The sequence below is a fragment of the Ralstonia sp. PBBBR1 genome (assembly GCF_002256165.1).
GTDB lineage: Bacteria > Pseudomonadota > Gammaproteobacteria > Burkholderiales > Burkholderiaceae > Ralstonia > Ralstonia thomasii.
Map to the genome: position 1 here is coordinate 398,215 of NZ_NKIL01000005.1, position 57,294 is coordinate 455,508.

Annotated in this window: 48 protein-coding genes and 1 riboswitch (2 of these 49 cut by a window edge); of the genes, 21 read left to right on the forward strand and 27 right to left on the reverse strand. The window is 65.3% G+C overall.

Going from position 1 to position 57,294, the window contains the following annotated elements; translation table 11 throughout:
* The 3 genes from CFE42_RS10520 to CFE42_RS10530 form a co-directional block, all read left to right on the forward strand.
* Nucleotides 1–1,640 carry the 3' portion of a S8 family serine peptidase gene (locus tag CFE42_RS10520; protein ID WP_220485412.1) on the forward strand. 271 nt of this gene lie to the left of the window's left edge, so the window shows 1,640 of its 1,911 coding nt (coding positions 272–1,911); the start codon falls outside the window, past its left edge; its stop codon occupies nucleotides 1,638–1,640.
* A 22-nt stretch (nucleotides 1,641–1,662) separates the two neighbouring features.
* On the forward strand, nucleotides 1,663–2,148 hold the full coding sequence (locus CFE42_RS10525) for a hypothetical protein (protein ID WP_004627881.1): 486 nt from the start codon (nucleotides 1,663–1,665) through the stop codon (nucleotides 2,146–2,148).
* Nucleotides 2,149–2,247: 99 nt separating this feature from the next.
* Nucleotides 2,248–3,624, forward strand: a complete 1,377-nt coding sequence (locus CFE42_RS10530; RefSeq protein ID WP_004627883.1) for an amino acid permease — start codon at nucleotides 2,248–2,250, stop codon at nucleotides 3,622–3,624.
* 21 nt (nucleotides 3,625–3,645) lie between these two features.
* Here the strand turns inward: CFE42_RS10530 and CFE42_RS10535 are convergent, their stop codons facing one another.
* The 7 genes from CFE42_RS10535 to CFE42_RS10565 all read right to left on the reverse strand — a co-directional run bounded on the left by CFE42_RS10535 (nucleotide 3,646) and on the right by CFE42_RS10565 (nucleotide 11,540).
* Entirely contained in the window at nucleotides 3,646–4,950 is a 1,305-nt protein-coding gene (locus tag CFE42_RS10535) for an aminotransferase class I/II-fold pyridoxal phosphate-dependent enzyme (RefSeq protein WP_004627884.1), read from the reverse strand.
* A gap of 221 nt (nucleotides 4,951–5,171) precedes the next feature.
* Nucleotides 5,172–6,104: an amidohydrolase family protein gene (locus CFE42_RS10540; protein ID WP_037043637.1), complete on the reverse strand. Its 933-nt coding sequence runs from the start codon at nucleotides 6,102–6,104 to the stop codon at nucleotides 5,172–5,174.
* 2 nt (nucleotides 6,105–6,106) lie between these two features.
* Nucleotides 6,107–7,432, reverse strand: coding sequence for an MFS transporter (locus CFE42_RS10545; RefSeq protein WP_004627889.1), 1,326 nt, complete (start codon nucleotides 7,430–7,432; stop codon nucleotides 6,107–6,109).
* Between the two features lie 76 nt (nucleotides 7,433–7,508).
* A complete protein-coding gene (locus tag CFE42_RS10550; RefSeq protein WP_004627892.1) occupies nucleotides 7,509–8,873 on the reverse strand; it encodes an MFS transporter in 1,365 nt (454 codons plus the stop codon).
* Between the two features lie 62 nt (nucleotides 8,874–8,935).
* Nucleotides 8,936–9,886: an SMP-30/gluconolactonase/LRE family protein gene (locus CFE42_RS10555; protein ID WP_037043714.1), complete on the reverse strand. Its 951-nt coding sequence runs from the start codon at nucleotides 9,884–9,886 to the stop codon at nucleotides 8,936–8,938.
* Nucleotides 9,887–9,891: 5 nt separating this feature from the next.
* Nucleotides 9,892–10,842 (reverse strand): NAD(P)-dependent oxidoreductase, encoded by a 951-nt coding sequence (locus CFE42_RS10560; protein WP_004627896.1) that lies wholly within the window; start codon nucleotides 10,840–10,842, stop codon nucleotides 9,892–9,894.
* Nucleotides 10,842–11,540 (reverse strand): demethylmenaquinone methyltransferase, encoded by a 699-nt coding sequence (locus CFE42_RS10565; RefSeq protein ID WP_004627897.1) that lies wholly within the window; start codon nucleotides 11,538–11,540, stop codon nucleotides 10,842–10,844. Before CFE42_RS10565 ends, CFE42_RS10560 begins: the two co-directional genes overlap by 1 nt.
* A gap of 169 nt (nucleotides 11,541–11,709) precedes the next feature.
* On the opposite strand from CFE42_RS10565, the gene CFE42_RS10570 reads away from it, so the two are divergent.
* Nucleotides 11,710–12,420, forward strand: coding sequence for a helix-turn-helix domain-containing protein (locus CFE42_RS10570; RefSeq protein ID WP_004627900.1), 711 nt, complete (start codon nucleotides 11,710–11,712; stop codon nucleotides 12,418–12,420).
* A gap of 38 nt (nucleotides 12,421–12,458) precedes the next feature.
* Here the strand turns inward: CFE42_RS10570 and CFE42_RS10575 are convergent, their stop codons facing one another.
* Nucleotides 12,459–13,739, reverse strand: a complete 1,281-nt coding sequence (locus CFE42_RS10575) for a voltage-gated chloride channel family protein (protein WP_004627901.1) — start codon at nucleotides 13,737–13,739, stop codon at nucleotides 12,459–12,461.
* Between the two features lie 77 nt (nucleotides 13,740–13,816).
* Nucleotides 13,817–13,894, reverse strand: a riboswitch (Fluoride riboswitch).
* A gap of 327 nt (nucleotides 13,895–14,221) precedes the next feature.
* On the opposite strand from CFE42_RS10575, the gene CFE42_RS10580 reads away from it, so the two are divergent.
* Nucleotides 14,222–15,715 (forward strand): acyl-CoA synthetase, encoded by a 1,494-nt coding sequence (locus CFE42_RS10580; protein ID WP_004627904.1) that lies wholly within the window; start codon nucleotides 14,222–14,224, stop codon nucleotides 15,713–15,715.
* A 27-nt stretch (nucleotides 15,716–15,742) separates the two neighbouring features.
* Here the strand turns inward: CFE42_RS10580 and CFE42_RS10585 are convergent, their stop codons facing one another.
* The 7 genes from CFE42_RS10585 to CFE42_RS10615 form a co-directional block, all read right to left on the reverse strand.
* On the reverse strand, nucleotides 15,743–17,512 hold the full coding sequence (locus CFE42_RS10585) for a phospholipase D-like domain-containing protein (RefSeq protein ID WP_004627906.1): 1,770 nt from the start codon (nucleotides 17,510–17,512) through the stop codon (nucleotides 15,743–15,745).
* A 353-nt stretch (nucleotides 17,513–17,865) separates the two neighbouring features.
* Nucleotides 17,866–19,017 carry an enoyl-CoA hydratase/isomerase family protein gene (locus CFE42_RS10590; RefSeq protein ID WP_004627907.1) on the reverse strand — a complete coding sequence of 384 codons (1,152 nt, stop codon included), beginning with the start codon at nucleotides 19,015–19,017 and terminating at the stop codon, nucleotides 17,866–17,868.
* Complete coding sequence (locus CFE42_RS10595) at nucleotides 19,014–19,811, reverse strand: enoyl-CoA hydratase (protein WP_004627909.1); 798 nt, start codon at nucleotides 19,809–19,811, stop codon at nucleotides 19,014–19,016. Before CFE42_RS10595 ends, CFE42_RS10590 begins: the two co-directional genes overlap by 4 nt.
* Nucleotides 19,811–20,704, reverse strand: coding sequence for a 3-hydroxyisobutyrate dehydrogenase (gene mmsB / locus CFE42_RS10600; RefSeq protein ID WP_004627911.1), 894 nt, complete (start codon nucleotides 20,702–20,704; stop codon nucleotides 19,811–19,813). Before mmsB ends, CFE42_RS10595 begins: the two co-directional genes overlap by 1 nt.
* Before the next feature lie 19 nt (nucleotides 20,705–20,723).
* The gene (locus CFE42_RS10605) at nucleotides 20,724–22,271 is read right to left on the reverse strand and encodes a CoA-acylating methylmalonate-semialdehyde dehydrogenase (protein ID WP_004627913.1); all 1,548 of its coding nucleotides are present in this window, start codon (nucleotides 22,269–22,271) and stop codon (nucleotides 20,724–20,726) included.
* A gap of 66 nt (nucleotides 22,272–22,337) precedes the next feature.
* Nucleotides 22,338–24,032 carry an AMP-binding protein gene (locus CFE42_RS10610; protein WP_004627916.1) on the reverse strand — a complete coding sequence of 565 codons (1,695 nt, stop codon included), beginning with the start codon at nucleotides 24,030–24,032 and terminating at the stop codon, nucleotides 22,338–22,340.
* Between the two features lie 61 nt (nucleotides 24,033–24,093).
* The gene (locus CFE42_RS10615) at nucleotides 24,094–25,227 is read right to left on the reverse strand and encodes an acyl-CoA dehydrogenase (RefSeq protein ID WP_004627918.1); all 1,134 of its coding nucleotides are present in this window, start codon (nucleotides 25,225–25,227) and stop codon (nucleotides 24,094–24,096) included.
* Between the two features lie 171 nt (nucleotides 25,228–25,398).
* Here CFE42_RS10615 and CFE42_RS10620 point away from each other — a divergent pair, with 171 nt between their 5' ends.
* On the forward strand, nucleotides 25,399–26,409 hold the full coding sequence (locus CFE42_RS10620; RefSeq protein ID WP_004627919.1) for an AraC family transcriptional regulator: 1,011 nt from the start codon (nucleotides 25,399–25,401) through the stop codon (nucleotides 26,407–26,409).
* On the opposite strand, the gene CFE42_RS10625 is transcribed toward CFE42_RS10620, so the two are convergent.
* From CFE42_RS10625 to cphA (CFE42_RS10640), 4 genes are all read right to left on the reverse strand, one after another.
* Nucleotides 26,406–26,918 (reverse strand): GNAT family protein, encoded by a 513-nt coding sequence (locus CFE42_RS10625; RefSeq protein ID WP_004627921.1) that lies wholly within the window; start codon nucleotides 26,916–26,918, stop codon nucleotides 26,406–26,408. The genes CFE42_RS10620 and CFE42_RS10625 overlap by 4 nt on opposite strands.
* Entirely contained in the window at nucleotides 26,915–27,529 is a 615-nt protein-coding gene (locus tag CFE42_RS10630; RefSeq protein ID WP_004627923.1) for a flavin reductase family protein, read from the reverse strand. The genes CFE42_RS10625 and CFE42_RS10630 overlap by 4 nt, the downstream gene beginning before the upstream one ends.
* Before the next feature lie 612 nt (nucleotides 27,530–28,141).
* Nucleotides 28,142–30,709, reverse strand: coding sequence for a cyanophycin synthetase (gene cphA, locus CFE42_RS10635; RefSeq protein WP_004627924.1), 2,568 nt, complete (start codon nucleotides 30,707–30,709; stop codon nucleotides 28,142–28,144).
* Between the two features lie 53 nt (nucleotides 30,710–30,762).
* Nucleotides 30,763–33,423, reverse strand: coding sequence for a cyanophycin synthetase (gene cphA / locus CFE42_RS10640; protein ID WP_004627926.1), 2,661 nt, complete (start codon nucleotides 33,421–33,423; stop codon nucleotides 30,763–30,765).
* Nucleotides 33,424–33,712: 289 nt separating this feature from the next.
* On the opposite strand from cphA (CFE42_RS10640), the gene CFE42_RS10645 reads away from it, so the two are divergent.
* The gene (locus CFE42_RS10645; RefSeq protein WP_037043641.1) at nucleotides 33,713–36,019 is read left to right on the forward strand and encodes an ABC transporter ATP-binding protein; all 2,307 of its coding nucleotides are present in this window, start codon (nucleotides 33,713–33,715) and stop codon (nucleotides 36,017–36,019) included.
* 22 nt (nucleotides 36,020–36,041) lie between these two features.
* Nucleotides 36,042–36,512 carry a DUF1854 domain-containing protein gene (locus tag CFE42_RS10650; RefSeq protein ID WP_004627931.1) on the forward strand — a complete coding sequence of 157 codons (471 nt, stop codon included), beginning with the start codon at nucleotides 36,042–36,044 and terminating at the stop codon, nucleotides 36,510–36,512.
* Between the two features lie 21 nt (nucleotides 36,513–36,533).
* Here the strand turns inward: CFE42_RS10650 and CFE42_RS10655 are convergent, their stop codons facing one another.
* Nucleotides 36,534–37,676 (reverse strand): serine hydrolase, encoded by a 1,143-nt coding sequence (locus CFE42_RS10655; protein WP_037043647.1) that lies wholly within the window; start codon nucleotides 37,674–37,676, stop codon nucleotides 36,534–36,536.
* Between the two features lie 197 nt (nucleotides 37,677–37,873).
* Here CFE42_RS10655 and CFE42_RS10660 point away from each other — a divergent pair, with 197 nt between their 5' ends.
* Nucleotides 37,874–39,487 carry a glucan biosynthesis protein D gene (locus CFE42_RS10660; RefSeq protein ID WP_004627934.1) on the forward strand — a complete coding sequence of 538 codons (1,614 nt, stop codon included), beginning with the start codon at nucleotides 37,874–37,876 and terminating at the stop codon, nucleotides 39,485–39,487.
* Between the two features lie 51 nt (nucleotides 39,488–39,538).
* Here the strand turns inward: CFE42_RS10660 and CFE42_RS10665 are convergent, their stop codons facing one another.
* Nucleotides 39,539–39,982: a hypothetical protein gene (locus tag CFE42_RS10665; RefSeq protein WP_004627937.1), complete on the reverse strand. Its 444-nt coding sequence runs from the start codon at nucleotides 39,980–39,982 to the stop codon at nucleotides 39,539–39,541.
* Nucleotides 39,983–40,148: 166 nt separating this feature from the next.
* Nucleotides 40,149–40,964: an OXA-60 family carbapenem-hydrolyzing class D beta-lactamase gene (gene blaOXA / locus CFE42_RS10670; protein WP_004627939.1), complete on the reverse strand. Its 816-nt coding sequence runs from the start codon at nucleotides 40,962–40,964 to the stop codon at nucleotides 40,149–40,151.
* A gap of 191 nt (nucleotides 40,965–41,155) precedes the next feature.
* Here blaOXA and CFE42_RS10675 point away from each other — a divergent pair, with 191 nt between their 5' ends.
* The 4 genes from CFE42_RS10675 (at nucleotide 41,156) to pcp (ending at nucleotide 44,114) form a co-directional block, all read left to right on the forward strand.
* On the forward strand, nucleotides 41,156–42,526 hold the full coding sequence (locus tag CFE42_RS10675) for a hypothetical protein (protein WP_004627942.1): 1,371 nt from the start codon (nucleotides 41,156–41,158) through the stop codon (nucleotides 42,524–42,526).
* Between the two features lie 41 nt (nucleotides 42,527–42,567).
* Nucleotides 42,568–42,882 (forward strand): hypothetical protein, encoded by a 315-nt coding sequence (locus tag CFE42_RS10680; RefSeq protein ID WP_296157804.1) that lies wholly within the window; start codon nucleotides 42,568–42,570, stop codon nucleotides 42,880–42,882.
* An 86-nt stretch (nucleotides 42,883–42,968) separates the two neighbouring features.
* Nucleotides 42,969–43,388 carry a MarR family winged helix-turn-helix transcriptional regulator gene (locus CFE42_RS10685; RefSeq protein ID WP_004627946.1) on the forward strand — a complete coding sequence of 140 codons (420 nt, stop codon included), beginning with the start codon at nucleotides 42,969–42,971 and terminating at the stop codon, nucleotides 43,386–43,388.
* A gap of 78 nt (nucleotides 43,389–43,466) precedes the next feature.
* Nucleotides 43,467–44,114, forward strand: coding sequence for a pyroglutamyl-peptidase I (gene pcp / locus CFE42_RS10690; protein WP_004627947.1), 648 nt, complete (start codon nucleotides 43,467–43,469; stop codon nucleotides 44,112–44,114).
* Between the two features lie 65 nt (nucleotides 44,115–44,179).
* Here the strand turns inward: pcp and CFE42_RS10695 are convergent, their stop codons facing one another.
* From CFE42_RS10695 to CFE42_RS10705, 3 genes are read right to left on the reverse strand one after another with little or no spacing between them, the layout of a single operon-like run.
* On the reverse strand, nucleotides 44,180–44,806 hold the full coding sequence (locus tag CFE42_RS10695) for an NAD(P)H-dependent oxidoreductase (RefSeq protein WP_004627950.1): 627 nt from the start codon (nucleotides 44,804–44,806) through the stop codon (nucleotides 44,180–44,182).
* A complete protein-coding gene (locus CFE42_RS10700; protein ID WP_004627953.1) occupies nucleotides 44,803–45,252 on the reverse strand; it encodes a GNAT family N-acetyltransferase in 450 nt (149 codons plus the stop codon). Before CFE42_RS10700 ends, CFE42_RS10695 begins: the two co-directional genes overlap by 4 nt.
* A complete protein-coding gene (locus CFE42_RS10705) occupies nucleotides 45,249–45,746 on the reverse strand; it encodes a carboxymuconolactone decarboxylase family protein (protein ID WP_004627955.1) in 498 nt (165 codons plus the stop codon). Before CFE42_RS10705 ends, CFE42_RS10700 begins: the two co-directional genes overlap by 4 nt.
* Before the next feature lie 78 nt (nucleotides 45,747–45,824).
* On the opposite strand from CFE42_RS10705, the gene CFE42_RS10710 reads away from it, so the two are divergent.
* The 3 genes from CFE42_RS10710 to CFE42_RS10720 all read left to right on the forward strand — a co-directional run bounded on the left by CFE42_RS10710 (nucleotide 45,825) and on the right by CFE42_RS10720 (nucleotide 48,027).
* Complete coding sequence (locus tag CFE42_RS10710; protein WP_004627957.1) at nucleotides 45,825–46,340, forward strand: MarR family transcriptional regulator; 516 nt, start codon at nucleotides 45,825–45,827, stop codon at nucleotides 46,338–46,340.
* Nucleotides 46,341–46,452: 112 nt separating this feature from the next.
* Entirely contained in the window at nucleotides 46,453–47,112 is a 660-nt protein-coding gene (locus tag CFE42_RS10715) for a PadR family transcriptional regulator (RefSeq protein WP_004627958.1), read from the forward strand.
* Between the two features lie 93 nt (nucleotides 47,113–47,205).
* A complete protein-coding gene (locus tag CFE42_RS10720; protein WP_037043651.1) occupies nucleotides 47,206–48,027 on the forward strand; it encodes a siderophore-interacting protein in 822 nt (273 codons plus the stop codon).
* Between the two features lie 13 nt (nucleotides 48,028–48,040).
* Here the strand turns inward: CFE42_RS10720 and CFE42_RS10725 are convergent, their stop codons facing one another.
* Nucleotides 48,041–48,292: a hypothetical protein gene (locus CFE42_RS10725; RefSeq protein ID WP_004627962.1), complete on the reverse strand. Its 252-nt coding sequence runs from the start codon at nucleotides 48,290–48,292 to the stop codon at nucleotides 48,041–48,043.
* 216 nt (nucleotides 48,293–48,508) lie between these two features.
* Here CFE42_RS10725 and CFE42_RS10730 point away from each other — a divergent pair, with 216 nt between their 5' ends.
* Nucleotides 48,509–50,098, forward strand: coding sequence for a PAS domain-containing methyl-accepting chemotaxis protein (locus CFE42_RS10730; protein WP_004627965.1), 1,590 nt, complete (start codon nucleotides 48,509–48,511; stop codon nucleotides 50,096–50,098).
* 21 nt (nucleotides 50,099–50,119) lie between these two features.
* On the opposite strand, the gene CFE42_RS10735 is transcribed toward CFE42_RS10730, so the two are convergent.
* On the reverse strand, nucleotides 50,120–53,659 hold the full coding sequence (locus CFE42_RS10735) for an EAL domain-containing protein (RefSeq protein WP_004627966.1): 3,540 nt from the start codon (nucleotides 53,657–53,659) through the stop codon (nucleotides 50,120–50,122).
* Between the two features lie 687 nt (nucleotides 53,660–54,346).
* Here CFE42_RS10735 and CFE42_RS10740 point away from each other — a divergent pair.
* From CFE42_RS10740 to CFE42_RS10755, 4 genes are all read left to right on the forward strand, one after another.
* Nucleotides 54,347–54,655: a ferrous iron transport protein A gene (locus CFE42_RS10740; protein ID WP_004627969.1), complete on the forward strand. Its 309-nt coding sequence runs from the start codon at nucleotides 54,347–54,349 to the stop codon at nucleotides 54,653–54,655.
* Nucleotides 54,656–54,701: 46 nt separating this feature from the next.
* A complete protein-coding gene (gene feoB, locus CFE42_RS10745) occupies nucleotides 54,702–56,567 on the forward strand; it encodes a ferrous iron transport protein B (protein WP_004627970.1) in 1,866 nt (621 codons plus the stop codon).
* Nucleotides 56,564–56,884, forward strand: a complete 321-nt coding sequence (locus CFE42_RS10750) for a DUF6587 family protein (RefSeq protein ID WP_004627973.1) — start codon at nucleotides 56,564–56,566, stop codon at nucleotides 56,882–56,884. Before feoB ends, CFE42_RS10750 begins: the two co-directional genes overlap by 4 nt.
* A 106-nt stretch (nucleotides 56,885–56,990) precedes the next feature.
* Nucleotides 56,991–57,294, forward strand: partial view of a hypothetical protein gene (locus tag CFE42_RS10755; RefSeq protein WP_004627974.1) — the 5' portion only. 2 nt of this gene lie beyond the right edge of the window; the window shows 304 of its 306 coding nt (coding positions 1–304); the start codon lies at nucleotides 56,991–56,993; only part of the stop codon is in view: it crosses the right edge, with 1 base visible at nucleotide 57,294.

Here is a 57,294-nt window from a genome sequence, read left to right on the forward strand (position 1 = left end):
AAGCCGGCATCAAAGGCCAGGGCGTGAACGTGCTCGTGCTCGATGACGGCATCGACGTGCACAACGAAGACCTGTTCGCCAATGCCAACTCGGACATGACGCACAACTTCGACGATGGTTTGAACGATCCGACACCGGCAGACAATCCCGCCAACATCAACGACGCGCATGGCACCAATGTCGCCGGCATCATCGCGGCGGCGCAGAACGGCAAGGGCGTGATGGGGATCGCGCCGCGGGCGACACTGGGCGGGGCGCGCTTTATCGGCGCGGCGAACCCGGACACCACCGCAGCCTACGGCGGCGCAAATTGGTCGAAGAACGGCCACATCATCAACGCGTCGTACGGTGCAAACCCGCAGGCGCCGCTGGAGTACGACACGTCCACCTCGACACAGGCAGCGGTGCGCGCCTTCCCGAACCTGCGTGGGGGCCGCGGGCTCGTCATGCTCAAGGCGTCGGGCAACGAATATGAGTCCATCAACGACGGCATCAATGTTCCGCCGCGCACGTGCCCGACCGTGGGCGCTACCGCCGGCATGATCGGCTGCGAGACCCCGGCCAATGACCCGGAAGCGCTGGAGCCCGGCGTGATCGTGGTTGGCGCAGCAAACGCGCAGGGCATCAAGTCGAGCTACTCCAACGCCGGATCGGTCAACTGGATCACAGGCTTGGGCGGCGAATACGGCAACGGCGGAAAATATGGTGAAACCGGCAGCGGCCCGAAGATTTTCTCCACCGACCTCAGCGGCTGCGCACGCGGCTACAGCCGGGCCAATCCGGACGACACCTATGACTTTGCAATTGCAGGCACCGCCACCAACCTGAAAGACAACGCGAAGTGCGACTACTCGAGCATGAACGGCACGTCGGCGGCCACACCGACGCTCTCGGGCGTGGTCGCGCTGATGCTGGCGGCTAATCCGAACCTGACGTGGCGCGATGTGCGCGAGATTCTGCGTGCGACGGCCCGCAAAATCGACGCCGACTACGGCAGCCGTGACGGCCGCAACGCGCGGATCGACTTGCTCACCGGCGCCGCCACCGGCGACACCAGCGCCGCGCTCACCGACGGCGCGACCACCGCACGCCTGGACTACGGTTGGCAGACCAACGCCGCCGGCTATGCGTATTCGACGTGGTACGGCTTCGGGCTGGTCGACGCTTCGGCGGCCGTAAAGATGGCCAAGGCGACCGTCGCCTACAAGCCGGCAGCACTGTCGGTGCCTGACTTCGCGGCCGCCTTTGCCAACGTCAACCAGCTGAACTACGGCGCGGTGCAGAAGCTCGGCCAGTTCAACGTGTCGGGCACGGACAAGGTCGACGCCCTGCAGCTGCGCGTATCGGGCTCGGTGTGCGTGGGCAGCGTCGGCTTCTTCGTGAAGTCGCCGTCGGGCACGGTGTCGGCGTTGTCCCTGCCGTACAACGGCTATTACAACAACGGCGTCGATACCGTGAACAAGTACGGCCTTGGCAGCTACGCCTTCTACGGCGAGAACGCAGCCGGCACGTGGGAGGTCTACGCCGTAAGCGGTGTGCCGACCAATGCCTGCGCGAAGTACCAGCCCCAGGGTGGCACCCACACCGTGACCCTCACCACGCCGCTGGCAGTGGAATACCGCGTGATTGCTGCCAAGTGAGCCCGTTCGGAGACCAATCAACATGATCAATGCAACTCTTATGAAGACTGTGGCGCTGGCGGCGCTTCTCTCGATGGCTTCGGCGTGCCAAGCGGCCGACCTGACGGTGGGCAAGCGCCTGAGCACGCAGGAGCTAGCCCAGTACGCGAGCACACCGACAGTGCAGATCGAATCGCAGTCGTTCAAGGTGCTCTCCAGCGGCACGCGCACCAAGGCAGCGGGTGCGGCATCCTCAGCCGTCACGCAGGTCGTCAATGAACGCGGCGTGGTGGGGGAGAGCCGCAACGAGGTGGTCGTCTCGCAGGTGTCGGTCGACAGCGTGCGCCAGGCAGTGAGCAGCCTGCCTGCAACGCCCGTGTCGGCGGAGTATTACGGGCACCTGAACATCAGCACGCTGCGCTTTGCTTCGTTCCAGGATGCCGTGAACGCGCGTGCGCAACTCAAGAAGACGCTGCCGCAGGCGCGGGTGGACGTTCCGATCCAGTACGCCAAGCCCGTGGCGCGCTGATCGGTACCGCGCGGTTGCACAAGACGCCCCCGCCTCCGCGCGGGGCGTCTTGCATGGAAGGCGTATCATCCCGGCCTTTTCCCAAGCCAGGACAACACCATGACCAAGGCCACCGGCAGCTTCGAAGCGCTGGCCGCACGCGAAGGCGGCCTGCAGCACCGCCTCTCTTCTGCGCAACTCACCATGATCGCCATCGGCAGTGCGATCGGCACCGGCCTGTTCCTGGGCAGCGGGGCGGCCATTCAGTTGGCCGGCCCGGGCGTGATCGCCAGCTACGCCATCGGGGCGTTCATCGCCCTGCTGCTCATGGGGTGCCTGGCCGAGATGGTTGTCGCCCATCCCACTACCGGTTCGTTCGGCGCGTATGCCGAGCACTACGTGAGCCCGCTTGCCGGTTTCCTCGTGCGCTATGCGTACTGGGCGGCAGTCGTCTTCGTGATCGGCGCCGAAGTGACCGCGGTGGCGGTGTACATGGCGTACTGGTTTCCGGGTGTGCCAGCGTGGGTGTGGATCGTCGGGTTTTCGGCCGTGCTGGTGTGGGTCAATGCAAGCAGCGTCGAGGTGTTTGGGGTGGCCGAATATTGGTGCTCGATGATCAAGGTGGTGGCCATCGTCGCGTTCCTGGCGGTGGCGAGCTACGCCATCCATCGCGCACCCGATGACGGCCCGATCGGCTTTCACAACTACGTGAGCGCGGGCGGCTTTCTGCCGCACGGATGGAATGGCGTGTGGTTCGGCGCGGTGGTCAGCATCTTCAGCTTCTTCGGCATCGAGCTGATTGCCGTGGCCGCCGGCGAGGCGCGCGAGCCGGAAGCTGCCGCCGCCAGCGCATTCCGTTCAACGCTGTTCCGGCTGGTGTTCTTCTACCTCTGCACGTTGGCACTGATGCTCGCCGTCGTGCCTTGGCAGCAGGCCGGCACGGGCAAGAGCCCCTTCGTGCGGGTGATGGAAATCCTCGGTATCGCCGGTGGCGCGGGCGTGATGAACTTCGTCGTGCTCACGGCGGCGCTGTCGTCGATGAACGCGCAGTTGTATGTATCGACGCGCATGCTGTTCAGCCTCGCGCGCGGCGGGCAGGCGCCTCAGGCGCTGGGCGCGGTGAGCCAACGCGGCGTGCCGCTGCGCGCGCTGGCGGTGTCCAGTTCCGGTGCGGCATTGGCGGCCGTGCTGAGCGTTGTGCTGCCAGGGCAATCGTTCCTGTTGATGATGTCGCTAGCGATGTTCGGTGCGCTGTTTACGTGGCTCGTCATCTTTGTCACGCACGCGCGCTTCCGGCGCACGGCGCAGCGCGAAGGCCGCGCACTGCGCTTTCGCATGTGGGGCTTTCCTGCGCTGACCACGCTTGGCGCAATGGCCATGGCGGTCATCATCGTCAGCACGGCGTGGATGCCCGATTTCCGGATGACGCTGATGGTGGGTGTGCCGTTTCTGCTCGTGCTGGCGGCGGTGTTCCGGTGGGTGCACGGCCGGCAGTGACCGCCAGACGACGCTCCAGGGTCAGGTGCGCGCCAGCGCCTGATCCAGATCGGCCAGCAGATCATCGATATGCTCGATGCCGATCGACAGCCGGATCGTCTCCTGCCGCACACCCGCCGTGGCAAGCTCGGCTTCCGAAAGCTGCCGATGCGTGGTCGATGCCGGATGGGTTGCGAGCGACTTGGCGTCGCCAATGTTCACCAGCCGCGTGAACAACTGCAACGCGTCCTGAAAGCGCGCCCCGGCGGCAAAGCCGCCCTTCACCCCAAACGTGAGCAACCCTGGCGCCTTGCCCGAGAGGTACTTGCGCACGAGCGCGTGATCGGGGTGATCGTCCAGGCTGGCATGGTTGACCCACTCCACCTTGGCGTGGCCCCGCAGATGCCGGGCGATCTGCGCGGCGTTCTGCGTGATGCGGTCGATGCGCAGGCCCAGCGTTTCGATGCCCTGCAGGATCAGGAACGCGTTGAATGGCGACAGCGCCGCCCCGGTATTGCGCAGCGGCACCACGCGGGCGCGGCCGATATACGCCGCGTCGCCCAGCGCTTCCGTATAGACGACACCGTGGTAGCTCACGTCCGGTTCGTTCAAACGCTTGAAGCGTGCCTTGTGCTTGGCCCACGGAAACTTGCCCGAATCGACGATCGCGCCGCCCAGGCTCGTGCCGTGGCCGCCCAGGTACTTCGTCAGCGAATGCACGACGATGTCGGCGCCGTGCTCAAAGGGCCGCGCCAGGTACGGCGTCGGCACCGTGTTGTCGACGATGAGCGGCACGCCATGGCGGTGCGCAATCTCGGCCAGCGCGGCGATGTCGGTGATGTTGCCCAGCGGGTTGCCGACGGTCTCGGCAAAGATGGCCTTGGTACGGTCGTCGATCAGCGCCTCGAACGATGCCGGGTCGCGCGGGTCGGCAAAGCGCGTGGTGATGCCCGACAGCGGCAGCGTGTGCGCGAACAGGTTGTAGGTGCCGCCGTACAGCGTGCTGGCCGAGACGATGTTGTCGCCCGCTTCCGCAATCGTCTGGATCGCATATGTGACGGCCGCCTGGCCCGACGCCAGCGCCAGCGCGCCGATGCCGCCTTCGAGCGCAGCGATGCGCTTCTCCAGCACATCGTTGGTCGGGTTCATGATGCGCGAGTAGATGTTGCCCGGCACCTTCAGGTCGAACAGATCGGCGCCGTGCTGCGTGTCGTCAAACGCAAACGCAACAGTCTGGTAGATCGGCACGGCCACCGCGCGGGTCGTCGGGTCCGCGCTGTAGCCGCCGTGGACGGCCACGGTGTCGAGTTTCCAGGCAGGGGCAGTGCTCAAGGACGACTGCGTCATGGTGCGTCTCCGGAAGGTTGATCCGGCGAGCATATGGGCAGCCCTTCGATGGGGGAACGATCGTTTTTGCGTTTGCTTATGCGCGAAACGTAGCTGATCAGGCGTGTATCAGTTCGTGCTGGATGACATTCTGCAACCCGCCATGCTGGCCCAGCCGCGTGCGGCGGCAGCGGCCCGGGCCACGTGATTGGACGGAGGCCGCAGAACCGAAACGGGGTTGGTCAACCGAAGCCGTAGAGCTTCACCGGATTCGACACAAAGATCATCTGCTGCCAATCCGCACGGTCGATCCACGTGGCAAACGTATCTACCAGCGTGGCATCGTCCGGCTTGTGCGCCTTCTCGGTCGGATGCGGCCAGTCGGTGCCCCACAGCATCCGCTCGGGCGCCATGTCGATGAATGCCTTCGCCACTGGCTCTACGTCTGCATAGCCAGGCGCGCCCGCCTTGGAATCGACATATGGACCGGACAGCGTGATCCACGTGTTCCCCTTGTCGACCAGGCGCTGCGCGGTACGCATAGCGTCGGACTGCATGCCACCGGGCTGCGGAACATGTGCGATGTGGTCGATGACGAGCGGACATGGCAGCGCAAGCAGATGCGACTCCAGTGCGGGCAGCTTGGCGCCTTGCACAACCAGTTCGATGTGCCACCCAAGCGCGCCGATGCGGGACGCCAGCGGCGCGAGCATGTCGACGGTGGTAGCGCCCGGATAGCTCAGATTGAAGCGGATGGCTCGCACACCGGCCGCGTGCATTTCGGCAAGCTGTGCCTGCGTCACGGACGTATCGACCACCGCAACACCGCGCGCACTCGGCCCGAGACGCTTGAGCGCATCCAGCGTGCAACGGTTGTCCGTTCCGTACGTCGACGGCGTGACCACCACGTTGCGGTGCATGCCCAAACGGGCCTGCACCTTGCGGTACTGCTCGATGCTCGCGTTGGGCGGGCGCAGCGTGGTGCCTGGGGCGCTGGGGAATCGGTCATCGTAGATGTGCATGTGGCAATCCACTGCGCCGGCCGGCAGCTTGAATGTCGGCGTGGCGCTACCGCTGGACCACAGCTCTTCCGCTTCGGTAAGCCCCGGAACAGCGGCCGCCACGGCACTGGCACCCGCCATCTGCAGGAACCGCCTTCTGCTGAATGCGCGCATGATCAGGCCGTCTCCGTCTTGTTCAGCACCTGCGCTTCCGGCTTCGCGCGACTAAGCAGCAGCAACGTCGTCACGCTCACCAGCGTCAGAAGCGCCAGCGGCATCAACGCCAGCGCATAGCTGCCGGTGGCCTGCTTGACCCAGCCGTACACGTTCACCATCAGGCCGCCGCCGATGAGATTGGCAATCGCGTTGATAGTGGCCAGCCCCGCAGCGGCTGCACTGTTCGAGAGCATGCCGGAGGCCAGCGCCCAGAACGGCCCCTTGAACGAATAGGCCCCGACCAGCACCGCGCACAGCATCACCATGGTCGGCACGAGAGAGCCGCTGAGCGACGTGCCAAACAGGCCCAGGCCGATCAGCAGCATGGGAATGGCGGTATGCCAGCGGCGCTCCTTGAGGCGGTCCGAGCGGCGGCCCCAAACTACCATCAGCACCGATGCCACCGCATACGGCACCGAGTTGAGCAGCCCCGTCTGCATGACGGTCAACCCGAACGATTTCAGCAGCTGCGGCTGCCACACCGACAGCGTGCTGCCGGCGGCCGATGCGCACACGTCCACCAGCGCGAGGCACAGCACGTAGCGATTGCAGAACAGCTTAAGCAGCGGCATCTGCGCGACTTTCTTCGGCCCGCGCGCTTCACCGGCCAACGTATTTGTGAGCCACTGGCGCTCTTCGTTCGACAGCCACTTGGCTTCCTCCGGCCGATTGGTCAGCACCCGCAAGCAGGCGATGCCCAGCAGCACCGTGGGAATGCCTTCGAGGATGAACAGCCAATGCCAGCCGCGCAGGCCGGCAAACCCGTCCATCTGCAGCAGCACGGCGGAGATGGGCGAGCCGATGAAGCTCGCCGCCGGAATCGCGACCATGAACGTCGCCACAATACGCGCGCGATGCGTTGCCGGAATCCAGTACGAGAGGTACAGCAGCACGCCGGGAAAGAACCCTGCCTCCGCCGCGCCCAGCAGGAAGCGCAGCGCATAGAACGATGCCGGGCCGCTCACCAGCGCCGTCGCGGCCGAGATCAGGCCCCAGGTGATCATGATCCGCGCGATCCAGATACGCGCGCCGTAGCGCTGCAGCGCCAGGTTGCTCGGCACCTCGAAGAAGAAATACGACACGAAGAAGAGGCTGCTGCCGAACCCGAATACGCGTGCTGTCAGCCCAAGGTCATGGTTCATCTGCAGCGAGGCCATGCCCACGTTGCCGCGGTCGATGAAGGCCAGCAGGTAGCAGAGCATGAGAAACGGCACGAGCCGCCAGACCACCTTGCGCAGGGTCCGCTGCTCGATTTCCGTCACACCGGTACTGCCCGTCACTTGCATGTGTGTCTCCTGGTGCCGACGTCTGCTGCGCGGCGCTGTTTGAATGTCTAGTAAGAAAGGTACTGCGATTGCGCGATCAGCGTGTTGCGGCTTCACCGGCATCGGCGCCCGGGTCGCCCAGCCAGGCGATGGACAGCGCACCGATGAGCAGCACCGCCGACACCGCCAGCAGCGGCGCGGTAAAGCCCTGCGAGTACTGCTTGATGGCACCGATCATCGACGGGCCGACAAAGCCGCCGAGGTTGCCGACGGAAACGATCAGCGCCAGCCCGCCCGCAGCCGCGCGGCCCGTAAGGAAGGTGGACGGAATCGCCCAGAACGTGGCCTGGAACGCCAGGATGCCGCTCACCGTCACGCACAGCGCGGCGAGCTTGAGCGCCGGCGCATCCAGGGCCGTGCTGGCTGCCAGCGCCACTGCTGCAACCACCAGCGCGGCAGCCACATACGGGACGCGGTTCTGCGCGCGGTTCGCCATGCGGGCCCACCACAACATGACCACCGCACCCAGGGCATATGGGATGGCCGTCAGCCAGCCGACCACGGTGTGCTCGACGCCAAACTGCTTGATGATCTGCGGCATCCAGAGGCCCACGCCGATGGAGCCCACGATGCCGCAGAAGTTGATAAACGCCAGCACGAAGACGCGCCAGTTGGTCATCGCATCGCGCAGGGTCGTGCCGTGCTTGCTGGCGATGGCGCGCTGCTCCATGGCGAGGCGGCGCGCGAGCACGGCCTTCTCATCGTCGGTGAGCCATTTGGCCTTTTCAGGCCGATCCGCCAGCACAAACAGGCACGCAATACCGAGCAGCACCGCCGGCAGCCCTTCGATCAGCAACAGCCATTGCCAGCTGCGCAGCCCATGCAGACCGCCGAGTTCGAGCAACGCGCCGGAAATGGGTGAGCCGACCATGTTCGCCACCGGAATGCCCACCAGGAAGGCCGCCGTCACCTTTGCGCGCCACTTGCCCGGAAACCAGTGCGTGAAGTACAGGTAGATGCCCGGCGTGAAGCCTGCTTCGGCAAGGCCCAGCAGAAAGCGCGCCGCCGCAAAACTCTTGGGCCCGACCACAAACGCCGTGGCCATCGAGAAGATGCCCCACGTGATCATGATCCGCGCGATCCAGATGCGCGCCCCCACCTTCTGCATGATGAGGTTGCTCGGGATCTCGAACAGGAAATAGCCGATGAAGAACAGCCCCGCGCCGAACCCGAACTGCTCGGCGGTCAGGCCAATGTCCTTGTTCATGGTGAGCGCGGCAAACCCCACGTTGGTGCGATCGAGATAGCTGATCACATAGCAGGCGAAGATGAACGGCAGGATGCGGCGGAACGCCTTGGCCAGCGTGCGTTCGCTCGCCTGGTAGTCCGCATCGGGCAGCGTAGCGGCGGAGCGCACATCCGCGCCATGCGCTGGCGTGGTGGCACTCAAAGTCTGGGACATTTGCATGGTCTCCTCCGTCGCGCTTCTATGAGCACTCAGGGTCGGGTATCGATGAGCTGGGGCTAGGGCGTGACTTTTGTCTGCTTTGTCCGATGCGGCAGCGGGCCGGCGATGTCCATCTCGGACTTGAGCACCGTGCCGGACACCGATTCGGTCATGAAAAGCGTCTTCATTTCGGGGCCACCGAAGCACAGGTTCGTGAGCGATGCACCTTCGGGGCTGGTCAAGACCATGTCCGGCTCCGCACGGTGGTTCAGCACCCATGCGCGGCCGAGTCCGGGGTTGGCCACGAACAGCCGCCCCGCCGTGTCGATCGTCAAACCATCCGGGCCGCTCGGGCCGTACGACGTGAAGAACTGTCCGACCTTGCTGACGGAGCCATCGGCCTGCAGCGGCACACGCCACACGCAGTTGCCGCGCGTCATGGCGACGTAGAGCACCTTCTCGTCGGGCGACAGGACAAGCCCGTTGGGGCTGGGGCAATTGCCGAGCAGCATGTCGAGCCTGCCTTCCGGCGAGAGGCGATAGACGCGCCCCGTCGGGTCTTGCAGGCCGGTCTGGCCCTGGTCGGTGAAGTACAGGTTGCCGTGCGAATCGAACGTCAGGTCGTTCACGCCCTTGAAGCGCTCAGAGTTGCGGCGCTCAAGATACGGCGTGACTTCGCCGCGCTTGATGTCGAGCAGCATCAGCCCGTTGCGGTAGTCGGTGATGAGCAGGTGTGCATCGTCGACGAACTTCATGCCGTTGGGCTCGCCGTCGTATTCGGTCACCAGTTCCCAATCGCCCGCCGGCGAGATGCGGAAGACGCGGCCGTGCGGGATATCCGTCACGTACAGATGGCCGTAGCCGCGGCCATCCGGACACCACACCGGTCCTTCGAGAAACGAGTCGGTGGCTTGCCCCCCGCGATTGGCGCGTGCCCATTCCGTCTGGACATCGGGCTTGCGAAACTGGGCCGGCATGCGCGTGAAGACTTCGGCTTCACGCATCGCCGGTGGCGAGAGCAGGAACATGGACATCACGCCGCCGTGCTGGCACGTTCCTCGATCACTGCGAGCACATTGGCCGCGGCGCCCTTACCCATGTTCACGTAGGCCGCGTCGCTCACGCCGCCGATGTGCGGCGACAGGATGATGTTCGCAACGCCCTGGAACGGGTGCGGTGCGGTCATCGGTTCCACGTCGAAGCTGTCGAGCCCCGCTGCACGGAGTCGGCCGTTGGCCAGCGCTTCCACCAGCGCGGCTTCGTCAATGAGGCCGCCGCGCGCCGTGTTGACCAGAATCGCGCCGGGCTTGAAGCAGCTGAACGCGTCGCGGTTCAGCATCTTGCGGTTCTCGGCGGTCAACGGGCAGTGCAGCGACACCACATCGGACTGTGCGTACAACTCGCCAAGGCTCACCAGCTTGACGCCTGCGGGCGCTTCCTTTGCGTACGGGTCGAATGCGATAACGTGCATACCGAACGCCAGCCCGATCACGGCAGCCCGGCGCCCGATCGCACCCAGACCGACCAGGCCAAGCGTGCGGCCATCCAGTTCGACCGACTTGTGCGTCGCCTTGTCCCAATGCCCGGCACGCATGCGCGCGTCGAGCTGCGGGACGGACTTTGCGCATGCGAGGATCAGCGCCCACGCATGCTCGGCCACAGCAGCCGCGTTGGCCCCCACCGCGGCACGCACCGCAATGCCACGCGCCGCGGCAGCATCCTGATCGATGACGTCGATACCGCTGCCGTGCTTGGAGATCACCTGCAGGTTGCCGGCGGCTGCATCCATGATGCGGGCGTTGATCTTGCCGTAGCGCACGATGATCGCCACCGGCTTGTGCCGTGCGCAGAGCGCGACGATGTCGTCTTCGGTGGGCTGCTTGCCGGCAAACACGACTTCAAAATCGCCCAGCATCTCCAATGCTTGCGGTGCCAGGTCAGCCGCCGTGACGAGCAGGACAGGCTTGGTTGCAGTCGTGCTCATTACAGTGCCTCGCCTTCGGCCAGCATGCCTGCGGCGCGCAGTTCCTTCTCGAGCCAGCCGGGGCGCGTATCGCCCTTGCGGATCGCCGCAATGCGGGCCGCTTCGGCGTCCACCTTTTTTTGTGCGAGCACGAGAATGCGCTCAACGTCGGCACGCGGGATCACGACCACGCCATCTGCATCGCCCACCACCAGGTCCCCGGGGTGCACCGTCGCGCCGGCGGCGGACACGGGCAGGTTCACGCGGCCAGCAACGCTCTTGGTCGGCCCGCACGGGTTCAAGCCGGCAGAGAAAATCGGGAACGTGCCATTCGCCAACTCGTGCGAATCGCGCACCGCGCCGTCGATCACAAAACCGGCGATGCCGGTGGCGTGCGCCTGCGTGGCCATGATTTCGCCGATCAGCGCGCAACTCTGGTCACCCTTGCCGTCCACCACAATCACATCGCCGGGCTTGGCGACTGCCAGGGCGGCATGGATGGCGAGGTTGTCGCCCGGGCGAACTTCGACCGTTACAGCCGGCCCGGCCACTTTCATGGTCGGCGCGAGCGGTTTGACGCGACAGTTCAAGGTGCCGCGGCGGCCGGCAACGTCGGCCAGGATGGCCGCCTGAAAGCGGGCAGCCGCCTCGACCAGCGCGGGGGAAACGCGTTCGATATCGCGAACGATGGCGGAAGTGTTGTGCGAAGGGGTACTCATGAAAAACCTGCCTCAGACTGTGATGTTTTACTGTGTAAAACTGCGGTGTACTAAGTGAAATCACTATAGCCACGGCAAGCGGGTCGATCCACTAGCGTTTACCCTTCCGCCAGATACAACAGCGTTGTACATAGTACAATTGTGCCGTTCGGAGTTCGGGGATTCGGAAATGGGGAATGACGGCGTTGCCGCAGTAGAAAAGGCGCTGGCCTTGCTGGATTGCTTCAAGCCGGGGGCGGAAGCCTTGTCGCTCGCAGCCTTGGCGCAAGCCTCGGGCATGCACAAGACCACGGTGTATCGGCTGATGAACTCGCTGGAGCGCATGAGCTATGTCATCCGCTCCGAGTCCGGCGCGTACTCGCTCGGGCCACGCCTGCTGTATCTCGGCAAGCTCTACGAGCAGTCGTTCCACTTGTCTTCCGTGGTGGAACCGGTGCTGCACGCGCTGGCGGCCGCCACCCGAGAGAGCGCATCGTACTACGTCGTCGATCACGGCCGGCGGCTGTGCCTGTTCCGCGCCGAGCCCTCGGAAGGCCTGCGTGAGACGCGGCTGCCCGGCACGTCGCTGCCGCTGGACGACACGGCCATCAGCCACGTGCTGCGTTACTGGGGGCTGGGTGAAGCGCTGTATGACGAAACACCCAAGCTGCCGCTGTTCACCTCGGGCGCGCGGGACCAGCACACGGCGGCGTTTGCCACGCCCATCTTCGGTTCCGGCGACAAGTTCATGGCTGCGCTGACGCTGTCGGGCGCAGCCTCCCGGCTGGAAGCGGCACGCACCTCTGGGGATGTCGTCGCGAAGCAGTTGCAGGCGGCGTCCGACCTGTCGCGCAAACTCGGCGCAAGTGCGGCGTTGTGCGAACGCTTCTACGGTGTTTGAGTGAGGACGCTGCTTGAATCCGAGCGCGCATCGCAGTGCTAAGGGCGCTCGGCTGACTCGGCCGGAACCTGCCCTGCCGGCGCTGCTTCGGTAGGGCGCTTCGCATGGCCGATGCGCTGCGCATGATAGATGCCGGTGTGGCCTGAGAAGAGATAGCTCACCACGCAGGCAATGCCAGCAAATGTGCCGACTTCGGGGCCGAAGAGTTCCATCGCCATCAAGGTCGACGCGATGGGCGTATTGGCGGCACCCGCAAACACGGCAACGAACCCAAGGCCCGCCAGCAGCGGGAAGGGCAACGGCAGCACGTAACCCAACGCATTGCCCAGCGTGGCGCCGATGTAGAACAGCGGCGTGACCTCACCGCCCTTGAAACCGGACGCCAGCGTCACGATGGTGAAGGCCGCCTTGCCGGCAAAGTCGTAGGCGGGCAGCGGATTGTGGAACGCATCCACGATGACCGGAATGCCGAGGCCGAGATATTTGTCCGTCCCCAGCGCCAAGGCCGCCGCCACGACCACGCTGCCGCCCAGCACGGGGCGGAGCGGCCCAAAGGCGATGTGACGCTTCAACAGGCGGCTGAGCCGGTGCGTGAGCGCCGCGAACGTCATGCCTGCCAGACCGAAGACGATGCCGGCCACCACGACCAGGCCGATCGCGACGGGCGTGAGATGCGGCACAAACGGAATCGCATACGGCGTGTGGTGCACGCCCAGCAGCGGTGGCACCAGGTCGCCCACGATGGCCGCGATGAAGCACGGCAGGATCGCGTCATAGCGCAAACGGCCGATCGCAAGCACTTCCAGTCCAAATACGGCACCGGCCAGCGGCGTGCCGAACACCGACGCGAAACCGGCGCTGATGCCCGCCATCAGCAAGATGCGCCGGTCCGCCGGGGCCAATGAGAACAGCCGCGTCAGGTAATCAGCAAAGCTGCCGCCCATCTGCACGGCCGTGCCTTCACGCCCGGCTGACCCGCCAAAGATGTGGGTGACAACGGTGCCCAGCAGGATGAGCGGCGCCATGCGCTTGGGGACGACACGCTTGGGGTCGTGGATCTCGTCGATGAGCAGATTGTTGCCGCCTTCCACCGAGCGCCCCGTGTAGTGGTAGAGCAAGCCCACGGCCAGCCCCGCCACGGGCAGGAACCACAGCAGCCAAGGGTGTGCGGTGCGCGTGTTGGTTGCCCAATCGAGCGCCATCAGCAACACCGCAGAGCCAAGCCCGGCGAGCATGCCGACGAGCGAACCGAGCGAGAGCCAGCGCAGCAGATACCCGAACATGAGCAGCGGCTCGGAGCGTGTAGCCATTTTCTTCATGATGACCAGATTCGAAGAACTCAAACCTGAGCGACAGAACGTCGTTTGGGCGCGTGCCTACAACTTCCTTCGACCAGGAACTTGTAGGCATCATCAGCCGGTTGCGTGATCCGCAGACCGGCGGTTAAGGGAGGCATGCCATCTCCACAACGGGGCGCATTGTGCCTGAAGGCGGCCGCGGTCACAACCGGGCACAATCGCGCGCGCCCGAGAAAAAGGCCCGCCTCGCATCACACCGGGCGGGCTTTTTGGCTTCAGGCATGCATCTTACTGCCGCAGACCTTTCACGCGGTCTGCGGTGATATCGGCGGGTTGCCCCTCAAACCGAATTCCGGTGTCACGGCTCACGCGGCCAAGGAGAGCGTTGTCCAATCGCATTCACCAGTGTGCGAAATTCGCCGTGGATTGTTCAATACTGTTCGATCCGGCATGCTGCATGGATTAAGCAACCGTCCCCAAGAGACCTCGCGCAGGAGACACACATGACCGCCCACCTGATCTTCGACGATCGCCCGACCGATGCCGAAACGCTGCTCGCGCGCGGTGCCGCCCTTGCCGGCGGTTTGCGCCGCATGGGCGTGCAGGAGGGCGACGTGATCGGCGTGCTGCTGCGCAATGCACCTGCCTACATCGACGTGATGCACGCCTGCCGCATCGCAGGGTGCTACTTCTGCCCGATCAACTGGCACTTCACGCCGGCCGAGGTGGAGTTTCTCGTGCGCGATTCGGGCGCCAAGGTATTGATCGGCCATCGCGACCTCGTCGATGCGGCAGAACCGCTGCTACCGGCCCAAGTGCAGCTGCTGCGCGTGGATGCAGAAGGCACCGACCGCGCCGACGGCTATGCCAACTGGCTTGCGCTGCAGACGCCGTACGACGGGCCGATCGTTTCTCCGCGCGGGCACATGGCCTATACCTCGGGCACCACGGGGCGGCCCAAGGGCGTGGTACGCCAGGCCGTTCCGCTCGATCAGCTCGAGGCGCATCTGCAGAAGGCACGCGCCGTGGTGGCTGCAACGTTCGGCATCGTGCCGGGCTGCCGTGCGCTGGTGCCCGCCCCGCTCTATCACAGCGCGCCGAGCCTCTTTGCCCAGCAAGCCGCCCAGATGGCGGAGGTGCTGGTGGTGAACGCGCGCTTTGATGCCCTGCGCGTGCTGGAGCAGATCGAGCGCTACCGCATCGACACGGTCTACTTAGTGCCGATCATGTATGTACGCCTGCTCAAGCTGACCGACGAAGAACGCAGCCGCTACGATCTGTCTTCGCTGCGCTTCGTGGCGTCCACGGGCGCACCCTGCGCGCCGGAGATCAAGCGCCGCATGATCGACTGGCTCGGCCCCGTCATCTACGAAACGTATGCGTCGAGCGAGACCGGCATGATCACGGTGATGGACCCGCGCGACGCAGCCGCCCGCCCCGGCAGCGCCGGCCGCCCCGTGTGCGACGCACGCGTGCGCATCCTGCGTGAAGACGGCACGCCCTGCCCCACCGGAGAGATCGGCCTGATCTACAGCCACCAACCCGCCTATCCCGATTTCACCTACCGCGGCAACGACGAAGCACGCAGCAAGATCGAGCGCGACGGCCTGGTCACGCTCGGCGACATGGGCTACCTCGACGCGGACGGCTATCTGTATGTGTGCGACCGCGCGTCGGACATGGTCATCTCGGGCGGCGTCAACATCTACCCGGCCGAGATCGAACATGCGCTGCTGCGCCACCCCGATGTGGTCGACTGCGCCGTCTTCGGCGTGCCATGCGATGAATACGGCGAACGCCTTGTCGCGGTGGTGCAGACCGAACGCGAAGACCTGCAAGCCGAGCCCGTGATCGAATGGCTGCGCGGTCAGATTGCCGGCTTCAAGATCCCGCGCCAGATCGAGTTCACCACAGCGCTGCCGCGCGACGACAACGGCAAGATCGCCAAGCGCCGGCTGCGCGATGCATGGTGGAGCGACCGGCAGCGGCGCGTATAAAGGCGCACGAACCGCAGCCGGCACCGATCACGCGACAACAGCCTCCAGCGCTGTGCCGGACTTGGCGAACAGCGTGCGCTCCGTGAACTTTATGTTCTGCGGATCGTAGTACGGGTCGGCCCATGCGCTGGTCGTCTTCAGCACCAGCGGCTTGTCGGCCGTCGCCTTGGATTCGCTTGCGCGGAAGCGGTAGTGGTCGAACAGGCGGATGGCTTCGATCGCGTAGGCCGTGACGATGGCCGGGTCGTAGATGGCGATCAGGCTGTCGCCGTTCTGCTCCTCGCCGCCCTTCGACAGGTTGGACGAGCCGCAGAACACGACAGGCTCGTCACCATTGAAATCGCATACGACAAACTTGTGGTGGATGTGCTGGCCGGTGCCGGCATCCACTTCCTGCTTGAACGGCGCAGGCGCTTCGTCCTTCAAATACGCAAACGACACGGTTTGCGAAGGCACATCGCGACCGGGCGCAAAGGCATCCACACCGCCCTGCTTGTCGATCACGCCCAGCGAGAGCAGCCCGGCCATATGCGGCACCACCTGTTCGAGCGTGGTCAGCATCTTGCCGCCGCCATCGGTGGCCATCACCGCAAACAGCACGGACGAAAGCGCGCCCTTCACTCGGTCGGCCGCCTCCGTTAGCAACGCATCGGTCTGATGCGGTGAAAAGCCGAAGCGCGCACGCGGCGTGCTGCCTTGCGGCACTGCCTGCCAGTCGGCGGCCAGCGCATCGGCGCGGAAGGCAGTCGCCACCTTGCGGCTGCCGGCAGCGTCCTCACCGTACTGGTCGATCCATCCCCACAGACGCTCGAACACCTGCGCGTAGAGCTGCGCAGCGTCTTGCTCGAACACCAGCACGCTGTTGGCCTGCACGTACAGGCCGCGCAGCGAGAAGTTGGCCGAGCCAGCGAGCACACGAACCGGCTTGCCGGCAGCATCACGCAGCAGGATCGCCTTGTGGTGCTGGAAGCGTGCCAGGTGTGTGCGGCGGACGTCGGCACCGGCCTGCTTGAAGTATTCAGCGGCCTGCGTCTCAAATGCGTCGTCGGTGCCATGGCCAGTGGCGTTGGCGCCGGTGCCGACGGAGTTGTCCTGAATCACGCGGACCTTGCGACCGTTCTGCGCAAGCCACGCAATCGCACGAATGATGTCAGGCTCGTCCAAGTCATAGGCGAGCACGTCGATACCGTAGCCGTCGGACGCGTGGCACTGGTTCAACAGATCGATGATGAGGCGGCGGCCGGTGGCGCCCAGATAGGCGTACTTGTCCTGATACGGCTGCGTGTCGTACAGCAGCGGCGACTTTGTCTGCGCGCGCTTGTCCGGCGCCAATGCCGTGTTGCCGCCGTAATGATCGATGAACGCCTGCGACGACACATACCCGCGCACCATGCCCACGGTGGCCCAGTCGCTCATCGGTTGCTGCAGCGTGACGGTGACGATGCGCGTGGCGCGCGTCTCCAGTTGCACGGGATTCGTCGACACGAAGTAGCGCGCGTGCACGGTGTAAGCCAGTTGCGCGGCAGCATGCGGCGGAAAGTGGACCCAGTGAAACGACTGGAACGGCGCGTCGATGGAATCGGCGTACTTGCCGGCCTTCAGCGGCGCGTCTGCATGGATGGGCGTGTCGAAAGTCAGCCGGTTGGGCACCCAATATGGCGCCCCGCCCTGCGGCGTGCATTGAATGGCAAAACCGGCCAGATCGGCGCGATCGGCATCGGCCACATCAAAGGCGAACAGCACCGCACTGTCGCCCTGATACACCTTCACCTGGAATGAATCGACGGATGTCGCCATGGGAGGAGCCTCCTTGGGGTGGCAATGCATCCGGCCAGTTAGCACCGCGATTGTGACAACAGTCTGACGGAGGGTACCAAAACCTAGCTGCCATGCGGGTTGGCAAGCGGCGACTTCAAAGCGGTTTCAATCCGATCTGCAGATCGGCCAACACGCATGTGCCCCATAAAGCAAAAAAAAACGCAGCGGAAGCCGCTGCGTACGATGAGAACGTGAGGGGTGACCTCTCCTCGCCCGTGTAAGTTACACGTAAGTTATGACAGAAATTTGTCACGAAACGGACTTACTGCCCCCGGCGGACGGCATCAAATGGCGCATCCGTTGCTTTTGGGGCATTCCAGTCACATGACGATTCAGCAAAGCCACGCCAACGGATGCCGCTCCGCCCGCCAGGGCGACGTCAGAAAATGCCGTACCCGCTCAGGCCGCACCTGCGGGAGCGTGGCGGGCGCCCAGCCAGGGCGGTGATCCTTGTCCACCAGATGCGCGCGCACGCCTTCGCAGAAATCGCCTTCCTGGATTCCGCGCGCAACGATGCCCAATTCCATCTGAAAGCACTCCGCCAGCGACAACTGCCGGCCACGCAGCAACGCTTCGCGCGTGACATGCAGCATCGTCGGCGAATGTGTGGTCATGGCTTCAAGCGTCGCCTGAAGCCATTGGCGCGGCTCCCGTGCCTGTTCGCGCTCCAGGCTCTCGCGCAGCGTGGCGACAATGCGATCGACCGACGAACGGCGGTCGAAATAGCGCTGCACCCACGGCGTCGCCTGTGCCAGCGGCGCGTGCGGAACAATGTTGCACGGCGGCTCGAACACGCGGCGCAAGGCCTGCATGAGATCGCCATCGTGCGGCATGCGCTGCAGGCGGTCTTCGAATGAGGCAAGCCATTCGGCAGGCACGCACACATCGGCCAGGTGGCAATGCAGCGCGTCGGCGCCGGTCAGCGTTACGCCCGTGAGGCCGACATACAACTCAAGCTCCGGCGACATCACGCTCAAAAAGCGCGTAGCACCCACGTCGGGCAGAAAGCCGATGCGCGTTTCCGGCATCGCCATCTTCGTGCGCTCGGTCACGACGCGCAGCCTTGCGGCCTGCCCAAGGCCCATGCCGCCGCCCATGGTGACGCCGTCCATCAGCGCAACGATGGGCTTCGGAAACTGGTGCAGCGCGTAGTCGAGCCGGTATTCGTCGACGAAGAATTGCAGCCAGCCGTCGTCGCCGTCCATGCGGCCCTGTTGCGCAAGCTGATAGAGCGCGCGCACATCGCCGCCGGCGCAGAAGCCTTTCTGGCCCGCGCCGCGCAGCACCAGCGCGGCAATGCCGTCGTCATGGCGGCATTGCTCCAGCAGCGTGGCCAACTGGCGCACCATGCCGTGCGACAGCGCGTTCAGCGCAGACGGCCGGTTCAGGGTGATGACGGCCACGCGGTTCACCACACGCATCAACACCTCGGGCTCGGCAGCGGCGGCCTGGGGCGGCGCCGTCTCCAATTGGACGGCGCTCATTGCCGCGTCTCCGATTCGTGCGTGGAATGCCAGCGCGGCGCACGCTTCTCCAGAAAGGCGTTCACGCCTTCGCGCTGGTCCGGGTGGTCAAACAGATCGACAAAGCGCTCACGCTCGACGGCCAGCGCCGCGCCGCGCGGCACGCCGTTGCGCGCCTGATGGATGAGTTGCTTGCTGAAGGTGACGGCTTGCGGGCTCAACGTTGTCACACGCAGCGCCATGGCGATGGCGGCTTCGCGCGCGGCCCCCGTTTCCACGACCTCTTCCACCAGTCCGATACGCAAGGCCGTCTGCGCGTCGACGCGCTCGCCGGTCAGGATCATGCGCTTGGCCCAGCCCTCGCCCACCAGCCAGGGCAGCGTCTGCGTGCCGCAACCGCAGCACAGCAGGCCGACGGCCGTTTCTGGCACGGCCAGCTTGGCGTGTGCCTCGGCGATGCGGATGTCGCATGCGAGCGCGCACTCCAGGCCGCCGCCCATCGCAAAACCGTTGATGGCGGCGATCACCACCGGGCGCGCATTCTGCAGCGCCTCGAACGCGGCACCGAAACGTGCAGCGGCCTCGCGCGCCACATCGCGGTCGCCATCGGCAAAGGTGTTGAGGTCTGCGCCTGCGCTGAAGAACTTCGGACCATCGCCGGTGACGACGAGGGCGCGCACGCGTGCATCGGCGTTCAATCGTTCGACGGTGCCTTGCAGTTGCAGCAGACCTTCCGGCGTGAACGCGTTGGCTGGCGGACGCTTGAGCGTCAGCACCGCGACGGTGCCCTCATGCAGCGTTTCCAGTTCGATCATCACGCCGCTCCGTCTTTCCGATACAGCTTGATGACGGCGGAGAAATCCAGCTTGCCATCGCCCTTGCTGCTCACGGTTTGATACAGCTGCTGTGCCAACGCGCCAAGGTAGACCGGCTGTCGGACGGACTTTGCTGCGTCACCGGCCAGTCCCAGATCCTTGAGCATCAGGTCGGTACCAAAGCCGCCCGTGTAGCCGCGCGAAGATGGCGCGGTGTCGATCACGCCGGGGAACGGGTTGTAGGTGTCCGAACTCCAGCACCGACCCGTCGACGTGTTGATGATGCCGCCCAGCACCTTCGGGTCGATGCCCAGCGCCTCGCCCAGCGACATGGCCTCGGCCACGCCAGCCATCGTGATGCCGAGCACGAGGTTGTTGCAGATCTTCGCGCCTTGCCCCGCGCCGGTGTCGCCGCAATGCACGAGGTTCTTGCCCATGGCGGAAAGCACAGGACGCACCTGCTCGAACGCCTGTGCAGTGCCGCCCACCATGAACGTCAACGTGCCGGCTGCCGCGCCGCCCGTGCCGCCCGAGACCGGTGCATCGACAAAGGTGTTGCCGTGCTCGGCCGCCAGCGCGGCAAACGCCTTCACGCTGGCCGGGTCGATGGTGCTCGAATCGATGATGGGCACGCCCTTGGCGATGCCCGCCAGCACGCCGTCTTCTGCCGTCAGCACATGGCGCACATGAGCCGCAGCAGGCAACATGGTGATCACGGTCTCCGCGCCCGTCACGGCGTCCTGGGGGGACACAGCGGCCACGGCACCGGCTTCCACCAGCGCGCCCACTGCCTGCGTATTCAGGTCGAACACGCTGAGCACATGGCCTGCCTTGAGCAGATTGCGCGCCATGGGGGCGCCCATGTTTCCCAAACCGATGAATGCGATTTTCATGACAACACTCCGGGAGCGATTAGCGCAGGCTGATGGTGGTATTCACGCCGCCGGCATCGACCGCGTCGTCAAACCAGCGCGCCGTTACCGTTTTCGTTTGCGTATAGAACTGCACGACCTGTTTGCCGTACGGGCCCAGGTCGCCCAGCTTGGAGCCGCGCGAGCCAGTAAAGCTGAAGTACGGCACGGGCACCGGAATGGGAATGTTGATACCGACCTGCCCGACGTCGATCTCGCTCTGGAACTTGCGTGCTGATGCGCCGCTCTGCGTGAACAGGCCCACACCGTTGCCGAACGGGTTGGCGTTGACCAGCGCAATGGCGTCGTCCAGCGTAGGCACAGTCAGCACCAGCAGCACGGGGCCGAAGATTTCGTTGGTGTAGATGTCCATGTCGGTCTTCACGTCGGTGAAGATCGTCGGGCCGATGAAGTTGCCGTCTTCGTAACCGGCCACGCGCACATTGCGGCCATCGAGCGCCAGCGTGGCGCCCTGCTGCACGCCCGACTCGATCAGGCCGAGAATGCGTTGTTTGGCGGCACGTGACACGACCGGGCCGACATCGGTGCCCGGCTCCACCCCGGCGTTCACCTTCAGCGCCTTGGCTTTCTGCACGAGGTCCGGCAGCCACTGCTGTGCCGCGCCAACCAGCACGACCACGGAGGTTGCCATGCACCGCTGCCCTGCTGCGCCGAAGCCCGCACCCACCAGCGCATTGATGGCCTGCTCGCGGTTCGCGTCCGGCAACACCACGGCGTGGTTCTTGGCGCCCATCATCGATTGCACGCGCTTGCCGTGCTCGCTGCCCAGGCGGTAAACATGCGTGCCCACTGCGGTCGAGCCCACAAACGAAATCGCCTTCACGTGTTCGTGCGTGCACAGTGCATCGACCACGTCCTTGCCGCCATGCACGACGTTCAATACGCCGGGCGGCACACCTGCTTCAAGGGCCAGTTCCACCAGTTGCATGGTCGACAGCGGATCCTGCTCCGAAGGCTTGAGCACGAACGTGTTGCCGCACACGATCGCCATCGGAAACATCCACAGCGGAATCATGGCCGGGAAGTTGAACGGCGTGATGCCCGCGCACACGCCAATCGGCTGGCGCAGCGTGTAGGTGTCGACCGCGCCCGCCACGTTCTCCAGGAATTCGCCCTGCTGCAGCGAGCCCACCGAGCACGCATGCTCCACCACTTCCAGCCCGCGGAAGATATCGCCTTCGGCATCGGGCAGCGTCTTGCCCTGCTCGGCCGTCAGCGTGCGCGCGATGCGCGGCGAGTGTTCGCGAATCAGCGCCTGGAACTTCAGCATGATGCGCATGCGGGCGCCGACCGGCGTGTTCTTCCACGTGGCAAACGCTGCGTGTGCGGAGCGGACGGCCGCGTCCACTTCGCCGGCCGTGGCAAACGGCACGCGCGCCAGCACTTCCTGCGTGGCGGGGTTCACGATGTCGCGCCATTCCTTCGACTGCGATTCGACAAACTCGCCGCCGATCAGCAGCTTGACGGTGGGCGGGGTGTCCTGCTGTGCGGCAGGTTTGGCGGAAGCGAGGGAAGCAATGGCGCTCATGGAAGTCTCCTGGCGAATCGGTATCGGTTGCGGTAGCGGTAACGGGTTCAATGCGGGATGGGCAAATCAGGCGAAGTCTTCTTCCCAGTACTCGCCGGGCAGGCGAGCCGGTTGAGGCGTGCGTTCAAGCTCCAGCCGACGCAGTTCGACGCGGCGAATCTTTCCCGAGATGGTCTTGGGCAGCTCGCTGAACTGCAGGCGGCGGATGCGCTTGTAGGGCGCGAGCTTTTCGCGCGAGAAGAGGAACACGGCGCGCGCCAGTTCAGGGCCGGCCTCGTAGCCTTGGCGCACCGTCACGAATGCTTTGGGCACGGAGAGGCGCAGCGGATCGGAACTCGGCACCACGGCGGCCTCGGCAATGGCCTCGTGCTCAATCAGCACGCTTTCCAGCTCGAACGGGCTCAGGCGGTAGTCGGACGACTTGAACACGTCGTCGGTGCGGCCCACGTAGACGAAGTAACCGTCGTCGCGGCGCATCGCCACGTCGGACGTGTGGTAATAGCCGTTGCGCATGGCCTCGCCCGTGGCCTTGGCGTTGTTGGCGTAGCCCTGCATCAGGCCGAGCGGGCGGTGCGAGAGGGGCAGTACGATTTCGCCTTCGCTGGCTGGCTGATCGTCGTGGTCGACCAGCTCCACGCGGTAGCCGGGCAGCGGGCGCCCGACCGAGCCCGGCACGACCGGCTGGCCCGGCGTGTTGCCGATCTGGCAGGTGGTCTCGGTCTGGCCGAAGCCGTCGCGGATGGTCACGCCCCAGGCGCTGCGCACGCGCTCGATGATCTCGGGGTTCAGCGGCTCGCCCGCACCGACGATCTCGCGCAGCTTGACGGCGTACGAGGCCAGCGGCTCCTGCACCAGCATGCGCCACACGGTGGGCGGCGCGCACAGCGTGGTCACGTTGAAGCGCACCAGCACACCCAGCGTGTCCTTCGGCACGAAGCGCGCGTAGTTGTAGACGAACACGCAGGCCTGCGCATTCCACGGGGCGAAGAAGCAGCTCCACGCGTGTTTCGCCCAGCCGGGCGAGCTGATGTTCCAGTGGATGTCGCCGGGCTGCAGGCCGATCCAGTACATGGTCGACAGGTGGCCGACGGGGTAGCTCTGGTGTGTGTGTTCCACCAGTTTCGGCTTGGACGTGGTGCCCGAGGTGAAGTACAGCAGCAACGGGTCGGTTGCCTTGGTCGGCCCGTCGGGCGCGAACTGCGCCGCCGCGTCGTAAGCAGCGGCCAGGTCGACCCAGCCATCGCGCTGCGCACCCACGGCGATGCGCTTGATGCTCGCATCGACCCCGTCGAACTTGTTCAGCTCCGCCGCATCGACGACCACGCAGTTCGCACCGCCCAACTCAACGCGGTCGCGCACGTCATCCGGCGAAAGCTGCGTCGTGGCCGGCAGCACCACCGCGCCCAGCTTCATCGCCGCGAGCATCACGTCCCACAGTTCGACGCGGTTGGGCAGCATCAGCAGCAGACGGTCACCACGCACGATGCCAAGCTCACGCAGGAAGTTCGCCATGCGCGATGAGCGCTCCGACATCTGCGCAAACGACAGCTTCAACCCTTCGCCCCGCGCGTCATCCACGATCCACAGCGCCGGGTTGTCGTTGCCGCGCGCCATCACATCGAAGTAGTCGAGCGCCCAATTGAACGTGTCCAGCTTCGGCCACGCAAACTCGCGATACGCCCGGTCGTAGTCGGTGCGATGGCGCAGCAGAAAATCGCGCGCTTCCACAAAACCCTGTGCTGCAGATACCGCTTCGTTCATCGTCGTCTCCTGGTCGGCGCGTTTGCGCTCTTTCGTATTCGGTCGATGTGCGCGGTGCGTGCTACACGTGCCGCGCGATCACCATCCGCTGAACTTCGCTGGTGCCTTCGTAGATCTGGGTGATGCGTGCATCGCGGTAGTGGCGCTCGACGGCGTAGTCGGCCAGGTAGCCGTAGCCGCCGTGGATCTGGATGGCGTTGGAGCAGATCTCTTCCGCCAGTTCCGATGCGTAGAGCTTGGCCTGCGAGGCCTCCGACAGGCATGGTTTGTCTGCGCTGCGCAGGCGCGCCGCATGGTGAACGAGCAAGCGCGCCGCATTCAGGCGCGTGGCCATGTCGGCCAGCATGTTGGCGATGGTCTGGTGCTCGCGCAGCGCCTTGCCGAACTGGATGCGCTCATTCGCGTAGTTGCGTGCCGCATCGAACGCGGCGCGCGCAATGCCCACGGCCTGTGCGGCAATGCCGATGCGTCCGCCTTCCAGGTTCGACAATGCGATCTTCAGGCCCTCGCCACGCTCGCCCAGTAGGTTCTCTTCGGGCACGGCGCAGTCCTCCAGCGTGATCGGGCAGGTGTCCGACGCGCGAATGCCAAGCTTGTGTTCGGGCCGGCCGACGTGAAAGCCCGGCGTGTCCGTCGGCACGATAAAGGCGGAAATGCCGCGCTTGCCGGCCTCGGGGTCGGTCACGGCAAACACGATGGCAACGTCCGCCCGCGCGCCGTTGGTGACGAACTGCTTGCTGCCGTTGAGCACCCACTGCCCGTCGCGCAGCACGGCGCGGGTGCGCAGGTTGTTGGCTTCGGAGCCGGCGTGCGGCTCGGTCAGGCAGAACGCGCCGATCGCGCGGCCAGTGGCCAGATCCGGCAGGTAACGCGCCTTCTGCGCCTCGGTGCCGAACTTGAGGATGGGGCCGCAGCCGACCGAATTGTGCACGCTCATCATCGTCGCGCTGGCAGCGCAACCGGCGGCCACCTCTTCCAGCGCAAGCGCATAGGCCACGTAGTCGGTGTACGAACCGCCCCACTCCGCCGGCACGATCATGCCCAGCAGGCCCAGCTCGCCCATCTCGCGCACCACCTCATCGGGCAGGGCGCCGTCACGGTCCCACTGCGCGGCGTTGGGCGCCAGGCGCTCGTTGGCAAAGGCGCGCGCAGCGTCGTGGATCATCCGCTGCTCTTCGGTATAGAAGTCGTCCATCGCTTGGCTCTCGCTTGTTTGCTGACCGGTGCCGCGTGACGCTGCCTGTGCAGGCGCCTTACACTGTGCAGCCTGCGGCGCTCGGGTTCGATCGGGAAAAAGTGTAGGCACGCGGCCGGGCGGCTTCGATGCCCGTCACGATCAACTTGCGTGAGCGGATTTGCCATACCGATGAAAAACAACGAAAAAGGAACCGTCTCGGTCAGCCTCGTCAACGAGGCCGTGACGCGTGCGCGCGCGCATGGCGTGGACATGCAGCCCATCATGGCCGCTGCGGGCATCACGCCGCAGATGCTGGCGCAGCCGCGCAGCCGCGTGTCGTCCGCACAGTACGGTGCGCTGTGGGCCGGTATTGCGCAGGCCATGGACGATGAGTTCTTCGGACAGGATGCGCACCCCATGCGCTGGGGCAGCTTCGTGACGATGACGCAGGCGGCGCTCACGGCGCGCACCGGCCGGCAGGCGCTTGCACGGGCCACGGGTTTTTTGCGGCTGGTTCTGGATGACCTGCATGTACGCGTTGAAGAAGACGATCAGCGTGTGCGTCTCGTGTTCGTGCACCGCAAGGGCACGCGTGTGCCGCCCATGTTCACCTACGCCACGTGGCTCATCATGGTCTATGGGCTGGTGTGCTGGCTCGTGGGGCGGCGCATTCCATTCATTGCCGCGCGCTTCCGGTGCGCCGCGCCGCAGGATGCGCAGGAATATCGTCTGATGTTTTGCGACGACATGGCGTTCAAGCACGATGCGTCGTACGTCGACCTATCGCCCACCTTTCTCGACCTGCCGGTCATTCAGACGGCCGCGTCCATCAAGACGTTCCTGCGCGATGCGCCGGGCAGCTTCATCGTCAAGTACCGCAACCCGGATTCCTTCGCCGCGCGCGTGCGCAAGACGCTGCGCAATCTGCCCGTGGCCAGTTGGCCCGCGTCGGACGCAATGGCGCTCAAACTGAACGTGGCCGAGGCCACCATGCGGCGGCGCCTGAAGCTGGAAGGCCACACGTATCAGTCGATCAAGGACGACCTGCGGCGCGACATTGCCATCGGCCAGTTGCAGGACACGCGCCGCACCATCGCCGACATTGCCGTCGCGGTCGGCTTTGCGGAACCGAGCGCCTTTCACCGCGCCTTCCGCAAATGGACAGGCATGCGGCCAACGGACTATCGGACGGAGCGCTAGGCGTCCAGCCGAAGCGCCATGTGTTCTTCGTCGTAGAAGCGATCACCGACACGCATGGCGCGGCGCTCAATGCCGAAGGTTTCGAAACCCGCGTTGCGATACAGCGCTTGCGCACGCGGGTTTTCGGCGTTCACGCAAAGATGAATCTGCAATACGCGTGCAGCACGCGCGTGCGTAATGGCGGCGTGCAGCAGGCGGCCGGCAATGCCGCCGCGCCGATGTGCAGGGTCAACAAACACGCCCCACAGCACGGCCTTGTGCGCGACTTGCGCAAGCGCTTCACGCCGCAAGCCGGCAATACCGACCAGCTCAGGCCCGGCAAAAGCACCCAACACGATCTGATGATCGGTTGTGCGGATGCGGTTGCGCGTTTCATCAAGCGTGCGCGCAGCCTCTTCATCGTGCGTCGGCCAGATGGCGGTGGGCGCGTCTTGAATGGCCCTCAGGCGCAGCGCCTTGAACGCTGCAACATCCTCATCGATCAACGGGCGGATGGCGATAACGCTCATAGCTGTTTCACCTCGACGGTGAACGCTTCGCCGGTCTCAAAGAATGCACCGCCCGCGAGGTAGTGCAGGGTCTTGCTGCCAGCATCCGTAAAGTGCCAGCGACCGTTGCTGAACAGCGCAGGATCGGCCCAGGCGGCGGTCACTTCTGCGATGAAGAGGTCGTAGCGCTTCTCGTTGTGCGGCTCCGGAATGACGCGGCATTCGAGCCACCCTGCACAACCTGCCACCAGCGGCACGTCGATCGTACGGGCGGGCATGGTGACGAGGCCCAGGGCATCGAACTTGTCGACATCGCGGCCCGAGAGCGTGCCGACCGTCAGCGTGGTCTCGGCAATCGCGCGGGTAGGAATGTTGAGTGCAAACACGCCCGAGCCTTCGATCAACTCACGTGTGAGTGTGCGGCTGTCGACGACGACCAGCACCTTGGGTGGGTCAAAGTCGAGCGGCATCGCCCAGGCGGCAGCCATGACGTTGCGCACGCCGTTGTGGGCGGAGGTGACCAGCGTGGTCGGGCCGTGGTTCAGGAGGCGGTAGCACTTCGCCAGTTCTACCGGGGCTGGCGTGATGGGATTGGGCATGATGGCGAGGGGACTAGGGGGAGGCGTCATCATAGGGTAATGGTGTTGGAGGGGCTGGGGCGTGGTTTGTGCCTTGTTCTTTTGTTGTTGGTCCATCCCCCTTTCGTTCCCTGCCGGGACCGACTCACTTTTCTTTGTCTTGCCAAAGAAAAGTAAGCAAAAGAAAGGCGCGCCCGAGATGGCGACACCCCCTTGAATTTGTGTGACCGTGCGGGGAAGGAGGCAAACTCGCTGCGCTCAGACAGCCTCCTTCCTTGATCCGCCCGCTCACAAAAATTCAAGGCGCCATCAAGGGCTCAACGTCAAAAGAGAAAGGCCAACCCGTCGCGCGGTTGGCCTTGTCGTTTGGGCTGGCGCCCAGAGGGTGTGGCTTTTGTCTTTTGACTTTCCTGCCCTAGATGGCGCCTTGAATTTCTGTTGCAGGGAGGAAAAAGGAAGGGAAACTGTCTGAGCGCAGCGAGTTTTTCCCTTCCCCTCCCTGCGACAGAAATTCAAGGAGGGGGTCGCCATCTCGGGCGCGCATTTCTTTGCTTACTTTCTTTGGGCAAGACCAAAGAAAGTGAGTCAGCCCCGGCAGGGGATGAAACAAGGGATGCACCACAAAAACAAAACCAAAACCCCAGCGAAGTTCACCGGGGTTCTAATCTACTCAGCAACCCGCCGAGCAATATGCTCCAATGCCTCCTCCACCTGATCAATCAAAATCAGGCAGAGGTCCCCCGGCTGCAACCGCCCCAGCGCGGTGTCGATAGCCAGAAATTCACCACGGATTTCATCAACACGGCTCGTGCGTGACGCACCCTGCAACCCTTCACGCAGCAGCGCAAGCACTTCACCATCGGCGCGCCCGCGCTGGCATTGGTCTTCATACAGCACGACATCGTCAAACACGCCGCCAAGAATCTGCGTCTGCTTGCGGATATCTTCGTCGCGGCGGTCGCCGGCCCCGCTGATCACCACCATGCGACGCTGCGCCGGCATGGTGGCTACCGCGTTACACAGTGCCTGGATGGCATCCGGGTTATGGCCGTAGTCGGCGATGAGCGTGGCGCCCTTGTAGTCGAACAGGTTGAAGCGCCCCGGCGCGGTTGCGGCGTCGTTCACAAACGTCGCCAGCCCGCGGCGGATCACCGTCCAGTCGATGCCAAGCGCCCATGCCGCCGCAATCGACGACATCGCGTTTTCCACCTGGAATCCGATCGTGCCGTTGCGCGTGAGCGGAATGTCGGCCAGTGCGATACGCGTTTCGTTGGCACCTTCGGCGGCTACGATCTCGGGGCCATCGACAAACACCACGCGCTTGCCCTGCGCACGGTGCCGCGCCATGGTCGGCAAGCTCGGATCGTGCGCGAAGAAGGTTACCGAGCCGGGGCAGCCGTCGGCCATGCGCGCGACCATCGGGTCGGCGGCGTTGAGCACCGCCATGCCGCGCGGCGCCACGTTCTGCACGATCACGCTCTTGAGCACGGCCAGGTCTTCCACCGTGCTGATGTAGTTCAGGCCCAGGTGGTCGCCTTCGCCCACGTTCGTCACCACGGCCACATCGCAGCGGTCGAACGCAAGACCTTCGCGCAGCAGGCCGCCGCGCGCGGTTTCGAAGACGGCGGCATCGACATCTGGATGCAGCAGCACGTTGCGCGCGCTGCGCGGGCCGCTGCAGTCGCCGGTGTCGATGCGCTGGCCCTGGATGTACACGCCATCGGTGCCGGTCATGCCCATGCGCAGACCGCTGGACGCCAGCAGATGGGTAATCAGGCGCACGGTCGTCGTCTTGCCGTTGGTGCCGGACACCGCCACCACGGGGATGCGGCCGTCGTCGCCATCCGCAAACATCGTCGAGACAATCGCCTCGCCCACGGCACGGCCCTTGCCGTACGACGGCTGCAGGTGCATGCGCAAACCCGGTGCGGCGTTAACTTCCACGATGCCGCCGGCCTGGTCCTCGAACGGCTTGAGCATGGTTTCGCACACGGCGTCTACCCCGCAGATGTCGAGGCCGACCATCTGCGCTGCCGCCACGGCGCGCGCGGCGATGGCGGGGTGCACGTCGTCGGTCACGTCGGTGGCGGTGCCGCCCGTGGAAAGGTTCGCGTTATTGCGCAACACCACGCGCGTGCCCTTGGGCGGCACGGCGTCGGCGCTCAGGCCCTGCTTGGCGAGCGTGGCCAGTGCAATGTCGTCGAAGCGGATTTTCGTGAGCGACGTGGCATGTCCTTCGCCGCGGCGCGGGTCGCGGTTCACTTCGTCGACCAGCTCGCGCACGGTGTGCTTGCCGTCACCGATGACTTGCGGCGGGTCGCGGCGCGCAGCTGCCACCAGGTGCTTGCCCACCACGAGCAGACGGAAGTCATGGCCGGGGATGTAGCGCTCGACGATCACGTCCGAAGAAATGACGGCGGCCGCTTCGTACGCCGTCATCACTTCTTCGCGCGTTCGGATGCGTACGGCCACGCCCTTGCCCTGGTTGCCGTCGCGGGGCTTGACCACGACCGGGCCGTGGATTTCCTGCGCGGCTTCCCAGGCTTCCTCGGCGCTGCGCACCGAACGGCCCAGCGGCACTGGCACACCGGCCGCATGCAGCAGGGCCTTCGTGAGGTCCTTGTCCTGCGCGATCGATTCGGCCACGGCGCTGGTCATGTCGGTTTCGGCGGCCTGAATGCGGCGCTGTTTGCTGCCCCAGCCAAACTGCACCATCGAGCCCTGCGTGAGGCGGCGATACGGAATGCCGCGCACCACGGCGGCGTCGACGATGGAGCCGGTGCTCGGCCCCAGGCGTACGTCTTCGTCCAGCTCGCGCAGGCGGTGCAGTGCATCGTCCAGATCGAACGGCTGGTCGTCGCGGGCGGCCAGGCAAAGTTGGCCAGCCAGCTCGAATGCCAGTCGGCCCACTTCTTCTTCGGTGTATTCGACGACGACCTGATACGTGCCCGGTTCGAGCGTGGGCTCGGTGTGGCTGAACGTCACCGGGCAACCGGCGGCAGCTTGCAGGCCCAGCGCGGCGGCTTCCAGCGCGTGCGCAATCGATGGCGCATCGGCTTCGTCATCGGGGCGCATCGGGCCAATCGCCGGAAAGCGCGCGCGCAGGCGGTCTTCAAAGCCCGGCAGTTCGGCCAGCAATTGGGATTGATCCGAGCAGGCCACGATGGCCTCGATGGCCGTATGGCGGCACCAGAGATTTGGGCCGCGCAAGGCCCGGATACGAGAGACTTCCATGCAATCAGCTTTCCGTTGTGCTTTGGGCGTTCTTTCTGACTCAGGCCCGATCGTCAGTTCTGGGATTCGGCGCGGCCCATCCACTGGTGGACCTGCTGGACGGTGCCCTCGATGGCGCACTCATCGCATTGCAAAACCAGCAGGTCGCCTGCTGTGACCTGCGAGAGCGCCGCGTCCACGACATCCCGGCGCTTGGCCCCTTCGACGACGACTTCAGCCACGCGACCGCCTGCCTGCAACCCTTGCTTGAGCAGCGCGCGTGCTTGGCGATCGAACTCGGCATCGGTGCGCTTGACGCTGGCGTCTTCGCACAGCAGCACGCGGTCGAATGTCTGTCCGATAACCGTGCCTTGCGCCACCAGGTCTTCATCACGGCGTTGCAGGCCGGCGCCGAACACCAGCGTGCGGCGTTGCGCCGGGAAGTTGTCCAGCGCAGCGGCCAGGGCTTCCAGTGCAGACGCGTTGTGCGCGTCATCCACCACGATCGTGGCGCCATGGTGCTGGAACAGCGTGAAGCGGCCCGGCACATCCACCTGCCCCACATCGAAGGTCATGATGCCGGCGCGCATCAGATCGTTCGAAATGCCCAGAGCCCAGCCGGTGGCCACAGCCGCCAGCACGTTTTCAAGCTGGAACGGCACGCGGCCGTCGTAGGTCAGGGGAATGGCCGACACGTCGGCCAGCGCCAGTTCGGTCGGGCCAGTAGCGAGCACGACCTTGCCGTCGCGCACGAACACGGCTCGTTTGCCAGCAGCGCGATGCGCGGCGATGGCCTCCAGATCGCCCGACAAGGCGAAGAAGATCACTTCGCCATCGCACAGCTCTGCCATTTCAACGAGGCGCGCATCGGCGGCATTGAGCACGCCGACGCCGGTCTTCAGCACAACGTCGATCTGCGTGCGCAGGACGCTGACCATGCGGTCTTCGTCTTCGACGTAGAAATCGCCCAGGTGATCGGGCTTGCCGAAGTTGGTGACGACGCCCACCTGGCAGCGGTCATACGGCAGCCCCTGCGAGAGGATCATGCCGCTGTCGCTCTCGAACACGGCGGCTTCCACCGCGCGGTTCATCAGGATGCGATGGCAGGCGTCCCACGCGGCGCGGTCGGTACGCGCGCCGGATTCCACTTGACGGCGATCGAGGTACAGGCCATCGCTGCAGCCCAACCCCGTGTGCTTGCCCGACAGTTGCAGCATCTGCGCCACCAACTTGGCCACGACGGTCTTGCCGTTGGTGCCCGTGATGCCGACGATAGGAATGCGGCCATCGTCCTGCGTGCCATCCTTGTCGGAAAACAGGTGGTCGACAATCGCGCGGCCCACGGGGCGTGGTTCGCCCTGGGCCGGCCGAATATGCATCAGCAGACCGGGCCCGGCGTTGACTTCCACAATCGCGCCGCGCTGCTCGTCCAGCGGCCGCGAGATGTCTTCGGCCACCAGGTCTACACCGGCAATGTCGAGTCCGACCACCCGCGCGGCCAGCGATGCGTGCGCGGCCACGCTCGGGTGCACGCGGTCGGTCACGTCAAAGGCAACGTTGCCGTTGCGCTGGATCAGCACGCTGCGGCCCGCGGGCGGCACGGCGCTGCCGTCGGCATAGCCCTGGCGCTTGAGTTCGAGGCGCGCGGCGGAATCCAGGCGCACGCAGTTCAGCGGGTGTTCTTCGGTGTTGCCGCGGCGCGGGTCGGAGTTGATCTGCGATTCGATCAGTTCTTCGATGGTCGAGGTGCCATCGCCGACCACCGACGCGGTTTCGCCCATCGCCGCCGCCGCCAGACGGCCGCCCACGACCAGCAGGCGGTGTTCGTTACCGGAGACGAAGCGCTCGACGATCACGCCGTTGCCTTCCTCGATGGCCACGGCGTAAGCGGTTTCCACCTCTTCGCGCGTCATCAGGTTCGTGAACACGCCGCGGCCGTGGTTGCCGTCGTACGGCTTGACTACCACCGGCACGCCGATGTCTTCGGCGGCCTCCCAGGCATCTTCGGCGCTGTCGACCATGCGCCCTTCCGGCACCGGCACGCCGCACGACTGCAGCAGGCTCTTGGTCAGGTCCTTGTCGCGCGAGATGGATTCGGCGATAGCGCTGGTGCGGTCGGTTTCGGCCGTCCAGATGCGGCGCTGGCGAGCGCCGTAGCCGAGTTGCACGAGATTGCCGTCCGACAGCCGGATGGACGGGATATTGCGGTCATCGGCGGCTTCGACGATGCAGGCGGTGCTGGGGCCCAGGCACTGTTCGTCCACCATGTCGCGCAGCGTTTCGACGGCGGCGTCCACGTCGTACGGGCGGTCTTCGATGGCCGCCATGACCAGATCACGGGCGGCGAACAGGGCAGCACGGGTCACGTCTTCGTGCCAGGCGCGGACGATCACCTTATAGACGCCGCGCACGGGTGTCTCGCGCGCCTTGCCGAAACCGCCGGGCATGCCGGCCAGGTTCTGCAACTCGAGGGTGACGTGTTCCAGGATGTGCCCGGGCCAGGTGCCTTCCTTCAAGCGCATCAGGAAACCGCCGCGCACGCCGGGGCTGCAGCGGTGCTCGATCAGCGTGGGCAGCCATGTCGACAGACGCTCGTAGAACCCCGGAATCGTGTTGGAGGGAGAGTCCTCCAGTTCACCAATATCGACCCATGCCTCCAGCACTGGCCGATATGTCCACATATTCGGGCCGCGCAGCGACATGACATCGAGAATCTCAATGTCCTTCTTCTTCATTGAATTTGCTTGGAAGCAGGGGGCGATGTACCCGTGAATTGGTCCGCGAAACCGAACCGTTACCTTTCAATAACGTTACAACGGCGTCGGCGTTGACGTCTTGAGCCCGGAGTGCGTTGTGCAGCGCACCAAATGCCGTGCTGGCGTGGCTATGTATACTTGCGAGCAAATTTTGCAGGCCGCAACAATTGCGACGCCGCACTCTTGCCTCGATTTATGTTCGTCCTTTTCCCATTTTGGGCTGTTTTTTGGCCATTTGGACGCGCTTTTTGAATTCTTTGCGCCACTGATGACCCAGTCCTCCCCATCGTCCGCCCCCACCGTCGTCCGCGCTCAGGAACCCTGGCGTGTCGTGCTCGGCTCAAGCCTTGCTCCAGAAGAAACCGTCCTGGCCGGGCTGCAGCTGGATTTGGACGCAAGATTGCATTTTACCCAAGGGTGGCTGGTTGTTACGAACCGTCGCCTGATCGGCCAAGCCGCGGGTGAAAAGGATTTGCAAAGCTGGGACATCGCCCCCGGCATGACGCTGGCCCACAGCGACCACGCCGGCGTCGGCACGCTGGAGTTGTCCGACGGCCAGCGCCGGCTGGCAAGCTGGCGCTACACGCTGGGCCACAATACCGACGCGCTGCGGCTGGCCGATGCTTTCGACGCCCAGCGCAACGCCCTGACCACCGGCGCCAAGGCCGCGCAGCCCGACGCGGACATCTGCCCGACCTGCAAGGCGCCCCTCCCGGCCGGTGAAGACATCTGCCCGCAATGCAGCCGTGAACTGGAGCAGCCGCCCTCGACCTGGGCGCTGCTGCGCCTGTGGCGCTTCGCCCAGCCGTATCGGTGGGAATTGCTGGCCGGTTTCGCCCTGCTGCTGATCGGCACGGCCGCCACCCTGGTGCCGCCGTACCTGACGATGCCCTTGATGGACAAGGTGCTGATCCCCTACCAGAACGGGCAGCCGGTCGATTACCGCCTGGTGACGCTCTATCTGTCCGGCCTGTTTGGCGCTGCGCTGGTGGCCTGGGTGCTGGGCTGGGCGCGCACGTATCTGCTGGCGCGCGTGTCCGAGCGCATCAGCGCCGACCTGCGCACGACCACCTACGAGCACCTGCTCAAGCTGTCGCTCGAGTACTTCGGCGGCAAGCGCACGGGCGACTTGATGGCGCGCATCGGCTCGGAAAGCGACCGCATCAGCGTGTTCCTGTCGTTGCACCTGCTCGATTTCGCCACCGACGTGCTGATGATCGCGATGACGGCCGTCATCCTGGTCTCGATCGACCCATGGCTGGCGCTGGTGACCCTCGTGCCGCTGCCCTTTATCGCGTGGATGATCCACTTGGTGCGCGACCGCCTGCGCCACGGCTTCGAGAAGATCGACCGGATCTGGTCGGAAATCACCAACGTGCTGGCCGATACGATCCCGGGCATCCGCGTGGTCAAGGCCTTTGCCCAGGAAAAGCGCGAGGTGACGCGCTTTGCCGAGGCCAACAAGCACAACCTGGCGATCAACGATCGCGTCAATGCGGTGTGGTCGCTGTTTACCCCGACCGTCACGCTGCTGACCGAAGTCGGGCTGCTGGTGGTGTGGATCTTCGGCATCTGGCGGGTGAGCCACGACGCCATTACCGTCGGTGTGCTGGTGGCGTTCCTGACCTATATCAGCCGCTTCTACACGCGCCTGGATTCCATGAGCCGCATCGTGTCCGTCACGCAGAAGGCGGCGGCCGGCGCCAAGCGGATCTTCGATATTCTCGACCACGTGTCGAGCGTGCCCGAGCCGGCCAGGCCCGTGCATCTCGAGAAGGTGAAGGGCGCGATCGAACTGCGCGACCTGGGCTTCCGTTATGGCAACCGCGCGGTGATCCGCGGCCTGAACCTGTCGATCCAGCCGGGCGAGATGATCGGGCTGGTGGGGCACAGCGGCTCGGGCAAGAGCACGCTCGTGAACCTGATCTGCCGTTTCTACGATGTGTCCGAAGGCGCGATCCGCCTGGATGGCACCGATATCCGCTCGCTGCCCGTGTCGGAATTCCGACGCAACATCGGCCTGGTGCTGCAGGAGCCGTTCCTGTTCTTCGGCACGATCGCCGACAACATTGCCTACGGCAAGCCCGACGCCACGCGCGAAGAGATCATCGCCGCCGCACGTGCCGCCCATGCGCACGAGTTCATCCTGCGCCTGCCGCACGGCTATGACTCGCTGGTGGGCGAACGCGGCCAGGCGCTGTCGGGCGGCGAGCGGCAGCGCATTTCGATTGCGCGCGCGCTGCTCATCAACCCGCGCATCCTGATCATGGACGAGGCCACGTCTTCCGTGGACACGACCACCGAAAAGGAAATCCAGAAGGCGCTCGACAACCTCGTGCAGGGCCGCACCACCATCGCCATCGCGCACCGTTTGTCGACGCTGCGCAAGGCGGATCGCCTGGTCGTCATGGATCGCGGCCAGATCGTCGAAGTGGGCAACCACGACGAGCTGCTCGCGCGCGAAGGCGCGTATTACAAGCTTTATCAGGCGCAGGCCCGCAATGTCGATGCCGAGACCGATCTGACTAGCGACGGCGAGCGCGTGGACGCCGCGGCGCCGGCTTACGCGCAGTGATCCCCACTCTGAAATGACTGCGATGCAAACGCCCGATTTCGCCCTGAGCCGCAACGGCTTCGGCAAACTTGTGATGACCCTGGCCGACGGCACCGTGCATGAAGGCGTGGTGCCCGTGCGCGCGTTCCCGATCTCCGCCGCGGGCGAGGGCTTGAGCCTGATGAGCACGGACGGCCGCGAGCTGGCATGGATCACGCAACCCGACGCGCTGCCCACGCCCATGCGCGCGCTGATCGAAGCCGAACTCGGCGCGCGGGAATTCATGCCCGAGATCCGCACGATCGTCGGCGTGTCGACCTACGCCACGCCCAGCACGTGGACGGTGCAGACCGACCGCGGCCAGACCGACCTCGTGCTGCGCGGCGAAGAAGATATCCGCCGCCTGGCCGGCACCACGCTGCTCATTTCCGACAGCCACGGTATCCACTACCTGATCCGCGATCTGCTCGCGCTGGACAAGCACAGCCGCAAGATCCTCGACCGGTTCCTGTAAGCCCGTTCAGCCGCGCAGACGTTACCGGCGCGACGGCTGCACGGTCGTCATCACTTGGTCGAGCAGGCTTTCGGCCTGCTTCCAGCTGGCGCGGTGGTTGTAGTCGCCCGCCGTGGTGACGACCACCATGTCTAGCCCGGGCACGATCCACAGGCGCTGGCCACCGTTGCCGATGCCGCCGATCCACGCGTATTCCGCGCTGCCAGCCGCCACCTTGCCGAGCCACCACTGATAGCCGTACTGCAAGCCCATGCCGGTGTCGATGTGCGGGCGCGTTGATTCGGCAATCCACTCGGCGGGCACGAGTTGCCGCCCGTTCCATTGGCCATGCTGCAACACAAGCTGGCCGATGCGCGCCAGGTCTCGGGGGCGCAGGCGCACCCCGGCAAACGCCAGCGGGCGGCCACGGTAGTCGTCCACCCATTCCCAGTCGGTGATACCCAGCGGTTCGAACAGTTGCTTGCGCGCGTAATCTGGCACAGGCATACCCACGCGCTCCGCCAGCAGTTGCGCAAGCACTGCCGTGTTGCCCCCGTTGTAATTGAACTGCGTGCCAGCCGCAGCCGCCATCGGCCGGTCAAACACGTAGTGCGCCTGAGACGTGTGCCAGAACAGCCCGAACTCGTCGTTGTTGAACAGGCTCGTCGCACGCCATTCGTTCCAGGCCAGGCCGCTCGACATCGACAGCATCTGCGAGAGCGTGATCGCCTCACGACCGTCGCGATTCAGATCCGCCAGCCCCGGAAACAGCGACAGCACCGGCGTGTCGAGCGGCGGCGTCTTGCCTTGCCCTTGCGCAATGCCCCACAGCAGGCTCGTCACCGATTTGCTGATCGAGCGGATGTCGTGAAGCGTGCTGGCGTCGAACGTGCGCGTGGTGCGGAACAGATCCTTCACCCGCTCGTCCTTGCCGGCGCGATAGACCTCCGCGACCAGACGGCCGTGGCGCACCACGAGCAGGCTGTGGAAGTTGGCATCGGAATCGGCGAATTTGCGCAGGACAGCGCAGAGATGGCCGGCATCGAAACCGGCTGCGGCAGGGTCCGCCTCGGCCTGCCAGCCGTCGTTCAACAGGGCGGGCGCATCGCAAGGTGCCGCCTGGGCGCCGCATACCGTGCAGACCCATGCCAAAGCGATGCCGATGCTGCGAAGTCGTCGCGCCATCCCAGCCCCCCAGGTCGATGTACCGCCAAGTATCGTAGCCGGCACTTGAAGGTGCAAACCCGCTGCGATGAATGGTCGTTCTGCGCGTCTGAACGGCAATGGATCGGCCATCCGGTGGACCCTCCACCCACGTCGGAACCCGGGCCCGCGTTACCATGTCGGACCCTTCTTATTCATCACTCACATCACAGGCACCTATGGTCACACGTCGAACCCTTCTTGCCTCCGCCTCGGTTACCGCCACGCTGGCGGCGCTCGGCATCACGCCCGAAGCACTGGCCGCCGATCGCGTCAAGCTGGGCGATGCCGCGCCGTTTTCTTTCGATGCGCTGATCGAGCGCGCCCGCACGATGGCCGGCAAGCCGTACACGCCCCCTGCAACGGCGCCGGCCGACATCCTGTCCAAGATCGACTACGAGGCACACGGCAAGATCAAATTCGACACCGCCCACGCACTCTTTGCGGACGGCCCCGGCCAGTTTCCGGTGACGTTCTTCCACCTCGGCACGTTCTTCCGCGCCCCGGTGCGCATGCACGTGGTGGAAAAAGGCGCCGCCCGCGAAATCGTTTACGACGAATCGTACTTCGACATGCCCGCCGACAGCCCGGCGCGCAAACTGCCGCGCGGCAGCGGCTTTGCCGGTTTCCGCTTCCAGGAAAGCCGCCTGGGTGACCAGAAGAAACTCGACTGGAAGAAGAACGATTGGGTCGCCTTCCTGGGCGCGTCGTACTTCCGCGCCATCGGCGAGCTGTATCAGTACGGGCTTTCCGCACGGGGCATTGCGCTGGACGTGGCGCAGGCCGGCAAGCCGGAAGAGTTTCCCAATTTCACGCACGTGTGGTTCGACACGCCGGCAGACAACCGCGCCGATTCCGTGACGATCTACACGCTGCTCGACGGCCCGAGCATCACGGGTGCATATCGCTTTGTCATGCACCGCACGAAGGGCGTGGTGATGGACATCGACACGGCCATCTTCCTGCGCAAGGACGTCGACCGTTTCGGCATCGCGCCCGCCACGTCGATGTACTGGTTTTCGGAAACCGCCAAGGGCACCGCCACTGACTGGCGCCCCGAGGTGCACGACTCCGACGGCCTCGCCCTCTGGACCGGCAATGGCGAGCGCATCTGGCGCCCGCTGAATGATCCGCCGCGCACGATGGCGTCTGCCTTTGGCGACAACAACCCGCGCGGCTTCGGCCTGCTGCAGCGCGATCGCGATTTCAACAACTACCAGGACGGCGTCCATTACGAGCGCCGCCCGAGCCTGTGGGTCGAGCCGCTGGAAGGCTGGGGCGAGGGCGCCGTGCAGCTCATCGAAATCCCGACCGACGACGAGATCCACGACAACATCGTCGCCATTTGGGTGCCGAAGGCACCGGCGCGTGCGGGCAGCCAGTACCGTCTACGCTATCGCCTGCACTGGCTGGCCGATGAACCGTATCCGACACAACTGGCGCGCTGCGTGGCCACGCGCATGGGCAACGGCGGGCAGCCGGGCCAGCCGCGGCCGCGCGGCGTGCGCAAATTCATGGTCGAGTTCAAGGGCGGTCCGCTGGAGAAACTGCCTTTCGGCACCAAGCCGGAGGCCGTGCTGAGCACCTCGCGCGGCACGTTCTCGTATGTGTTTACCGAAGCCGTGCCGAACGGCGTGCCGGGCCACTGGCGCGCCCAGTTCGACCTGACGGTCGACGGGAAGGAACCGGTCGACATGCGGCTGTTTTTGCGTGTGGATGGCAAGCCGCTGTCCGAGACGTGGCTGTATCAATATCACCCGTTCCAATCGCCGGTGGGGCCAGTGGCGTCCTAAACGCCGTCGCAGCGGTCCACAAACAAGGCGGGGATTCCCCCGCCTTTTTCATTACTGGTAGGACAGCGTCACCACCGCGAGCGCTGGTTCCACCCCCGGCGCGCGCGACAAGGTCAGCGTGCCGTTGTTTGCCGTCAGCAGGCTGGCCTTGAAACCGCCGTATTTGGCCAGGACGTCCGCCTTGCTGCGTGCATCGCCCACCCGCAGGGGGTTGAGCGACGATGCCGCGCGAGCCTCCACTGACACATCGACCGGCACCACCCGCACTGCAGCCGAGCGAAAGCTCAACACCACCTGGTGACCGGACGCGGATGCTCGCGCCTGCAACCCCTCGCCCGCAGCGGATACCTGGGGCGTGGCCTGCACGCGGAACCCGGCCTCCACGATGGCGCCCGTGAAGTAAATCACGCCGCCATGGCTGCCGGCCGCCAGCGCGCTGCTCGCTCCGATGGCCACCGCCATGGCGACGACCGTTGCCTTGTAGACCTTGAACATGAGAACCCCGATGCCCGACCCTTGGGCGATGTGTCACATCCGCCCGTCTTCAGCCGGTCTGACGCAACAGTTTTTTACGATTTTCATCGTCCTCTGGATCGATCTGATTGGGGATTCCGAACATCCCTGATTGCGAGTCAGACAGGGTTCCTCGCAAATCCACCTCTCACGGTGCCGGCCACACCGCCAGCGCCTGCATCAACTGCTTGCCCAGCGGGACTCGCTTGGCCATATCGCCCTCGCGCGGCATGTCGATGTTCAGAGCAAAGGCATACACGTGGCCGGCACGCTCCACCCAGCCGACCCACCAACCGATCTCCGGCTGGTATTCGGTGGCGACGCCGGTCTTGGCATACAGCGCGGCATCGCCCTGCCGCTCGATCAACAGCATGCGCTGGACCATGTCCCACGTGCGCGGCTTCACCGGCAACTGCTTGAGCGCCATGCGGCTGGTGAAGCGCGCTTCTTCGAATGCGGAAATCTCCAGCGGGCCACGCAGCCAGAATTGATCGATCACGCTGCCGAGCTGGCGATTGCCGTACTCAAAAGCGTCCACATAAGCCTGCATGCGTTCAAGGCCGACACGCCGTGCCACCTCCTGGTATATCGGCACGGCCGACAGGCGGATCGCCTCGGGCAACGCCATGTCGTGCTCCCACTGCTGGTAAGGCTGCGGCTTGCCGCCGTAAGGCAGCACTTCCTGATCGTCGCGCACGGCCCCGGTGTCGAAGGCGATCAGGCTGTTCGGAATCTTGAACGTCGATGCCGGATGGATGCGCCGCGCGGCGCGCGCCGGATCGACGACATAGGTGCGGTCGGCGCCGATGTCCATCAGTACAAAGGTGCCCGAGACACCCGCGTCGTCGAACACGCGCTTGAGGTCATTACGCACGACCAGCTCGGCGTGGGCGGTGGTGGTGCTCATCGCAACGGCGCAGGCCGTGAGGGCGAACGCGAAAGTCTTCGACCAGCGAGAGAACATGAAAGGCTCCTTGAAATGAGTGGATGGCTACCGGCAACCGGCGATGCGCACAGGAGCCGGCGCTGCGCATCGTAGGGAGCGCTCCGTGCTGCCGCCAGCGTGCACAACAAGCTGCACGTCACGCGCGTAACGCCTGTAACAATGGGTGTGGCGCACAATGGCGCCACGTTTCGCTTCGCCTGATTGTTTGCATGACGCCGCCCACCCTGCCCGCCCTCCATGTCGAGCTGACCACACCGCAAACTGTGGATGGACGACGCGCCCCGTTCCAGAGCCTGTGGCTGCTCGTGCGCCTGGCCTACGCGCATCGTCTGTCGCCGGAGCAACCGCTGGTGCGCCTGGCCGACCTGCGCGGCGCTGTGTCGGACGCCAGCACGCAACGCATGATGATCAGCCGCGCCTTTCGCGACTGGCAGAACTGGGGCGTGCAGGCAGGCTGGGGCGAACAGCGCGACCGCGAGCCCCGCTTCCTCAACGCAGACAAGCGCAGCCAGGGCCCGTTCTGGCTTACGCCTGAAGACGCGGCGCGCGTGGTCTGCCTGGTGGAAGGGCGGATTGCCGATGACACAGATGTGCGCGCCTTTCTCGGTATCGCCGCGCCGGAAAGCAGCACGGACAACAGCGCCGAAGCCAACGCCAGCGCGCTCTCCGGCCCTGCGCCTGGCACGCCCAACCCCGCGTTCTGGCACGCCTTTCTGACCGCGCGTCACGCCATGCGCGAAGGCCGACTGCTGCATGCGCTAAGCACCGGCACAATTGCCTCCGACACCGAGCGCGGCGGCGCCCTGCTCGCCTTGCGCCACGCTGGCGACGCCGCCGACAACGACTTCCAGCGCGCCCTCGTCACCCTGGGCGAGGCAATGGCCGCGCGCCGGCTGGGCGACTCGACACGCGCCAGCGCCCTGCTCTCGCAGTTGCGCGCGCACCGCCGGCAGCGCCATGTGCTGGGCAACGACTACCTCGCCGCCATGGAGCGCATCGTCACCGCATGGTGTGCGTATGACCGACGCGACCTCGACCTTGCCGCCGGCCTGCTCGCCCGCCTCGCCGATGCCGAGCCCGGTCGCAGCCTGCTGCGCTATCACCCGCAGATCCGTTTTGAGTGGAACAACTTGAGCGCCCTCATCGAGCGCGCCCGCCTGCTCTACGCGGATGCCGACGGCATTGCATTGGAGGCACGCGCACACGCCGCACAGCGCATCGTCGCGCAGTTCGAAACCGCGCTGGCTGCCGCGCTGGAAAGCCAGGCCTCCGACGCCGTGCAGCAGGTTGCCGCCAACCTCGGCATGACGCGCTGGCTGCTGCGCGACGTGCTTGGCAACGCGGTGCATGCCGACGGCACGGTCGATGCCGTCCGCTGGCTGGCCATGAGCGAATGGCAGGCGCTGCGCAACGGCGGGCCGCTGCAATCGGCGTGGAACGCCATCGCGCTGATGCGCATAGCAGGCGCTGCGCAACGGCGGGCCGCAGCAATCGGCGTGGAACGCCATCGCGCTGATGCGCATAGCAGGCGCTGCGCAACGGCGGGCCGCAGCAATCGGCGTGGAACGCCATCGCGCTGATGCGCATAGCACGCGCCGACACAAGCCGCGCAGCGCTCACGTTGAACGACCTCCGTACGCAAGCGGGCCCGTTTGCCGAGGCCTTTGACGCGCGCTACTGGCCGCAGCGCTGGTCCGACGTTGCCGCACTGCGTCTGCGCGAACACGACAGCGGCCGCCATCGCTACGGCCACGTGCAGGTGAGCGGGTTGCTGCTGGAGCTGGCGTGGTTTGCTAACGCAGACGGCGATCACGTTACTGCTCGCACGGCGATGAACCGCCTCGCGCAAGCCACGCAAGACTTGGCACCGCACGATCGCGCGTACTTCGTCCAGGCACTGAAGCAGCTGACACAGATGGCGGATGCGCCGCCCTGAGCTGCACGCTGAGCCGCCCCCCCCAGCAGATCGATGGATGAATAAATTCGTTGTATCCCTAATGATCCGTCGCTAGACTACGGTACATGTTTGATCACTGCCTGTACTTCAACACCACCGCTCTGGCGCGCTCGGTCGAGCGCGAATGGACGGTCGCGTATGCGCCGTTCAGCCTGACGCCGCCGCAAGGGTTCGTGCTGCGCGTGGTGCTCAAACGACCCGGTGTGCTCAACCGCGAACTGGCCGAGGTGCTGGGCATTGCGCGGCCCACTGCCACGCGTCTTGTGGACGGCTTGATCGCCAAGGGCCTGGTGGAACGCCAACCTTCTGCAGAGGACGGCCGAGAGTGGAACCTCTTCCCCACGGAAGCCGCCCGTGAACTGGAAACCGCGTTGCAGGCCGCCAGCGCCAAGGTGGCGCGGCGCTTGCGCGAGCATGTCGGCGCAAGCGCGTTCGACGATACGGTGCAGGCCATCCGTAACGTTCGGAGTACGCTGAACACGTAAGACAAACGGGGCGGCCATTGCCGCCTTTTTGATCGGCAAATAGTTGCATCACTACGGATATTACCAAGGAGCGCCTGCATGACTACCGTTCTTGTCACCGGCATCGAGCCGTTTGAATCCGACCCCACCAACCCTTCGTGGGACATCGCGCAGGCACTCGACAGCACGCAGGTGGACGGCGCGGTCATCGTGGCGCGGCAGTTGCCGTGCGTGTTTGGTCTCGCCAACGAAATATTGGTGGACGCCATCGAGGCCACATCACCCGCCCTGGTGTTCGCGCTGGGGCTGGCCACGGGCCGGACGGAGATTTCGGTGGAGCGCGTAGCCATCAACGTGATCGACGCACGCATTCCCGACAACGCGGGCAACCAGCCGGTTGATACGCCTGTGGTGGCCGATGGGCCAACGGCGTACTTCTCCACCCTGCCGATCAAAGCCATCGTGCATGCGCTGCGCGAGGCCGGCGTGCCCGCGGGCGTGTCGCAGAGTGCAGGCACCTACAACTGCAACCACCTGTTCTACGGTTTGATGCACCACATTGCCATGCGCGCGCCGCAGGTGCGCGGCGGCTTCATCCACGTGCCGACCACGCCCGAACTGGCAGCGCGGCATGCGGGCCGGCCGAGCCTGTCGATCGATACGCAGATCAAAGGAATACGTCTGGCGGTGCGTACGACGCTGGCCACGCAGTCAGATCTGAAGATGAGCGCAGGTGCAGTGCATTGACACGCGCACGCGAATGGCTGGCCGGCGCCGCGGACCTGGCACGCTGGCTCTTCGCGTGACAGTCCTCAGGCCACCAGCGGCATGAGCAACATCCGCGCAGCCAGTTCCTGCCGGAAACTTTCGAAGGCCTGCATGGCGGAATCAGCACCGCGCGCAGTGTTCTGCAAGCGGATGCCTTCCACCTGATGGATGCCCACCGTGGCAAACACATAACGCAGATATGGCATCAGGAAATCGGTCTGCGCGTGGGCGCCGTCAAAGTGGCCGCCTGAAGCGGATACCACCAGCACCGAGCGATCGGTCAGCATGCCCACCTTGCCCGTGGGCGTGCGGCGGAACGTGCGTTCGGGCCGCACCACCAGATCGATCCACGCCTTCAACGCCGAAGGCACCGTGTAGTTGTGCACCGGCGTGGAAATCAGCACGGCATCCGCTGCTTCCAGTTCGCCGATCAGCGTTTCCGACAGCGCAAGCGCTGCACGGTGCGTTGCGGTGCGGTCGGCATCGGGCGTGAGGCTGGCCTCGACAAAACCGGCATCGGGATGCGGCAACGGCGTGGCCGCCAGATCGCGCTCGATGACGCGCAGGCCACCAACGGCCTCTGCCAATTGTGCGATCACCCACTTTGCGCCACGCCGGCTGTGCGAGCGATCGTCGCGCGGGCTCACGGTCACGTGCAGCAGTGTTGTCATCGCGCAGCCCCCGTTTTCGTGTTCATGCCAAAGCGCAAAGCGCCTGCAAGCAGCCCGTTGCGATAGTAGAAGCGATGGCCAAGCACGTTGGACAGCGGCGTATCGAGCACGAGCCGCGCACAGCCCAGGCGCTCGGCTTCGGCCTTGAGGTGGCTCATCAATACGTTGCCGAGGCCGCTGCTGCGCAGGTTGGCATCGGTCACCAGATCGTCGACATACAGGAACGGCCCGTAGACGAGGTTCTCCTGCTGCCGATAACCCGCCAGCGCTACCGGCACCCCGTCACGCCAGACGGCGATGAGGCGGTAGCCGTCTTGCACCTGCCGGCGCCAGCGCGCGACCAGCTCGTCGGCGTCGGCAAGATGCGGCCGCAGTTGGTGCATGACGGGAAAGCACGCACGCAAGGCAGCTTCATCTTCGATGGGGCGGACGGCGTCCATGGTCATGCTTGCTCCGCGGTCACGGCAGCCGGCACCTGCGGCACAAAGCGCATTGCGACGGCAATACGGTTCCACGCCTGGATGTTGGCGACGGCGGCTGTGAGGAAGGCGACTTCCGTCCTGGAGAAATGCTCGAGCACGGCGTCGTATTCGTGATCATCCACCCCGTGGTCGGCCGCGCGGGCCAGGGTGGTCAGCGCTTCCGTCCAGGCCAGCGCGGCGCGCTCGCGCGGCGTGAAGACCGCCGGCGTGTCGCGCCAGACCGCCACCAGATCGAGCTTGGCCGGCGCCACGCGCAGCTTGCGCGCCAGGTTCAGGTGGAATTGCACGCAGAACGCGCAGCCGTTGATTTGCGAGGCGCGCAGCTTGATGAGTTCGGTCAGCGGCTTTTCCAGCCCCGAGGCGTCCACCGCCTTACCGAGCGCCTGCAACGCCGGCGCCACGCCGACGGCAGTATCGACAAATTCCGAGTAATCCATGCGAGGGGAAAGATCTTCCATGTCTGGCTCCTGTTGAGGGTCCGTGTAAGGAGGAGTGGTAATATCAGTGCTCGAACATAATATTCGAACTCTTACATCATGAGCAAGCGTGCTACCGCCGGCAAGGACAACGACACCTCCCGCAACGCGCCCTCCGTCCCCGAGCCCGGGCAGGGCAAACGCGGTGAAGAAGGCTATCTCGGCTACCTGCTGCGCCAGGCCAGCGCCGCTCAGCGGCTGCGCATGGAGCGCGCCATGGCCGACGTGGGCGTCACGCTGCCGCAATTCCTGGTGCTCACGATGCTCCGTGCCTACCCGGGTATCTCGAATGCCGACCTCGCCCGGCTGACCATGCTGACGCCCCAGACGGTAAGCGTCATCGTCACCAACCTGGAGCGCAGCGGCGCCATTACGCGCCGACCCCACGCGGTGCACGGCCGCATCCAGCACATCGACGTCACCCCGGAAGGGTCCGCCCTGCTCGCCGCGTGCCGAAAACGCTCGGGCGGCATCGAGCAGGATCTGCTCGAGGGGTTCACGCCCGAAGAGGAAGAGGTCGTGCGGCGCTGGCTCGTACACGTCGCCAAGCTCGCTAGCGACAAACCTGCACCCTGATTGGTCGATCCGTTCTTCCGCTTTCGCGATTGATGCCTTGACTTCTGGACGGCCGCCACTATCATTCGATGTATCTTACGATATATCTGATGATGCTCTTCAGGAGAATGCAATGCGCGGTTGGTTCGGACATCACCACAAAATGTGGATTGGAAAGCATTTCATGATGGGTCGCCACGGTCATGGCGGACACGGGTTCGGGCGTGGCATGGGCGGCCCCGGCGGCTATGGCGAAGGTGACGACGAAGGCGGCAGCCCCTGGCGCGGCCGCCGGCTCAGTTCAGCCGACCTGCAACTGGTGCTGCTGGCGCTGCTCAAGGGCACACCCCGCCACGGCTATGAGTTGATCAAGGCGGTGGAAGAGCATTCGCTCGGCTTCTACACACCGAGCCCGGGCATGGTGTACCCAGCGCTGTCGTATCTGGAAGACCACGGTTTCGCTTCCGTCACTGCCGAGGGCAACAAGAAGCGCTACGGCATCACCCCCGAAGGCGAAACATGGCTGGCCGAGCGCCAGCACAGTGCCGATGCCATCCTCGCCCAACTGCGTGCCATGGGCGAGCGCGTCAAGCGCATGAACGAAGCCATGGCCTTCGACCGCGAAACCGACAACGCCGCCGAATGGACGGACACGGGCCACGACCCGCTGCGCACCGCGCGCTGGCGCCTGAAGTTTGCCCTCATGGAAAAACGCTTCGCTTCGCGCGAAGAACAGCAACGCGTGGCAGACATCCTGCTACGTGCCCTCAAGGAAATCACCGGCGAGCGGTAAGCGGCAAGCAGCAGCATCTGTTCAGCCGCCCCGGGCGATGTTTGGTCGCCCGGGCTACCGCGTCGGTCCAGTCGGTCCATTCCGCAGCCATCTATGTTTGCCTTCAATCGCACACAAGGTCTCATGTCGCAGCTGATCAGTTCTGTCAAACCCGCCACACGCCGCATGCGCGTGCGCGCAATCCATACACTGTCGCCGCGCATGCGCCGCGTGGTCTTTACCGGCGTGGCGGCTACGGATCTCGCTGATCTGGCTGGCGCGGCGCCCGGCGCGGCCATCAAGCTGATGTTTCCGCACGATGCCGCGGGCCCCGGCCGCACGCTGGGGCGTGCTTACACCATCCGCCGCTACCACGCGGCGCGCGATGAACTGGAAATCGATTTTGTGGTGCACGACGAAACACCGGCCGCGCAGCATGGCCCCGCTGCACGCTGGCTCGAACACGCCGCCCCTGGCGATGAAGTGGAATTCGCCGGCCCCAAGCGCGGATTCCGTGCCGACCCAGCGGCGCCGTGGACGCTGCTGATCGGCGATGAAACCGCGTTGCCCGCCATCTTCGCGATTTTGGAGGCGTTGCCCGAGCACGCGCAGGTGCTGACCTATATCGCCATTGGCGACGCCCGCGCCCGACTCCCGCTGGAGGGCGCCCTGGCCGAGCACCCGCGCAGTCGCGGCATCCACTGGGTGGAGAGCGATACCGCGCACGCCGGCGCCATGATGGTCGGCGCACTCAGCGCCCAATCCATGCCGGCCGGCACGCCCCAGGTGTTCCTCGCTGGCGAGGCCTCCTTGCTCAAGCAAGTCCGCACGCTGCTCGAAGGCGCCTGGGCCGTGCCGCAGGACGCCATCGACGCCAAGGGCTACTGGACAGCCGGCCTCTCGCGTGAAGAACGCAAGGCGAGCGAGGCGCGCTGATCTTCGCGTCGCGTCAGGTCGCGACTTCTGTCTGGGGTGTGGCGCCCTTCACCCACTCGCGCAGCAGGCGCTGCCCGTGCAGCAGCGCCGCGTCCATCGCTTCGCGCGGCGAGCCGAACGTGCATCCGGGCCGCACCGGCTGCGAGCCCGACAACGATTGCCCTTCCGCACCGCGGAAGACCACCTCGACACGCGCCTCCCAGCCTCGCCCGCCAGCGGGAACCACACGCGGGACGATCTCAACGTCTCCACAGATCTTGTGCACCTCGTTCCTCCGTCTGCAGCGCCTGAACAGCGCATTGCCCGCAATCTAGCAACGGGCATGCCAACCTGCGCCGCTCTTGGGATTTGATCCAGATCAACTTGCGGCGCAGACATGATCTTTAGGCCGCCCGCAGCATGCCGATGCAAAGAAGGACAGTGTGCCTTTCACGCTCACGCCTCCTTACGACCATCCGCGCCCACGAAGCGCGGCACCACCATGCGCAAGAATCTGCCGGTCACCCAAGCCGAAACCGCCCTCAGCCCGACGGACTACCTCATCTCCCGCACCGATCTCAAAGGCCGCATCGTCTTCGCCAACCCGGCGTTCGTGCGCATCAGCGGCTATACACACGAAGAACTGATGGGCGCGCCGCACAACCTCGTGCGCCACCCGGACATGCCCGAAGCCGCCTTTGCCGACTTGTGGGCCACGCTGCAGGCCGGCAAGCCGTGGCGCGGCTTCGTCAAGAACCGTCGCAAGGACGGCGGCTTCTACTGGGTGCTGGCTAACGTGACGCCGGTGTTTCAGAACAACGCGGTGGTCGGCTATACGTCGGTGCGTTCGATGGCCACGCCCGCACAGATCGCGCGCGCGCAACGCGCCTATACCGCCATCAATGAAGGCGACACGTCGTACACCGTGCGTGCGGGCCGCATTCTGCGCACGGGATGGCGGCGCGTCGTCAATCTGTTCCAGATCGACAGCCTGCGCTTCAAGGTGATCGGCCTGCAAACGCTGATTGCATCGGCCATCCTGATCGGCACGGTGTGGGCGCACATCGCGCTGGAAGCCGCCGATCTGCATGGCGCAGCGTGGCTCGTGTTCAGCCGCGATTGGCTGTGGCTCACCGGCGTGGGTTGCGCCGGGCTGGCAACGATGTCAGGCGTGCTGCTCGCACGCACGCTGATCCGACCATTGGAAGAAGCCGCGACGCTGGCCACACGCCTGGCTGCCGGCGATCTGACCACCGTGGTCGAAGCCCGCTCCAGCGACGAGTTGGGCGAAGTCATGCGCGCCATGGGCACCATGCGCGCGAGCCTGTCGTCCATCGTGCGCGACATCCAGGACGGCGCCGCCAGCGTCGCGCACAGCACGTTGCAGATTTCCGCCGGCAACCATGACCTCTCCGCCCGCACTGAGCAGCAAGCCGCCGCGCTGGAAGAAACCGCATCCAGCATGGAGGAGCTGACATCGATGGTTGCGCAGAATGCCGACCACGCCCGCGCAGCCAGCGCCCTGGCCGAGCAGGCCTCCACCATTGCGGCCGACGGCGGCCAGGTCGTGCAGCGCGTCGTGCAAACGATGGACGCCATCCGCGCCGACAGCCAGCGCGTGACCGAGATCATCGCCACCATCGAGAGCATCGCGTTCCAGACCAACATCCTTGCGCTCAACGCCGCAGTTGAAGCCGCACGCGCGGGCGAAGAAGGCCGTGGCTTTGCGGTCGTCGCCGGCGAGGTGCGCAGCCTCGCGCAGCGCAGCGCGCAGGCCGCAGCGCAGAGCAAGGAGATCATCCGCGCATCCGATCAATCCGTGCGCGACGGCGTGGATCTCGTCCACAAGGCGGGCGCCACCATGACGCAGATCGTGCAATCGGTGCAGACCGTCACGCAGCTCATGTCGGAAATCTCCGCCAGCTCGCGCGAGCAGAGCAGCGGCATCGCGCAGATCAACGCGTCGGTTTCGCAGCTCGATGGGGTCACGCAGCAGAACGCCACGCTGGTGGAAGAAGCGGCGGCGGCCACCTCGGTGTTGGCCCGCCAATCGGAAGATCTGAAGCACGCCGTCGCGGTGTTCCGCGCGTAGCGCCGCAGCGACAGCAACACATTACACGGTGAAGTGCGTGTCGCGTTCAAGCAATGCCGTCACGGCCTCAGGCAACAGCGGCTCGCTGAAGTAATAGCCCTGCAGCACATCGCATTGGTGGGAGGCCAGGAAGGCCGACTGCGCAGCGTCTTCCACACCTTCGGCACACACCTTCACGCCAAGGTTGTGGGCCAGCACCACGACCGTCGTGCAGATGGCGGCATCGTTGGAATCGCGGTCGATGTCCTTGACGAACGCGCGGTCGATCTTGATGAGGTCGATCGGCAAGCGCTTCAGATACGCCAGGCTCGAATACCCCGTGCCGAAGTCGTCGATGGCAATGCGCACGCCCAGCTGGCGAATGGCTGTGAGGTCTTCGATGGTGCGCTCGGTGCCCTCCATCAGCATCGACTCGGTCACTTCCAGTTCAAGGAAGCCCGACCCGAGGCCGTATTGGCGCTGCAGCTTGAGCAGCGTTGGCAGCACGGTGCCACGCTTGAACTGCAGCGGCGACACGTTCACAGCCAGTGTCAGGTCATCGGCCAGGCCGCGTTTGTGCCACTCGGCGCGCTGCCGCGCAGCCTCGGTCAAGACCCAGTTGCCAATCTCGACAATCAGCCCGCTCTCTTCGGCCACCGGAATGAACGCGGCCGGCGGCAGCAACCCGCGCGTCGGATGAATCCAGCGGATCAGCGCTTCCAGCCCGCACACGCGGCCCGTCTTGGTGTCGATCTGCGGCTGGTACAGCAAGCGGAACTGGCCCTGCTCCAGCGCCGCCCGGATCTGGTGCTCCAGGTTCAGCCGGTACGACACGCCGATGTCCATTTCGGGCGCGAAGAATTCCAGGCGGTTACGGCCGTTCTGCTTGGCGTAGTACATCGCCATTTCGGCATGGCGGATGAGGCTATCTGCGTCTGCGCCGTGCGCCGGGTATTCGGCCACGCCAATGCTTGCGGTCACGAACACCTCGTGCCCTTCCACACGCACCGGCTCGGCAAACAGGTCGAAGCCGAAATCGACACCGCGCGAACCCGCGTGCGAGATCACCAGTGCAAACACGTCGCCGCCAAACCGCGCCACGGTGTCCACCGTATCGGCGGCATCGCGCAGGCGCTCGGCCACACGGCGCAGCACCTCGTCGCCCAGCAGGTGGCCAAGGCTGTCGTTGACGACCTTGAAGCGGTCAATGTTGACGAGCGCCACATAGAAGCGGCTACGCTGGCGTGCGGCCATCTCCACTGACTGCTGCACGCGGTCGGCCAGCAGCGTACGGTTGGGCAGGCCCGTGAGCGAGTCGATGGTGGCGTGCTGGGCCAGGCGCGTGCGCGTCATCTCCTGCTCGGTCACGTCGTCCTGAATGCCGACGTAATGCGTGACCGCACCCTTGGCATCGCGCACGGGCGAGAGCAGGAAGTTATTCAGGAAGGCGTGGCCGTCCTTGCGGAAATTGCGCAGCAGCACGCGGATCTCACTCTCGTCGCGCAGCGCGGTTCGCACTTCGTTCAGCGCCGGCTGCCCAGGCTCGGACGAATGCAGGAAGCGCGCGTTGCGGCCCAGAATTTCCTCTGCGCGATAGCCCGTCATGCGCTCGAAGCCGGGGTTCACGTACACGATCGGAAAGTCGGGCTGCTGCGCGTCGGCCACAGTAATGCCGGACGGCACCGATTCGACCACGCGGCGCAGCAACCGCAGTTGCTCGTCCGATTCGCGCCGATCTGTGATGTCCTGCATGGTGCCGAACAAGGCGACGACCTCATCGCGATCGTTGCGCTCGATGTTGCCGCGCGAAAGCACCCAGCGGTGCTCGCCGTCGCGGCGGATCATCTCCAGCTCCAGCGAGTACGCCTCACCTTCGGTCACGGCACGGCTGGCGGCTTCGCGCAGACGGTTATAACTGTCAGCGGTAAAGAACTGCGCCTGCTGGGCGAAGGCCGGCGGCGCGCCCGGCGGCACGCCCGTCAACACATACATGCCCGACGACCACGTGGTGGAGTCGCGCAGCACATCCCAGCGCCAACTGCCCAGAAGCGCAATCTGTTCGGCCACGCGCAGGTTCGCTTCGCTGCTGCGCAGCTCCTGCTCAATCGCCGAGCGCTGCGAAATGTCGGTCACCCCGCCGACCATGCGCACAGCGCGGCCGTCCTGATCACGGTAAAGGCTGGCGCGAATTTCCACCGTGCGCGTGGCACGGTTGGCATCGATCACCCGGCAGACGTGCTGCCAGCTGTCGCGGTCGGAATTCAGTACGGCGCGCAGCTCGTGGGCGAAGGCGTCCACGTCGTCCGGGTGCACGAACTGTTGGAATGTCAGCGTGCGCGACACACCGTCGTCGTCGCCCTGGCCCAGCAACGCGTCGCTGCCAAGCAGCCGATGCAGGCTGGCGTTGGCCCAGGACTCGCCGGTGGCGATATCCCAATCGAAGATCCAGTCGTTGGTGGCGCGCGCCACGCGCTGGAAGCGTTCGGTCAGGCGGTGGACGGTGGCGTCGTGGCGCTGGATGGCGGCACGCATTTCGTTGAAGGTGCGCTCAAGCAGCGAGAGTTCATCGCGCGAGGAGCCGTGCTCGGGCACGCGGGCGGAAAAATCGCCCGTTGCGTAGTGGCGGGCCGCATCCACCAGCGCATCAATGCGCGGCATGACCATCCGCCGCAGCGCCATCTGTATGAGCGCCAGCAGCATCACCACCATCAGCAGGATGGCGCCGCCGCCGGCCAGCGTCACGTTGCGCTGCTGGCGAACGATGTCGGTAGCGTCCACGCCGCGCACGATGCGCAAATGCCCGCCGGCCGCGTGCGGCACCACCATGGCGGCGTAGGCGCGGCGAACGCCGTCGGTGTCGTCCACGAACACCGGTTCGCCTGGCTGCTGGGCCGCAGCGGCCACCAGCGGCCCGCGCACAATGGCCGGCACCTGGGCGGCCTCCAGAGCACCGTGGGTCGACAACACGTTGCCCGCCGCATCCACGAGGTAGACCGGCGCCTCCGACATGCCGTCGACGGCCGCCGCAATCAACGCGCTCTGCCGCACGGCCGCGTACGCCACGCCCCGGATGGTGCCGTCGTTGCCTGCCATCGGCCGCGCCGAAATCAACACTGCCTGGCCGGAGGCGCGTCCGATCACAAATGTCGACAGGGACGGTCGGCCCGTCGCCATGATCTCGTTGATGTACGGTCGGTCCGACAGATCGATGGCAAGCTTCGCCGTATCGGGCGTACATACCAGCTTGCGATGCGCGTCGATGATGCCGAGGTTCGCGAGTTCGCTCTGGTTATGAAAGACGCGGTTGACGAAACTGCTGCACTCTTGCCGCTCCATGCGCAGCGCCGAATCGTCCGCGATGAGCACCGAGAGCAGCGTATTGGCGTTGGACAGCACCATGCCGACGCGCGCAGCGGCAGTCTCGGTTTCGTGGGTCAGGTGCTGGGCAAGGTGATCATTGAGCCGGTCACGATAAAGCGCCACACCAGCAATCGCGACAACAATGGCCGGCAAGGCGGCCACCGCGGCCAGGGCAAGCAAGCGGCCGCGCAGCGTGGTGGGAAAGAAAGCGTGCTTCGGCACTTGAATGACCGGTAGAGCCTTATGTGGAGAGCGGATGCACTCTGCGGTTGCACGATGCGCGGCTCAAGGACCATCCCCTCGACGCACGATGCAGTTGCGGCATCGTGCCGGATGACGGCTGACGCAGTGCGCAAGCATTTTGCTTGCAATTCCTATCGCACGCAACTTGTGGATAGCCTGTAGCCGACCCGGCCGCAAATCGGCGCGGCAGGCGGCACGAGGGGTGGTAGCAATGTGGGCGATGGGGTGTCCGAACCACCACTGCCAATGCCCTGATCGACGGCGATGCAAGCCCTGCTCACCGCGTTGACACCGTTCGGCGAAAGTCGCCTTGACGCGGCAGGCGCCCATAGAAAAAGCCACCGGGTAGCGGTACCCGGTGGCCTCAAGAATACGCTTTGAACGGGGAAGTTCAGCGCAGTTGAAGCATAGGCAATGGTCCCCATTCAGGCCAATACCCAGGATAGGGTAATTTAGGAAAAACCCTGCACGGGCAGCGGCTTTTTGGCCTCCGCGCCTTTCGCGTGTGCTTTCTGCACAACGCCGGGCTCCGTAACAACCCGTCCTCCGAAATATCCATCCTGGCGACCGGGTGCCGCAGCCCGTCTCACGGGATGTTGCGTTATAATGAAAACGATTCGCATTTAGCCACCTTGCTTTACCACGTTAAGTAAACGACCACACACGATGCGGCTTTCCGAGCTTTCCCGCCGGGCGACGGCGGTGGTGGATCACGTTGAAGACCGTGAACCCGCCGATCCCATCAGCCAACGCCTGCGCGAACTCGGGTTCGTGACGGGCGAAGAGGTGCGCGTGGTAGCCGTCGGCCCGTTCGGCGGTGATCCGCTGGTCGTGCAAGTGGGCTTTACCCGCTTTGCACTGCGGCGCCAGGAGGCTGCCCGCGTGTGCGTGCGCGCCGAATCGGCCACGCAACCCGCCGCCGCCATCGCTTCGCCCGAAACGGCCCCGCCCGTCAAGGTGCGCGAGGCGGCATAGGCCGCCTTCTATTGCCGCCGCTTTCCGGCTCCGCTTACCCGGCTTCATGCAGATGCACGCTTCTTCCTCCTCCGCTTCCACACCCGCATTGCGCGTTGCCCTGGTCGGCAACCCCAACTGCGGCAAGACCGCGCTGTTCAACCTGCTGACGGGCAGCCGCCAGAAGGTCGCCAACTATGCGGGGGTGACGGTCGAGCGCAAGGAAGGGCGCTTTACTGCGCCGTCGGGCCGGCATGTGCAGATCCTTGATCTGCCCGGCGCCTACAGCCTGATCGCCACCAGCCCCGACGAAGCCATCACACGCGATATCTGCCTTGGCACGTTCCGTGGCGAGTCGCGCCCGGACATGCTGATCTGCGTGGTCGACGCCACCAACCTGCGCCTGCACCTGCGCTTCGTTCTGGAGCTGCAACGCCTGGGCTTGCCGATGGTGCTGGCGCTGAACATGGTGGATGCGGCCGAGCGGCGCGGCATCCGCATCGACCGCGCCAAACTGGAAACCGCCTTGGGCGTGCCGGTGGTGCAGACAGTGGCCATCAAACGCAATGGCGCGGCTGACCTTGTCGCGCATATCGATCACGAACAACTGCCAGCCGTACCGGTTGGGCTGCCGGCCGACGCCGATCCGCACGTCGAAGTGAAGCGGCTGCTCGATACCGCCGTGACCATGCCGCGCAGCACGGCTGAGCTGGACGACCGGCTCGACCGTATCGTCCTGCATCCGGTGCTGGGCCTGATGCTGCTGGCCGTGCTGATGTTCTTCATGTTCCAGGCGGTGTTCTCGTGGGCGCAGCCGCTCATGGACGGCATTCAGGGTGCCGTGGAAGCCGTGGGCGTGTGGGTCGGCAATGTCATGCCCGACGGCATGCTCAAAAGCCTGCTGGTGAACGGCATCATCGCGGGCACGGGCAGCGTGCTGGTGTTCCTGCCGCAGATCCTGATCCTGTTCCTCTTCATCCTGTCGCTGGAAGAATCGGGCTATCTGCCGCGCGCGGCCTTCCTGCTCGACCGGTTGATGGCGGGCGCGGGGTTGTCGGGGCGCTCGTTCATTCCGCTGCTGTCGAGTTTTGCGTGCGCGATCCCCGGCGTGATGGCCACGCGCACGATTCAGGACCCGCGCGACCGGCTGGTGACGATTCTCGTGGCACCGCTGATGACGTGCTCGGCGCGGCTGCCCGTGTATGCGCTGCTGATCGGGGCGTTCATCCCGGTGCGGAAGGTGTGGGGCCTGTTCAATCTGCAGGGGCTGGTGCTGTTCGGGCTGTACATGGCGGGCATCGTATCGGCGCTGGTCGTGGCCTACGCGCTCAAGTACCTGAAGCGCGATCGCAACGAGCACCCGCTCATTCTCGAACTGCCGTCGTACCGCCTGCCCAGCGTGCGCAACCTGATCGTCGGCCTCGTCGAGCGTGCACGCATTTTCCTGCGCCGCATCGGCACGGTCATCCTCAAGATGATGGTGCTGCTGTGGTTCCTCTCGACGTTCCCGGCGCCGCCGGCCAACGCCACGCTGCCGGCCATCGATTACAGCTTTGCCGGGATGATCGGCCGCGCGCTTGAAGTCGTGTTCGCGCCGATCGGCTTCACATGGCAGATGTGCATTGCGCTGATTCCCGGCATGGCTGCGCGTGAAGTGGCCGTGGGCGCGCTGGCGACGGTGTACTCGCTGTCGGCCACGCATGAAGATGCGGCTGCGCAGCTGGCGCCGATCATCTCGCAGCAATGGTCTCTGGCCACGGCATTGGCCTTCCTGGCGTGGTACGTCTACGCGCCGCAATGCATCTCGACGCTGGCCACCATCCGCCGCGAGACCAATTCGTGGAAGGTCATGGCGGGCACCGCCGGCTACCTTTTCGCGCTGGCCTACCTGGCGGCTTTCGCCACCTACCAGATCGCACGGGTGCTGACATGAGCGTGTACCACGTTGTCGAAACCGGCGTTGTCGCCACGGTCGTGGCCCTGAGCGCCTTGTCGCTGACGGGCCGCTATGCGCCGGCGATGCGCGCCCGCACGGCGGCGCGCGTGGCAGGCTGGTGTAATCGGCCGTCACGGCCGGGTTGGATGCGCGCCTTCGGGCAGCGCTTGCTCACGCCGGGCGAGTCGCCCTCGTGTCACTCCGATCCCCTTTCGGGTAGCGCATGCGGCACCGGTTGCAGCGGCTGCGCTTCGGGCGACTCGGTATCCGCCGCGCCGGTTGTACAGCCGATCCACTTCGTACGGCGCAAATAACAGCCGACGCAACGCCACAACACTCACGGGCTCGCATCGCGCGGGCCCGTTTTGTTTTCGCGCAACGCAGGCGTAGACTGGTCCAAACCTGAACGGGGGACGCGTCATGACCGAAGAGTTGCTGGTCCAGTTGATTGCGGAAGTCGAGAAGGAAGACCCGGTGGATTTCGCCAACCTGCCCTTTGACGAGCAGATGTTGCGCGACCTGGTCTGCAAGCTGGTGTCACGCCAGCTGACGCAGATGGAAAATGCCCACTTCAGCCAGGACGAGGTGATCGTCTCGCTCACGGCAAGCATCGCCAAGCTGGTCCTCGAAAATCTGGTGCTGAATGCGCGCCTGCTGGCACAGCAGGGGCACGGCGAAAGCGCACGCGCGCTGCTGGAGCGGATCTCTCGTCAGGCGAAGGGAT

Coding starts and splice junctions, on each gene's coding strand:
- cphA (WP_004627926.1), bottom strand. CDS start 33,423: ATGAAGAAGAAGGACATTGAGATTCTCGATGTCATGTCGCTGCGCGGC.
- cphA (WP_004627924.1), bottom strand. CDS start 30,709: ATGGAAGTCTCTCGTATCCGGGCCTTGCGCGGCCCAAATCTCTGGTGC.
- CFE42_RS10535 (WP_004627884.1), bottom strand. CDS start 4,950: ATGACGCAGTCGTCCTTGAGCACTGCCCCTGCCTGGAAACTCGACACC.
- CFE42_RS10545 (WP_004627889.1), bottom strand. CDS start 7,432: ATGCAAGTGACGGGCAGTACCGGTGTGACGGAAATCGAGCAGCGGACC.
- CFE42_RS10720 (WP_037043651.1), top strand. CDS start 47,206: ATGTTTGCCTTCAATCGCACACAAGGTCTCATGTCGCAGCTGATCAGT.
- CFE42_RS10580 (WP_004627904.1), top strand. CDS start 14,222: ATGACCGCCCACCTGATCTTCGACGATCGCCCGACCGATGCCGAAACG.
- CFE42_RS10605 (WP_004627913.1), bottom strand. CDS start 22,271: ATGAGCGCCATTGCTTCCCTCGCTTCCGCCAAACCTGCCGCACAGCAG.
- CFE42_RS10705 (WP_004627955.1), bottom strand. CDS start 45,746: ATGGAAGATCTTTCCCCTCGCATGGATTACTCGGAATTTGTCGATACT.
- CFE42_RS10565 (WP_004627897.1), bottom strand. CDS start 11,540: ATGAGTACCCCTTCGCACAACACTTCCGCCATCGTTCGCGATATCGAA.
- CFE42_RS10585 (WP_004627906.1), bottom strand. CDS start 17,512: ATGGCGACATCCGTCGATTCATTCCAGGTGAAGGTGTATCAGGGCGAC.
- CFE42_RS10610 (WP_004627916.1), bottom strand. CDS start 24,032: ATGAACGAAGCGGTATCTGCAGCACAGGGTTTTGTGGAAGCGCGCGAT.
- CFE42_RS10710 (WP_004627957.1), top strand. CDS start 45,825: ATGAGCAAGCGTGCTACCGCCGGCAAGGACAACGACACCTCCCGCAAC.
- CFE42_RS10555 (WP_037043714.1), bottom strand. CDS start 9,886: ATGTTCCTGCTCTCGCCACCGGCGATGCGTGAAGCCGAAGTCTTCACG.
- CFE42_RS10675 (WP_004627942.1), top strand. CDS start 41,156: ATGACGCCGCCCACCCTGCCCGCCCTCCATGTCGAGCTGACCACACCG.
- CFE42_RS10665 (WP_004627937.1), bottom strand. CDS start 39,982: ATGTTCAAGGTCTACAAGGCAACGGTCGTCGCCATGGCGGTGGCCATC.
- CFE42_RS10530 (WP_004627883.1), top strand. CDS start 2,248: ATGACCAAGGCCACCGGCAGCTTCGAAGCGCTGGCCGCACGCGAAGGC.
- pcp (WP_004627947.1), top strand. CDS start 43,467: ATGACTACCGTTCTTGTCACCGGCATCGAGCCGTTTGAATCCGACCCC.
- CFE42_RS10550 (WP_004627892.1), bottom strand. CDS start 8,873: ATGTCCCAGACTTTGAGTGCCACCACGCCAGCGCATGGCGCGGATGTG.
- CFE42_RS10590 (WP_004627907.1), bottom strand. CDS start 19,017: ATGAGCGCCGTCCAATTGGAGACGGCGCCGCCCCAGGCCGCCGCTGCC.
- CFE42_RS10630 (WP_004627923.1), bottom strand. CDS start 27,529: ATGATGACGCCTCCCCCTAGTCCCCTCGCCATCATGCCCAATCCCATC.
- CFE42_RS10650 (WP_004627931.1), top strand. CDS start 36,042: ATGCAAACGCCCGATTTCGCCCTGAGCCGCAACGGCTTCGGCAAACTT.
- CFE42_RS10620 (WP_004627919.1), top strand. CDS start 25,399: ATGAAAAACAACGAAAAAGGAACCGTCTCGGTCAGCCTCGTCAACGAG.
- CFE42_RS10625 (WP_004627921.1), bottom strand. CDS start 26,918: ATGAGCGTTATCGCCATCCGCCCGTTGATCGATGAGGATGTTGCAGCG.
- CFE42_RS10570 (WP_004627900.1), top strand. CDS start 11,710: ATGGGGAATGACGGCGTTGCCGCAGTAGAAAAGGCGCTGGCCTTGCTG.
- CFE42_RS10750 (WP_004627973.1), top strand. CDS start 56,564: ATGAGCGTGTACCACGTTGTCGAAACCGGCGTTGTCGCCACGGTCGTG.
- CFE42_RS10540 (WP_037043637.1), bottom strand. CDS start 6,104: ATGCGCGCATTCAGCAGAAGGCGGTTCCTGCAGATGGCGGGTGCCAGT.
- CFE42_RS10695 (WP_004627950.1), bottom strand. CDS start 44,806: ATGACAACACTGCTGCACGTGACCGTGAGCCCGCGCGACGATCGCTCG.
- CFE42_RS10645 (WP_037043641.1), top strand. CDS start 33,713: ATGACCCAGTCCTCCCCATCGTCCGCCCCCACCGTCGTCCGCGCTCAG.
- blaOXA (WP_004627939.1), bottom strand. CDS start 40,964: ATGTTCTCTCGCTGGTCGAAGACTTTCGCGTTCGCCCTCACGGCCTGC.
- CFE42_RS10740 (WP_004627969.1), top strand. CDS start 54,347: ATGCGGCTTTCCGAGCTTTCCCGCCGGGCGACGGCGGTGGTGGATCAC.
- CFE42_RS10525 (WP_004627881.1), top strand. CDS start 1,663: ATGATCAATGCAACTCTTATGAAGACTGTGGCGCTGGCGGCGCTTCTC.
- CFE42_RS10615 (WP_004627918.1), bottom strand. CDS start 25,227: ATGGACGACTTCTATACCGAAGAGCAGCGGATGATCCACGACGCTGCG.
- feoB (WP_004627970.1), top strand. CDS start 54,702: ATGCAGATGCACGCTTCTTCCTCCTCCGCTTCCACACCCGCATTGCGC.
- CFE42_RS10560 (WP_004627896.1), bottom strand. CDS start 10,842: ATGAGCACGACTGCAACCAAGCCTGTCCTGCTCGTCACGGCGGCTGAC.
- CFE42_RS10575 (WP_004627901.1), bottom strand. CDS start 13,739: ATGAAGAAAATGGCTACACGCTCCGAGCCGCTGCTCATGTTCGGGTAT.
- CFE42_RS10685 (WP_004627946.1), top strand. CDS start 42,969: ATGTTTGATCACTGCCTGTACTTCAACACCACCGCTCTGGCGCGCTCG.
- CFE42_RS10730 (WP_004627965.1), top strand. CDS start 48,509: ATGCGCAAGAATCTGCCGGTCACCCAAGCCGAAACCGCCCTCAGCCCG.
- CFE42_RS10595 (WP_004627909.1), bottom strand. CDS start 19,811: ATGATCGAACTGGAAACGCTGCATGAGGGCACCGTCGCGGTGCTGACG.
- mmsB (WP_004627911.1), bottom strand. CDS start 20,704: ATGAAAATCGCATTCATCGGTTTGGGAAACATGGGCGCCCCCATGGCG.
- CFE42_RS10715 (WP_004627958.1), top strand. CDS start 46,453: ATGCGCGGTTGGTTCGGACATCACCACAAAATGTGGATTGGAAAGCAT.
- CFE42_RS10700 (WP_004627953.1), bottom strand. CDS start 45,252: ATGACCATGGACGCCGTCCGCCCCATCGAAGATGAAGCTGCCTTGCGT.
- CFE42_RS10655 (WP_037043647.1), bottom strand. CDS start 37,676: ATGGCGCGACGACTTCGCAGCATCGGCATCGCTTTGGCATGGGTCTGC.
- CFE42_RS10660 (WP_004627934.1), top strand. CDS start 37,874: ATGGTCACACGTCGAACCCTTCTTGCCTCCGCCTCGGTTACCGCCACG.